47 protein-coding genes and 3 tRNA genes are annotated in these 48,224 nt (G+C 51.7%); 23 read left to right on the top strand and 27 right to left on the bottom strand.

Features of this window, described 5'->3' with window-relative positions:
• The first annotated feature begins 74 nt into the window (after positions 1-74).
• Positions 75-791 (top strand): two-component system response regulator ArcA, encoded by a 717-nt coding sequence (gene arcA / locus A7589_RS01430; RefSeq protein WP_001194358.1) that lies wholly within the window; start codon positions 75-77, stop codon positions 789-791.
• Positions 792-848: 57 nt separating this feature from the next.
• Here the strand turns inward: arcA and creD are convergent, their stop codons facing one another.
• From creD to creA, 4 genes are read right to left on the bottom strand one after another with little or no spacing between them, the layout of a single operon-like run.
• Positions 849-2,201 carry a cell envelope integrity protein CreD gene (creD, locus tag A7589_RS01435; RefSeq protein ID WP_000920368.1) on the bottom strand — a complete coding sequence of 451 codons (1,353 nt, stop codon included), beginning with the start codon at positions 2,199-2,201 and terminating at the stop codon, positions 849-851.
• A gap of 57 nt (positions 2,202-2,258) precedes the next feature.
• Complete coding sequence (gene creC / locus A7589_RS01440; protein ID WP_001219556.1) at positions 2,259-3,683, bottom strand: two-component system sensor histidine kinase CreC; 1,425 nt, start codon at positions 3,681-3,683, stop codon at positions 2,259-2,261.
• Positions 3,683-4,372, bottom strand: coding sequence for a two-component system response regulator CreB (gene creB / locus A7589_RS01445; RefSeq protein ID WP_001188653.1), 690 nt, complete (start codon positions 4,370-4,372; stop codon positions 3,683-3,685). The genes creC and creB overlap by 1 nt, the downstream gene beginning before the upstream one ends.
• A gap of 12 nt (positions 4,373-4,384) precedes the next feature.
• Entirely contained in the window at positions 4,385-4,858 is a 474-nt protein-coding gene (gene creA / locus A7589_RS01450) for a protein CreA (protein WP_000875485.1), read from the bottom strand.
• Positions 4,859-5,069: 211 nt separating this feature from the next.
• On the opposite strand from creA, the gene robA reads away from it, so the two are divergent.
• The gene (gene robA, locus A7589_RS01455) at positions 5,070-5,939 is read left to right on the top strand and encodes an MDR efflux pump AcrAB transcriptional activator RobA (protein WP_000371672.1); all 870 of its coding nucleotides are present in this window, start codon (positions 5,070-5,072) and stop codon (positions 5,937-5,939) included.
• Here the strand turns inward: robA and gpmB are convergent.
• Positions 5,936-6,583 carry a 2,3-diphosphoglycerate-dependent phosphoglycerate mutase GpmB gene (gene gpmB, locus A7589_RS01460; RefSeq protein ID WP_000942335.1) on the bottom strand — a complete coding sequence of 216 codons (648 nt, stop codon included), beginning with the start codon at positions 6,581-6,583 and terminating at the stop codon, positions 5,936-5,938. The genes robA and gpmB overlap by 4 nt on opposite strands.
• Positions 6,584-6,634: 51 nt before the next feature.
• On the opposite strand from gpmB, the gene yjjX reads away from it, so the two are divergent.
• Positions 6,635-7,156: an inosine/xanthosine triphosphatase gene (yjjX, locus tag A7589_RS01465; RefSeq protein ID WP_000546620.1), complete on the top strand. Its 522-nt coding sequence runs from the start codon at positions 6,635-6,637 to the stop codon at positions 7,154-7,156.
• A gap of 84 nt (positions 7,157-7,240) precedes the next feature.
• On the opposite strand, the gene trpR is transcribed toward yjjX, so the two are convergent.
• Positions 7,241-7,567 carry a trp operon repressor gene (gene trpR / locus A7589_RS01470; RefSeq protein ID WP_000068670.1) on the bottom strand — a complete coding sequence of 109 codons (327 nt, stop codon included), beginning with the start codon at positions 7,565-7,567 and terminating at the stop codon, positions 7,241-7,243.
• Positions 7,568-7,656: 89 nt separating this feature from the next.
• Positions 7,657-9,594 (bottom strand): murein transglycosylase, encoded by a 1,938-nt coding sequence (gene sltY / locus A7589_RS01475; RefSeq protein ID WP_105282531.1) that lies wholly within the window; start codon positions 9,592-9,594, stop codon positions 7,657-7,659.
• A gap of 210 nt (positions 9,595-9,804) precedes the next feature.
• Here sltY and ettA point away from each other — a divergent pair, with 210 nt between their 5' ends.
• Complete coding sequence (gene ettA, locus A7589_RS01485) at positions 9,805-11,472, top strand: energy-dependent translational throttle protein EttA (RefSeq protein ID WP_000046759.1); 1,668 nt, start codon at positions 9,805-9,807, stop codon at positions 11,470-11,472.
• Between the two features lie 119 nt (positions 11,473-11,591).
• Here ettA and nadR read toward each other — a convergent pair whose 3' ends face one another.
• From nadR to serB, 3 genes are read right to left on the bottom strand one after another with little or no spacing between them, the layout of a single operon-like run.
• Positions 11,592-12,824, bottom strand: a complete 1,233-nt coding sequence (nadR, locus tag A7589_RS01490; RefSeq protein ID WP_000093822.1) for a multifunctional transcriptional regulator/nicotinamide-nucleotide adenylyltransferase/ribosylnicotinamide kinase NadR — start codon at positions 12,822-12,824, stop codon at positions 11,592-11,594.
• Positions 12,825-12,844: 20 nt separating this feature from the next.
• The gene (gene radA, locus A7589_RS01495) at positions 12,845-14,227 is read right to left on the bottom strand and encodes a DNA repair protein RadA (RefSeq protein WP_001029698.1); all 1,383 of its coding nucleotides are present in this window, start codon (positions 14,225-14,227) and stop codon (positions 12,845-12,847) included.
• A 48-nt stretch (positions 14,228-14,275) separates the two neighbouring features.
• Positions 14,276-15,244, bottom strand: coding sequence for a phosphoserine phosphatase (gene serB, locus A7589_RS01500; RefSeq protein ID WP_001132951.1), 969 nt, complete (start codon positions 15,242-15,244; stop codon positions 14,276-14,278).
• A 105-nt stretch (positions 15,245-15,349) separates the two neighbouring features.
• Here serB and A7589_RS01505 point away from each other — a divergent pair, with 105 nt between their 5' ends.
• From A7589_RS01505 to A7589_RS01515, 3 genes are all read left to right on the top strand, one after another.
• On the top strand, positions 15,350-15,994 hold the full coding sequence (locus tag A7589_RS01505) for a YtjB family periplasmic protein (RefSeq protein ID WP_000124628.1): 645 nt from the start codon (positions 15,350-15,352) through the stop codon (positions 15,992-15,994).
• 27 nt (positions 15,995-16,021) lie between these two features.
• Entirely contained in the window at positions 16,022-17,038 is a 1,017-nt protein-coding gene (gene lplA, locus A7589_RS01510) for a lipoate--protein ligase (RefSeq protein ID WP_000105895.1), read from the top strand.
• An 88-nt stretch (positions 17,039-17,126) separates the two neighbouring features.
• Positions 17,127-17,333: a helix-turn-helix domain-containing protein gene (locus A7589_RS01515; RefSeq protein ID WP_235613304.1), complete on the top strand. Its 207-nt coding sequence runs from the start codon at positions 17,127-17,129 to the stop codon at positions 17,331-17,333.
• Between the two features lie 148 nt (positions 17,334-17,481).
• Here A7589_RS01515 and deoD read toward each other — a convergent pair whose 3' ends face one another.
• The 4 genes from deoD to deoC all read right to left on the bottom strand — a co-directional run bounded on the left by deoD (position 17,482) and on the right by deoC (position 21,889).
• The gene (deoD, locus tag A7589_RS01520) at positions 17,482-18,201 is read right to left on the bottom strand and encodes a purine-nucleoside phosphorylase (RefSeq protein WP_000224882.1); all 720 of its coding nucleotides are present in this window, start codon (positions 18,199-18,201) and stop codon (positions 17,482-17,484) included.
• 79 nt (positions 18,202-18,280) lie between these two features.
• Complete coding sequence (gene deoB, locus A7589_RS01525; protein ID WP_000816471.1) at positions 18,281-19,504, bottom strand: phosphopentomutase; 1,224 nt, start codon at positions 19,502-19,504, stop codon at positions 18,281-18,283.
• A gap of 51 nt (positions 19,505-19,555) precedes the next feature.
• Complete coding sequence (gene deoA / locus A7589_RS01530; RefSeq protein ID WP_000477829.1) at positions 19,556-20,878, bottom strand: thymidine phosphorylase; 1,323 nt, start codon at positions 20,876-20,878, stop codon at positions 19,556-19,558.
• A 231-nt stretch (positions 20,879-21,109) separates the two neighbouring features.
• Positions 21,110-21,889 (bottom strand): deoxyribose-phosphate aldolase, encoded by a 780-nt coding sequence (gene deoC / locus A7589_RS01535; RefSeq protein WP_001298497.1) that lies wholly within the window; start codon positions 21,887-21,889, stop codon positions 21,110-21,112.
• Positions 21,890-22,146: 257 nt separating this feature from the next.
• Between deoC and A7589_RS01540 the strand changes: the two genes are divergently transcribed.
• Positions 22,147-23,697, top strand: coding sequence for a YjjI family glycine radical enzyme (locus A7589_RS01540; protein WP_001143199.1), 1,551 nt, complete (start codon positions 22,147-22,149; stop codon positions 23,695-23,697).
• Positions 23,669-24,532, top strand: a complete 864-nt coding sequence (locus A7589_RS01545) for a YjjW family glycine radical enzyme activase (RefSeq protein WP_001088361.1) — start codon at positions 23,669-23,671, stop codon at positions 24,530-24,532. The genes A7589_RS01540 and A7589_RS01545 overlap by 29 nt, the downstream gene beginning before the upstream one ends.
• 114 nt (positions 24,533-24,646) lie before the next feature.
• Here the strand turns inward: A7589_RS01545 and A7589_RS01550 are convergent, their stop codons facing one another.
• The 8 genes from A7589_RS01550 to holD all read right to left on the bottom strand — a co-directional run bounded on the left by A7589_RS01550 (position 24,647) and on the right by holD (position 31,112).
• On the bottom strand, positions 24,647-25,435 hold the full coding sequence (locus A7589_RS01550) for a metal-dependent hydrolase (RefSeq protein WP_000563024.1): 789 nt from the start codon (positions 25,433-25,435) through the stop codon (positions 24,647-24,649).
• Positions 25,432-26,505 (bottom strand): patatin-like phospholipase family protein, encoded by a 1,074-nt coding sequence (locus tag A7589_RS01555; RefSeq protein WP_010355357.1) that lies wholly within the window; start codon positions 26,503-26,505, stop codon positions 25,432-25,434. The genes A7589_RS01550 and A7589_RS01555 overlap by 4 nt, the downstream gene beginning before the upstream one ends.
• A gap of 121 nt (positions 26,506-26,626) precedes the next feature.
• Entirely contained in the window at positions 26,627-26,788 is a 162-nt protein-coding gene (locus A7589_RS01560) for a DUF1328 domain-containing protein (protein WP_000490275.1), read from the bottom strand.
• A gap of 115 nt (positions 26,789-26,903) precedes the next feature.
• Positions 26,904-27,509: a molecular chaperone OsmY gene (gene osmY / locus A7589_RS01565; RefSeq protein ID WP_010352664.1), complete on the bottom strand. Its 606-nt coding sequence runs from the start codon at positions 27,507-27,509 to the stop codon at positions 26,904-26,906.
• Positions 27,510-27,911: 402 nt separating this feature from the next.
• On the bottom strand, positions 27,912-29,501 hold the full coding sequence (prfC, locus tag A7589_RS01570; protein ID WP_000175961.1) for a peptide chain release factor 3: 1,590 nt from the start codon (positions 29,499-29,501) through the stop codon (positions 27,912-27,914).
• Positions 29,502-29,591: 90 nt separating this feature from the next.
• Positions 29,592-30,269, bottom strand: coding sequence for a pyrimidine 5'-nucleotidase (yjjG, locus tag A7589_RS01575; RefSeq protein WP_000870708.1), 678 nt, complete (start codon positions 30,267-30,269; stop codon positions 29,592-29,594).
• A gap of 14 nt (positions 30,270-30,283) precedes the next feature.
• The gene (gene rimI, locus A7589_RS01580) at positions 30,284-30,730 is read right to left on the bottom strand and encodes a ribosomal protein S18-alanine N-acetyltransferase (RefSeq protein WP_001092461.1); all 447 of its coding nucleotides are present in this window, start codon (positions 30,728-30,730) and stop codon (positions 30,284-30,286) included.
• Positions 30,699-31,112, bottom strand: a complete 414-nt coding sequence (gene holD / locus A7589_RS01585; protein WP_000204018.1) for a DNA polymerase III subunit psi — start codon at positions 31,110-31,112, stop codon at positions 30,699-30,701. Before holD ends, rimI begins: the two co-directional genes overlap by 32 nt.
• Positions 31,113-31,214: 102 nt before the next feature.
• Here holD and rsmC point away from each other — a divergent pair, with 102 nt between their 5' ends.
• From rsmC to A7589_RS01605, 4 genes are all read left to right on the top strand, one after another.
• A complete protein-coding gene (gene rsmC, locus A7589_RS01590; protein WP_001272313.1) occupies positions 31,215-32,246 on the top strand; it encodes a 16S rRNA (guanine(1207)-N(2))-methyltransferase RsmC in 1,032 nt (343 codons plus the stop codon).
• Between the two features lie 199 nt (positions 32,247-32,445).
• A tRNA-Leu gene (locus A7589_RS01595) sits at positions 32,446-32,532 on the top strand.
• A gap of 28 nt (positions 32,533-32,560) precedes the next feature.
• Positions 32,561-32,647 (top strand) — tRNA-Leu (locus A7589_RS01600).
• A 34-nt stretch (positions 32,648-32,681) separates the two neighbouring features.
• Positions 32,682-32,768, top strand: a tRNA-Leu gene (locus A7589_RS01605).
• Positions 32,769-32,806: 38 nt separating this feature from the next.
• Here the strand turns inward: A7589_RS01605 and A7589_RS01610 are convergent.
• Positions 32,807-33,043, bottom strand: coding sequence for a DUF1435 domain-containing protein (locus A7589_RS01610; RefSeq protein ID WP_016231568.1), 237 nt, complete (start codon positions 33,041-33,043; stop codon positions 32,807-32,809).
• A 140-nt stretch (positions 33,044-33,183) separates the two neighbouring features.
• Here A7589_RS01610 and fhuF point away from each other — a divergent pair, with 140 nt between their 5' ends.
• On the top strand, positions 33,184-33,972 hold the full coding sequence (gene fhuF, locus A7589_RS01615) for a siderophore-iron reductase FhuF (RefSeq protein WP_000222383.1): 789 nt from the start codon (positions 33,184-33,186) through the stop codon (positions 33,970-33,972).
• A 37-nt stretch (positions 33,973-34,009) separates the two neighbouring features.
• Here the strand turns inward: fhuF and bglJ are convergent, their stop codons facing one another.
• Positions 34,010-34,687, bottom strand: coding sequence for a DNA-binding transcriptional activator BglJ (gene bglJ, locus A7589_RS01620; protein WP_024257318.1), 678 nt, complete (start codon positions 34,685-34,687; stop codon positions 34,010-34,012).
• The gene (locus tag A7589_RS01625; RefSeq protein ID WP_108188694.1) at positions 34,645-35,370 is read right to left on the bottom strand and encodes a helix-turn-helix domain-containing protein; all 726 of its coding nucleotides are present in this window, start codon (positions 35,368-35,370) and stop codon (positions 34,645-34,647) included. The genes bglJ and A7589_RS01625 overlap by 43 nt, the downstream gene beginning before the upstream one ends.
• Positions 35,371-35,987: 617 nt before the next feature.
• Between A7589_RS01625 and A7589_RS01630 the strand changes: the two genes are divergently transcribed.
• The 6 genes from A7589_RS01630 (at position 35,988) to opgB (ending at position 41,694) form a co-directional block, all read left to right on the top strand.
• On the top strand, positions 35,988-36,758 hold the full coding sequence (locus tag A7589_RS01630) for a threonine/serine exporter family protein (protein WP_010351504.1): 771 nt from the start codon (positions 35,988-35,990) through the stop codon (positions 36,756-36,758).
• Positions 36,749-37,222 (top strand): threonine/serine exporter, encoded by a 474-nt coding sequence (locus A7589_RS01635; protein ID WP_000525340.1) that lies wholly within the window; start codon positions 36,749-36,751, stop codon positions 37,220-37,222. The genes A7589_RS01630 and A7589_RS01635 overlap by 10 nt, the downstream gene beginning before the upstream one ends.
• A gap of 106 nt (positions 37,223-37,328) precedes the next feature.
• The gene (gene dnaT, locus A7589_RS01640; protein ID WP_010354019.1) at positions 37,329-37,868 is read left to right on the top strand and encodes a primosomal protein DnaT; all 540 of its coding nucleotides are present in this window, start codon (positions 37,329-37,331) and stop codon (positions 37,866-37,868) included.
• A 2-nt stretch (positions 37,869-37,870) separates the two neighbouring features.
• A complete protein-coding gene (dnaC, locus tag A7589_RS01645; RefSeq protein ID WP_000799917.1) occupies positions 37,871-38,608 on the top strand; it encodes a replicative helicase loader DnaC in 738 nt (245 codons plus the stop codon).
• Between the two features lie 48 nt (positions 38,609-38,656).
• Positions 38,657-39,148 carry a DUF2501 domain-containing protein YjjA gene (gene yjjA, locus A7589_RS01650; protein ID WP_016231567.1) on the top strand — a complete coding sequence of 164 codons (492 nt, stop codon included), beginning with the start codon at positions 38,657-38,659 and terminating at the stop codon, positions 39,146-39,148.
• A gap of 254 nt (positions 39,149-39,402) precedes the next feature.
• The gene (gene opgB / locus A7589_RS01655) at positions 39,403-41,694 is read left to right on the top strand and encodes a phosphatidylglycerol--membrane-oligosaccharide glycerophosphotransferase (protein ID WP_024191056.1); all 2,292 of its coding nucleotides are present in this window, start codon (positions 39,403-39,405) and stop codon (positions 41,692-41,694) included.
• Positions 41,695-41,813: 119 nt separating this feature from the next.
• Here the strand turns inward: opgB and A7589_RS01660 are convergent, their stop codons facing one another.
• Complete coding sequence (locus A7589_RS01660; protein ID WP_105282882.1) at positions 41,814-42,836, bottom strand: zinc-binding alcohol dehydrogenase family protein; 1,023 nt, start codon at positions 42,834-42,836, stop codon at positions 41,814-41,816.
• Positions 42,837-42,974: 138 nt separating this feature from the next.
• Between A7589_RS01660 and A7589_RS01665 the strand changes: the two genes are divergently transcribed.
• Both A7589_RS01665 and A7589_RS01670 read left to right on the top strand, forming a co-directional pair.
• Positions 42,975-43,889 carry a GntR family transcriptional regulator gene (locus tag A7589_RS01665; protein WP_000091592.1) on the top strand — a complete coding sequence of 305 codons (915 nt, stop codon included), beginning with the start codon at positions 42,975-42,977 and terminating at the stop codon, positions 43,887-43,889.
• Between the two features lie 218 nt (positions 43,890-44,107).
• On the top strand, positions 44,108-45,469 hold the full coding sequence (locus A7589_RS01670; RefSeq protein WP_016159447.1) for an MFS transporter: 1,362 nt from the start codon (positions 44,108-44,110) through the stop codon (positions 45,467-45,469).
• Between the two features lie 49 nt (positions 45,470-45,518).
• On the opposite strand, the gene tsr is transcribed toward A7589_RS01670, so the two are convergent.
• On the bottom strand, positions 45,519-47,180 hold the full coding sequence (gene tsr / locus A7589_RS01675; RefSeq protein WP_000919637.1) for a methyl-accepting chemotaxis protein: 1,662 nt from the start codon (positions 47,178-47,180) through the stop codon (positions 45,519-45,521).
• Positions 47,181-47,848: 668 nt separating this feature from the next.
• Between tsr and A7589_RS01685 the strand changes: the two genes are divergently transcribed.
• Positions 47,849-48,224 (top strand): carbon starvation CstA family protein (locus tag A7589_RS01685; protein ID WP_005120157.1); only part of this gene is annotated, 376 nt, incomplete at its 3' end.

Raw genomic sequence — 48,224 nt, forward strand, 5'->3', positions numbered from 1 at the left:
TGCAGCATGTATCAGGCAGGTCAGGGACTTTTGTACTTCCTGTTTCGATTTAGTTGGGAATTTAGGTAGCAAACATGCAGACCCCGCACATTCTTATCGTTGAAGACGAGTTGGTAACACGCAACACGTTGAAAAGTATTTTCGAAGCGGAAGGCTATGATGTTTTCGAAGCGACAGATGGCGCGGAAATGCATCAGATCCTCTCTGAATATGACATCAACCTGGTGATCATGGATATCAATCTGCCGGGTAAGAACGGTCTTCTGTTAGCGCGTGAACTGCGCGAGCAGGCGAATGTTGCGTTGATGTTCCTGACTGGCCGTGACAACGAAGTCGATAAAATTCTCGGCCTCGAAATCGGTGCAGACGATTACATCACCAAACCGTTCAACCCGCGTGAATTGACTATCCGTGCACGCAACTTGCTGTCTCGTACCATGAATCTGGGTACTGTCAGCGAAGAACGTCGTAGCGTTGAAAGCTACAAGTTCAATGGTTGGGAACTGGACATCAACAGCCGTTCGTTGATCGGCCCTGATGGCGAACAGTACAAACTGCCGCGCAGCGAGTTCCGCGCCATGCTTCACTTCTGTGAAAACCCAGGCAAAATTCAGTCTCGTGCTGAACTGCTGAAGAAAATGACCGGCCGTGAGCTGAAGCCGCACGACCGTACTGTAGACGTGACAATCCGTCGTATTCGTAAGCATTTCGAATCTACGCCGGATACGCCGGAAATCATCGCCACCATTCACGGTGAAGGTTATCGCTTCTGCGGTGATCTGGAAGATTAATCGGCTTACCACCGTCAAAAAAACGGCGCTTTTTAGCGCCGTTTTTATTTTTCAACATTATTTCCAGATACGTAACTCATCGTCCATTGTGGCTTCTTTGCTGGTTTTCATTTTCGGCAGTGAAAACGCATACCAGTCGATATTACGTGTCACAAACATCATGCCTGCCAGCGCCACCACCAGCACACTGGTTCCCAACAACAGCGCGCTATCGGCAGAATTCAGCAGTCCCCACATCACGCCATCCAGCAACAACAGCGCGAGGGTAAACAACATGCTGTTGCGCCAGCCTTTTAATACTGCCTGCAAGTAAATACCGTTCATTAACGCCCCAATCAGACTGGCGATTATCCAGGCCACGGTAAAACCGGTATGTTCAGAAAGCGCCAGCAAGAGCAAATAAAACATCACCAATGACAGCCCTACCAGCAAATATTGCATCGGGTGTAAACGCTTTGCCGTTAATGTTTCAAAAACAAAGAAAGCCATAAAAGTTAGCGAGATCAGCAAAATGGCGTACTTGGTCGCCCGATCCGTTAATTGATACTGATCGGCTGGCGTAGTGACTGCGACGCTAAACGCCGGGAAATTTTCCCAGCCGCTATCATTGCCTGAAGCAAAACGCTCACCGAGATTATTAGCAAACCAGCTACTTTGCCATTGCGCCTGAAAACCGGACGCACTTATTTCCCGTTTAGCTGGCAAAAAATCGCCTAAAAAACTGGGGTGCGGCCAGTTGCTGGTTAAGGTCATCTCGCTATTACGTCCCGTCGGAACCACAGAAAAATCACCAGTACCGCTTAAATTCAGCGCCATATTCAGCTTCAGGTTCTGCTTCAGCCAGTCTCCTTCGGGTAAAGGGATATGCACGCCCTGCCCGCCTCGCTCTAACCCGGTGCCGGGTTCAATAGTCAACGCCGTTCCGTTAAGTTCAGACGCTTTCACCACGCCAATGCCACGCGCGTCACCAACGCTAATCACGATAAACGGCTTGCCTAAGGTGATATTTGGCGCATTAAGTTCGCTAAGACGCGAAACGTCAAAATCGGCTTTCAGCGTTAAATCACTGTGCCAGACCTGGCCGGAATAAATACCGATCTTCCGTTCTTCCACATTCTGATTACCATCAACCATCAACGACTCCGGTAACCAGAAACGGATAAAACTCCGCTTGCGCTCCACAGTTTTATCCTCTTCCTGCACCGTATAAAGCTCGGTCACAGGAATAGCGATAAGCGGCCCAACCAACTTTTGTGGCCCGCTGGTGCTTTGACGAATCGCATCTTCAACATCGCTACGGTAATCGGCACGTTCGACAATCACCTGCCGAATCAACATTAATGGAATCAACAACAGCAACACCGCGCCAAACAAAGTGGTCATTTTCCAGAACAGGGGGGATTTCAACATAGTCTTCTCCTTTGCAATGGCGGCAGTGTATGAAGGCTATGTGGGAAGAATTTGAAGTTATGTGAAGTGACGGTGAAGCCGAAGCGAGGCCAGCACACCGCCTTCCGGCATGTTGTGCAGCGTGACTTCGCCATTGAGCAAACGGGCAACTTCGCTGACAAACGCCAGCCCCAGCCCACTGCTTTTTTGCCCATTTGCACGCGGCAAAGAGTAAAAGCGTTCAAAAATGCGCGGCAGCGCGTAGTCAGGAATGCCACTGCCGGTATCCTGCACCTTAAGCGTGACTTGCTCCTGATCTGCCACAGCACTAAGCGTTATGCAGCCATGATCGGGAGTGAAATCGATGGCGTTATCCAGTAAATTCCCCAGCGCCTGCTCCAGTAACGCAGGTTCAGCAGCAACGTTAACCTCAATGGGCATAACATGCAGAGTGATATTTTTTTCTGCCAGCTGCACGGTGCGCGCTTCGCTGATGCGGTTAAATAATGCCGCTACGTCAACCGCAGAAAGAACCACTTCCTGGCGATTCTCCAGTCTTGCCTGGCGTAATAACGTTTCAACCAGCGCCTGCATTCGCGCATTTTGCGTCAAAATATTATCGGTAAAGCGAGCCACTACTTCCGGCGGTGGGCCTTCACGTAAAATTTCCGCCGCGCCACGAATCGCCGCCAGTGGGCTTTTTAGCTCATGGGTTAATGCGTAAACATACTGCTCAATATAGTTTTTCCCTTCCAGCTTCACGCGCATACTTTCCAGCGCCTGCGCTAACTTACGCAGCTCGCTACTGCCGAGTTCAGGGAGAGGAACGGGTTTATTGTCGGTAACGGAATCAGCATAGCGGGTGAGCCGGGCAATGGAGCGGTTGATCCACCAAACCATTCCCGCGCCAATCACCAGCGCAATCCCCAACAAAATGGTACTCGCCCATAAAATTCGCCGCTCACTGCGTTTAATGACCGGCGCCATCGCTGCGTTCGGTTTGCCTACGCTCAAAACACCAATTAGCCGCGAACCGTCCATAATCGGCGCGGCAACATACATTACAGAACTTTCGGGATCGGCAGGATTTTGCAACGTGCTACGCGCGCCATACTGACCACGCAACGTTAACCAGACATCATTCCAGCGGGAATAATCCTGCCCCACGGCTTTATTTGCCGAATCGAACAATACTTTGCCCTGCGCATCGGTCATATAGACATGGTATTCATTGCGCACTTTGTTAATGCCGCCGATATTGGCGCGAAACGGGCGATTTTGTAGCTGGTTAAACGCCTGCGCCAGTTGTCCATGCTCGGGGTCACCAGAGAGCAAATCGGGACGCGCCAGCTCCGCCAGCAACGTTGCGGTGTCGATCAGCGTCCCTTCCGTCGCCCTTCGCACGCCCGGTTTAACTTCTTTGACAAAAATTGCCAGTACGAACCAGGCCGCCACCGCCACCAGTAAAAAATAGCCCAGCAACAGGCGCATCCCGATGCGCATTACAGGCTCCTCAGACTGTATCCCATTCCGCGATGAGTATTAATCGGCGAAAGGTCGGGATTTATAGCGCGCAGTTTGGCGCGCAGCGTTTTGATGTGAGTATCGACGGTGCGATCGTAAGTGTCCTGTGCATCTTCCCAGACGCTATCCATCAATTGCTGGCGTGACCAGACACGGCCTGGCGACTTGAGTAACGTTTTCAACAACAAAAATTCGTACCGTGTCAGCGTTAATGGCGTGTCAAACCAGCTTATCTGCGCCGCAGGTTCATTCAGTTCAAAATGACCAATACGGATGACGGGAGACGGCGTAGAAAACTTCTTCACCCGACGCAGTAAGGTGCGCACTCTGGCGCACACTTCGCGGGGTGAAAATGGTTTAGCCACGTAGTCGTCAGCGCCAATCTCCAGCCCAAGCAGGCGATCCACCTCTTCACTACGGGCGGTCAGAAACAGTACGGGCAACGCAGGATGCAGCGCCAGCAACTGGCGACACAGTTCGAAACCGCTAATATCGGGCAGGCCGACATCGAGAATGATAACGTCAGGAACCTGCAGGCGCGCTTTATCCAGCGCCGGTAAGCCCCGTTCAAAGAACTCGACGGCAAAACCTTCCTGCTGCAACATGTAGACCAGCGTGTCGGCTATCCCTTGCTCGTCTTCCACTAACCAGACCGTTTCCCGTTGCATAAATCGCCTCTGTTATTGTCGCCACGGCATGACAGGAACGGCGCTGATGGCATTTTTCGGTGAACCATCGACAACTTTGTCGGAGTAAGCCAGGTAAGCGAGCGCGTTGCGTTTGGCGTCATAGAAACGCACGACCTGTAACGACTTAAAGACCAGAGAAGTCCGTTTTTTGAACACGACTTCGCCCTGAGCTTTGCCGTTTTTAATGCGATCCGACAGTTCAATCGGTCCTACCTGCTGGCAGGAAATGGCCGCATCGGAAGTATCTTCCGCCAGACCTAATCCTCCTTTAATACCGCCGGTTTTCGCCCGACTCACATAACAGGTGACGTTTTTCACATCGGGATCGTCAAAGGCTTCTACGACAATTTTGTGATCCGGGCCGATCATTTTAAATACGGTGTCGACCGAACCAATTTCTTCCGCATGAGCCAATGGCCCCAGCATTATCAGGCTTAAGGACAAGATCAAATGCTTGTATTTCATATTGTTACCATTTTTATAAGTTACACTGAGCAATTAGTTCGTCACGATAAATAACATATTGATTAAGAACAAAATCTCAATTCTTTTATCTCCGTCAAGACCTAAAACATACTCTGCTAAGAAAAAAACACTGAATGCTAAAACAGCAAAAAATGCTATTATCCAATTACCTGATGTCAGGTGCTCGTTGTTGAAAGGATGAGGATATTTTATGGATCAGGCCGGCATTATTCGCGACCTTTTAATCTGGCTGGAAGGTCATCTGGATCAGCCCCTGTCGCTCGACAATGTAGCGGCGAAAGCAGGTTATTCCAAGTGGCACTTACAGAGAATGTTTAAAGATGTCACTGGCCATGCTATTGGCGCGTATATTCGTGCTCGTCGTTTGTCGAAATCGGCGGTCGCACTACGCCTGACTGCGCGTCCGATTCTGGATATCGCGCTGCAATACCGCTTCGACTCTCAACAGACATTTACCCGCGCATTCAAGAAGCAGTTTGCCCAGACTCCCGCACTTTACCGCCGTTCTCCTGAATGGAGCGCCTTTGGTATTCGCCCGCCGCTACGTCTGGGGGAATTTACCATGCCAGAGCACAAATTTGTCACCCTGGAAGATACGCCGCTGATTGGTGTTACCCAGAGCTACTCCTGCTCGCTGGAGCAAATCTCTGATTTCCGCCACGAAATGCGCTACCAGTTCTGGCACGATTTTCTCGGTAACTCGCCAACCATTCCGCCAGTGCTTTACGGTTTGAACGAAACGCGTCCAAGCCAGGATAAAGACGACGAGCAAGAAGTGTTTTACACCACGGCTCTGGCTCGGGATCAAGCCGACGGCTATGTACTGACCGGGCATCCGGTGCTGTTGCAGGGCGGCGACTATGTGATGTTTACCTACGAAGGTCTGGGAACCGGCGTGCAGGAGTTTATTCTGACGGTATACGGAACCTGTATGCCGATGCTCAACCTGACTCGCCGTAAAGGCCAGGATATTGAGCGATACTACCCGGCAGAAGATGCCAAAGCGGGAGATCGCCCAATTAATCTGCGCTGCGAGCTGCTTATTCCGATACGTCGTTAACGCTGTAGCTCGTCTAATGCAGGGGCGTCCAGATGCGAGATGTCCCCTGCAGTTTCAACGACCCAGCCAGATGCCAGCCACAGGCTTTCCTGATAATCCACGCGCGAAATAGAACAGTTACGCAGACGTAAGCGTCGTTCTGCCCATGCCGGTAAGCCCAGAATGGTACTCACCAGGCATCCCAGCGCGATACCGTGGCTCACCAGCAGCGGTCGGCTTCCCGGTGGTAAATCCCGACAAGATTCCAGTGCTGCGTTAACGCGATCGCTAAGTTCCTGCATCGACTCGCCTTCAGGAATACGCCCGTCAACGGTGCCATTGACGAGCTGACGACGCCAGTTCTCTTCTTCTTCAGTCAAAGAGTCAATGTGTCTTTTCTCCAGCACGCCCATATTTAACTCACGCAAGCGGGAATCAAAGATGATGTCACAACCACAAGCCTGGGCGATGATTTCCGCCGTACGCCGGGTGCGGCCTAAATCACTACTGATAATATGCGTAATGCCAAGCTCTTTGGCACGGTTCGCCACCTGCATTGCCTGTTGCTCACCTTTTGCAGTCAGCGGGCTGTCAGACTGGCCCTGAATACGTCGCTCGGCGTTCCACTGGGTTTCACCGTGGCGGACAAGGTATACCTGTAACATGCTTTTTTTCCGTATACTGCTTTAACGTTAATTTTGTGAGTAATCCTGATTATGCACCATGTTGTCTGTGCGACCACCAATCCCGCTAAAATTCAGGCCATTCTGCAGGCATTTCACGAGATCTTCGGCGAAGGATCCTGCCATATTGAGTCCGTTGCCGTCGAGAGCGGCGTACCGGAACAGCCCTTTGGCAGTGAGGAAACGCGCGCTGGCGCACGAAATCGGGTAGCAAATTCCCGTCATTTACGCCCAGAGGCTGATTTTTGGGTAGCGATTGAAGCGGGTATTGATGGTGACAGCACCTTCAGTTGGGTGGTGATTGAAAACGCCAGCCAGCGTGGTGAAGCGCGTTCAGCAACTTTGCCGTTGCCTGCGGTGATTCTGGAGAAAGTGCGTGAAGGTGAGGCGCTTGGCCCCGTGATGTCGCGCTATACCGGCATTGATGAGATTGGTCGTAAAGAAGGAGCAATCGGCGTGTTTACCGCCGGGAAACTCACCCGCACCAGCGTCTATCACCAGGCGGTGATCCTGGCGCTGAGTCCGTTTCATAATGCGGTGTATCAGCCATTGTAGGACGGAGAAGGCGTTCACGACGCATCCGGCATTCGGTGCACGATGCCTGATGCGACGCTGACGCGTCTTATCAGGCCTACAAAATCAATCGCTTTTCAGCAGCACTTCTTCCAGCCACTGGCGCAACTCGACGGGTGCGGCTTTCAGGCTGTTCGATCCACGAGTAATGGTCGCAATGCCCGCGCCGAGTTCGTTTTTTAACTCACGCTGGCTCATTTCACCGCGCAACAACTCTTCTACGATACGCACGCGAGTCCCCAACGCTTCGCGCTCATCCGGCGTCAGCATCAGGTTTAACAGCGGTAAATGGAGATCGTTTTCGTAGGCATTCTTAAGCAGGTCAACAAAACGTAACCACTCCTGGTGACGCTGTTCTGCCATCGCTGCTGAATAGGGTGATTGTTGAGCCATAGTGTGTCGCCATTGTTAGCGGGGGAAGCAAAATGCCTCCCCCGGTTGTACTCGCAAAAGAGTACGATAGCATATCATAAACGGGCGGTTCAGTAACGACGCCCCCATTCTGTGGCGCTCAAAAGCGTCGGTTTATCGCCCATGAAATAGCGATAATACGCGTCATAAGCCAGCACGTTCTTCACATAACCGCGCGTCTCGGAGAACGGGATACTCTCGACAAACGCCACCGCGTCGATACGTCCGGCGCTGTTACCAAGCCATGTGCGCACTCTCCCTGGTCCAGCGTTATAGGCTGCCGATGAGAAAATGCGGTTATTACCAAACTGCTGATAAACATATTGCAGGTAACTGGTGCCAATGTTGATGTTCGTTTCCGGATCCAGCAATTGTCCTGGGCTGCTGTAACCTGGAATTGAGAACATTTTCACCGTATGGGTCGCTGTGCCCGGCATAATCTGCATCAGACCGCTGGCGCCTACCGGCGACTTCACTTTCGGATTCCAGGCACTCTCCTGGCGAGCAATCGCCATTGCATAGCTTTGCGGGATATCTTTGCCACTGGTGTAGCGTTTAAAAAGATCGTTGTAGGCCAGCGGGAATCGCTCTTCCAGATGATCCCACAGTTTCCCGGCGATCGTCGCCTGAACGCTAAGATCCCACCATTGGTTGTTGAAAGCATACCGCGCCAGCTGTGCCTGCTCTGTTTTTGACTTGCTCTTCACCAGATTGGCCCACTCGCTACGCGCGGTGTTATCGAGATTCCAGTACATCAACTCGCGCACGCGCGCCATCTCCGGCCCCTGAGTCAGAGCACTGTCGATATTCTGCGGCGCTTTATCAATCTTCAGCTCATACTCTTCGCCGATGCGCTGTGCAGCAACCATCGGGTAGAAACCACGCTGTTGCATGAGTTGATGCAAAATCTCTTTTGCTTCCGCTTCACGACCGCGTTCCAGCAGTAAATCCGCTTGCCAGTAGCGCCATTCATCTTTCTCTTTCGCTTCCATCGGCAAGCGTGCCAGCCAGGTATTCAGGCCAGAACGGTCGCCAGTGCCAAGCGCCATCCGCACGCGTCGTTCAATTAACGACGTAGATTGCGAACGCATAATGGCGTCATCGCGCCATTTCGCCTGCTCGTCGGTGACGTCATTGCCCATCAGACGCCAGGCGACGATATCGCGTAGCTCCTGAATCTGATCTTCATTAAGCTGCTGCGCCTGGGCAAGCGACGGGATCATCAGCCGTGCGTTTTCTGCATCCTGGCGCGCCACGCTGGCAAACGCCACCGCTGCCATCTGGCGGGTAAAATCAGTCGCTCCGGTAGTACGTGCGAAGGTCAGTACCGTATTAGGGTTGTTCGCCAGTGAAATAATCGCCGAGGCGATAGTTTGATAATCGGCAGGCATCTGCCCTGCGAGTACCGTCACCAATCCGGTATTGCCCGCTTTCATCGCCAGGCGGATACGCTCTAAATAAGCCAGTGGTTCTTGCTTACCGGACGCGCGCCAGACGCTAAACAACTTATCGCAAGCGTTAGGCTGGCTCTTGCCGGTTAGCCACAGCTCTTTCGCCCCTTGCCAGGCTTCTTCACTCTGCCCGGTGTTCCATTTTGCATAGTAGTAATTACATTGCGCTTCGGTAGTCCCTGGTTTTTCCGGGCTAAAAGCTAACAAGCCACGCCAGTCTTCACGCCGCGCCAGCTCATTGACGAAACGAGATTGTAGTGCGCGAGCCGGAGGAAGCGTTGGGTTAGCGCGAACAAAGTTAGTGACCGTGACCGCTGGTTGATTCATCAGATCATCGGTGATCTGGCGGTATTCCAGGTAGGGATAAAGTGGATAATCCTTCAGGGATGGCATCATTTGTTCGACCACATCCATTTGTCGATTATCCCAGGCCTGCTTGATTTGCGCGTAACGGCTACGCTGCTCATCCAGTGAGTCGGCTCGCGCCACGCTGCTGACCGTCAGCAGACAGACACCGGCAGCCAACAGCCGCCAGGTAACTTGTTTGGCTTTTTCCACAAGCGCATCCTCTAAGTGTAAATACATCAATGCAGCGTCATGCCGCCTAATAGATTTATGCTAACCAGTCATTGCCGTTTGCGCCACGTTATGGACACTTTTTTACTTTTATCGGGAGGGTGATCGACCGGCTGGGATTAGATAAGGAAACAGGCTACACTTCGCCTTTGAAAACTCATCATCACGATAAACATAGAGGCGAAGTCCAACGTGGCTCAATTCGTTTATACCATGCATCGTGTCGGCAAAGTTGTTCCGCCGAAACGTCATATTTTGAAAAACATCTCTCTGAGTTTCTTCCCTGGGGCAAAAATCGGCGTCCTGGGTCTGAACGGCGCCGGTAAGTCCACCCTGCTGCGCATTATGGCGGGCATCGATAAAGATATCGAAGGTGAAGCGCGTCCGCAGCCGGATATCAAGATTGGTTATCTGCCGCAGGAACCGCAGCTGAACCCGGAACACACCGTGCGTGAGTCCATTGAAGAAGCGGTCTCTGAAGTGGTTAACGCCCTGAAACGCCTGGATGAAGTGTATGCGTTATACGCCGATCCGGATGCCGATTTCGACAAGCTGGCCGCTGAACAGGGTCGTCTGGAAGAGATCATTCAGGCTCACGACGGTCATAACCTGAATGTGCAACTGGAGCGTGCGGCGGATGCGCTGCGTCTGCCAGACTGGGAGGCGAAAATCGCTAACCTCTCCGGTGGTGAGCGTCGTCGCGTGGCGTTGTGCCGCCTGCTGCTGGAAAAACCAGACATGCTGCTGCTCGACGAACCAACTAACCACCTGGATGCCGAATCCGTAGCGTGGCTGGAACGCTTCCTGCACGACTTCGAAGGCACCGTTGTGGCGATTACCCACGACCGTTACTTCCTCGATAACGTTGCGGGCTGGATCCTCGAACTTGACCGTGGCGAAGGTATTCCGTGGGAAGGTAACTACTCGTCCTGGCTGGAGCAGAAAGATCAGCGTCTGGCGCAGGAAGCTTCGCAAGAAGCAGCACGTCGTAAGTCGATTGAAAAAGAGCTGGAGTGGGTACGTCAGGGGACTAAAGGCCGTCAGTCGAAAGGTAAAGCACGTCTGGCGCGCTTTGAAGAGCTGAACAACACCGAATACCAGAAACGTAACGAAACCAACGAACTGTTTATTCCACCTGGACCGCGTCTGGGCGATAAAGTGCTGGAAGTCAGCAACCTGCGTAAATCCTACGGCGATCGCCTGCTGATTGATAATCTGAGCTTCTCGATCCCGAAAGGGGCGATCGTCGGGATCATCGGGCCGAACGGCGCGGGTAAATCGACCCTGTTCCGCATGATCTCCGGTCAGGAACAGCCGGACAGCGGCACCATCACTTTAGGTGAAACGGTGAAACTGGCGTCAGTTGATCAGTTCCGTGACTCAATGGATAACAGCAAAACCGTATGGGAAGAAGTTTCCGGCGGGCTGGATATCATGAAGATCGGTAACACCGAGATGCCGAGCCGTGCTTACGTAGGCCGCTTTAACTTTAAAGGGGTTGATCAAGGTAAACGCGTTGGCGAACTTTCCGGCGGTGAGCGCGGTCGTCTGCATCTGGCGAAGCTGCTGCAGGTTGGCGGCAACATGCTGCTGCTCGACGAACCGACCAACGACCTGGATATCGAAACCCTGCGCGCGCTGGAAAACGCCCTGCTGGAGTTCCCGGGCTGCGCGATGGTTATCTCGCACGACCGTTGGTTCCTCGACCGTATCGCGACGCACATTCTGGATTATCAGGATGAAGGTAAAGTTGAGTTCTTCGAAGGTAACTTTACCGAGTACGAAGAGTACAAGAAACGCACGCTGGGCGCAGATGCGCTGGAGCCGAAGCGTATCAAGTACAAGCGTATTGCGAAGTAATTTGTAAAATGCCGGATGCGGCGTGAACGCCTTATCCGGCCTACAAGCCCAGTGATTTCAATAGGTTGCAAAACAGTAGGCCTGATAAGACGCGTCAGCGTCGCATCAGGCATTGGGTCTTAACCCTGCTCCCCCATCATCTCCCGCACCAGCTCCACGCAGCGCAGGAAACGGCTGTCGTAATCGTCTTCTTCAACCCGCACAAATTCGATATTGTTCTCTTCCAGCATCTCTACCAGCAAGTTCTGGAACTCTTTACGATCCACTGAGCTACCGAGGCTACGTAAACCATCCGCCACCCACGGAGTGTTGTTTTCCAGCAGGATCACCAGATCAAAACGGTATTCATCGATCAGCGCCTGCACGAACGGATGCTCACGCCCTTCATACTTTTTGCAGAACGCCTGAGTTGTCACAAAATCGGTGTCGATAAATGCCACTTTATTGGCATATTTCACTGCAAAATCAATATATTGCGCGTGACCCAGCGCAATTTTATCGTAGTCGGAATACTGCAACGCGATCTCATCGCCACCGAGGTGCGAAAAGACATAATCGCGACCAAACTCCCACGCACTGGTGGTGTTGAAGATGTTGGCGAGTTTGTTTACCAGGGTGGATTTACCGCTCGACTCGCCGCCGAGGATCGCCACGGTACGCACAAAGAACGGTTTCACTTCCGTAGGAATATATTCCCAGTAGCGGAACGGGTTTTCACGGATCTGCGCTCCGCTGATACTCATAAAGGTGCGTTTCGGATCGACAAGCACCGTTTCGATCCCCAGATGTTCCAGGTACTGTGGTGCGTCGGTCTCTTCCGAGGTGTAGATCAAATCCGGCTGAATGCCTTTTTCGGCCATAAAATTTTTGATGCCGTTGCTCCACACGTCCCAGCCGTGCGGATACGGCTCCATGCCCTCTTCGTTGAAAGCATGAATGCGGATATTTTTCTGATATTTAAAGGTTTGCAATAACCAGCGCAGACGATCCGGCACCGTGGGCTGCTGCGACATGGCGCTGTCTTCAAACAACGCGCGGTCGCGAGTATCGTCAAAGCCCATAATGATATGCAGCTCGTCAACCTGGCTACAGGCGCGCTGGATAAGGTAGATATGTCCGGTATGCAGCGGGTAGAACTTACCGAATACGACACCAATGGTTTTCTTCTGCCGGGGAAATTCAAGCCCCAAAAAACGGTGCAACGCCTCCAGCTTTTGTGCGCTGGGGCTTTTGATTTTGGCATTCAGTAACTGGCTTAAATACCCTTTGGTCATACCGCTGGCATCAGCAACCTGCTGTAACGTGCAGCCTTGTTGCTTAATAGCGGTTTTCAGGTAATCAAATGACGACATATCTCCCTCCGTATCTCTCATTATAAGTCGTCGAACACGCTAAGCGCGTCGGAGAGTTTCTTAACGCCAAAAATCTGCATCCCTTCCGGCGCTTTTTTCGGCACGTTGGCCGCAGGAACAATCGCCCGGCGAAAACCGTGTTTCGCCGCTTCAGAGATTCGTTCCTGACCGCTGGGCACCGGGCGGATCTCTCCTGCCAGCCCCACTTCGCCAAACACCACCAGATCCTGCGGCAGCGGCCTGTCGCGCAGGCTGGAAACCATCGCCAGCAGTAACGCTAAATCGGCACTGGTTTCGGTCACCTTCACACCGCCGACCACGTTCACAAAGACATCCTGATCGGCCATTTGCAGACCGCCATGACGGTGCAGCACCGCCAGCAGGATCGCCAGACGGTTTTGTTCCAGCCCGACCGCCACGCGGCGTGGGTTCGCCATCATCGAGTGATCGACCAGCGCCTGAATCTCCACCAGCAGCGGGCGCGTCCCTTCCCATACCACCATCACTGAACTGCCAGAGGTCACTTCATCGCCACGGCTTAAGAAGATTGCCGAAGGATTGCTGACTTCACGCAGTCCCTGTTCGGTCATCGCGAATACGCCCAGCTCATTCACCGCGCCGAAGCGGTTTTTATGGCTACGCAAGGTGCGGAAACGGGAGTCGGCGTCGCCGTCCAGCAGCACCGAACAGTCGATACAGTGTTCCAGCACTTTCGGGCCAGCCAGCGAGCCATCTTTGGTTACGTGCCCAACCATGACAATCGCCACACCGCGCGTTTTGGCGAAGCGCGTCAGATAAGCCGCCGTTTCACGCACCTGCGCCACGCTGCCAGGCGATGACTGAACATCCGCCATATGCATCACCTGGATCGAGTCAATTACCATCAGCTTCGGTTGCTCTTCTTCGGCAATCAGGCAGATCTGCTCGATGCTGGTTTCCGACAACATATTGAGATTGTCAGTCGGCAGGCCGAGACGATGAGCGCGCATTGCCACCTGTTGCAGCGACTCTTCGCCAGTGACATACAGCGTTTTCATCTGCTGGGCCAGTTTGCACAGCGTTTGCAGTAGCAGCGTGGATTTCCCCGCACCTGGGTTACCGCCAATCAGAATGGCGCTTCCCGGCACTACCCCGCCGCCTAATACGCGGTCGAACTCTTTAAATCCGGTGGAAAAACGCGGCAGCTCTTCAAGGCTGATATCGGAGAGTTTCTGGACTTTTGCCACCCCGGCGCTACCAGCATAGCCGCTGAGACGCTCGTTACGCGCCACCGTTGGCGACGCAGCAAGACGCACCTCGGTGATGGTGTTCCAGGCATGGCAGGCGCTGCACTGCCCCTGCCAGCGCGGATAATCTGCCCCGCATTCATTACAAACAAAGGCGCGTTTTGGAGCTTTTGCCACGGTGTACCTCGTTAATGCTGTGCTGCCCGCAGGATGGCGGGCGTGCAATTACTTCTGATTCAGGCTGCCGGAGAGGATGCAGAACACGCCCATCAGGTCAGCGTGACGGATGGTGACTTCCGTCTTTTCATTCACTTTTGGCTTGGCATGGTAGGCAATCCCCAGCCCTGCTGCTTTGATCATCGGCAGGTCGTTGGCACCATCGCCAATCGCCACGGTCTGCGCCTGCGGGATTTCATACTCCTGCGCGAGGCGGGTCAGGGTTTTCGCTTTATATTGCGCGTCAACGATGTCGCCGATCACATTGCCGGTAAATTTACCGTCCATGATCTCCAGTTCATTGGCTACTACGGCGGTCAGGCGCAGCTTGTCGCGCAGGTATTCAGCAAAGAAGGTAAAGCCGCCGGAGGCAATCGCCACTTTCCAGCCCAGCGTTTCCAGCTTGAGTACCAGCTGCGTTAAGCCTGGCATCAGCGGCAGATTTTCACGTACCTGAAGCAAAATGTTCGCATCAGCGCCTTTCAGCGTCGCCACGCGGCTGCGCAGGCTGGCGGTAAAATCAAGTTCGCCGCGCATCGCCCGTTCGGTTACTTCCGCCACCATCTCGCCCGTTCCGGCCAGTTTGGCAATTTCATCGATACATTCAATCTGGATGGCGGTGGAGTCCATGTCCATCACCAGCAGTCCAGGTGTGCGCAGATGCGGAATTTTCCCCAGCGGCGCGACATCCAGTTGTGCTTCATGAGCCAGGCGTGTAGCCCGTGCGGTGAGCGAACCTGCCAGACGAATCACCTGATAATCTTCCACGCACCAGGCGGCAACAATCACCATCGCCGCGCCCAGTTTGCTCTGGTACTGGGTCAGACGTTGTTTATCCAGCCCACGACCATACAGCAGCCAGCCGCTACGACCTGCGTGGTAATCCAGTGGCATCACTTCATCACCACTTAATGAAAGAGGCAGACCAGGCCATAAAGAGACATCTTCAGGCAGGTCGCACCAGGTAATGTTAGGCATTAAGGCTCCTGTAAAATCGTTCGAAGCAGGGAAAATAACGCATGAGGCTACCTTGTATCCATTGCTTCTGGCAACATTAAGTCTCAAATTTTCAAAGGGTGGAAGATGGCTCGCACAAAACTGAAATTCCGGCTGCATCGGGCAGTGATTGTCCTGTTCTGCCTCACCTTGTTAGTGGCGCTGATGCAGGGGGCGTCATGGTTTAGTCAAAACCACCAGCGACAGCGTAATCCGCAACTTGAAGAACTGGCTCGCACCCTGGCGCGTCAGGTGACGCTGAACGTTGCGCCGCTGATGCGTACCGACTCTCCGGATGAAAAACGCATTCAGGCAATCCTCAGCCAGTTAACAGACGAAAGCCGCATCCTCGACGCGGGCGTGTATGACGAGCAAGGCGATCTTATCGCCCGCGCAGGCGAAAGCGTCGAAGTGCGCGATCGGCTGGCGCTCGACGGTAAAAAAGCGGGCGGCTATTTTAACCAGCAGATTGTCGAACCGATTGCCGGAAGAAATGGTCCGCTCGGCTACCTGCGCCTGACGCTCGACACCCATACGCTCGCCACCGAAGCCAAACAGGTGGATAACACCACTAACATTTTACGCCTGATGTTGCTGCTCTCGCTGGCAATCGGTGTGGTGCTTACCCGCACGTTGTTGCAGGGTAAGCGCACCCGCTGGCAACAATCCCCCTTCCTGTTAACCGCCAGCAAACCGGTGCCGGAAGAGGAAGAAAGCGAGAAAAAAGAGTGACCCATTACTACAAGAAAGGAAATCGTTATGTCCACATTACGCCTGCTTATTTCTGACTCTTACGACCCGTGGTTTAACCTGGCGGTTGAGGAATGTATTTTTCGCCAGATGCCCGCCACACAGCGCGTTCTGTTTCTCTGGCGCAATGCCGACACCGTAGTGATTGGTCGCGCACAAAACCCGTGGAAAGAGTGTAATACCCGGCGGATGGAAGAAGATAACGTCCGACTGGCGCGGCGCAGTAGCGGCGGTGGCGCGGTGTTCCACGATCTCGGCAATACCTGCTTTACCTTTATGGCTGGCAAGCCGGAGTACGATAAAACCATCTCCACGTCGATTGTGCTCAATGCGCTGAACGCGCTCGGCGTCACCGCCGAAGCCTCCGGGCGCAACGATCTGGTGGTGAAAACCACCGAAGGCGACCGCAAAGTCTCAGGCTCGGCCTATCGCGAAACCAAAGATCGTGGCTTCCACCACGGCACTTTACTACTCAATGCCGACCTCAGCCGCCTGGCAAACTATCTCAACCCGGATAAAAAGAAACTGGCAGCGAAAGGCATTACCTCGGTACGTTCCCGCGTGACCAACCTCACCGAGCTGCTGCCGGGGATCACCCATGAGCAGGTTTGCGAGGCCATAACCGAGGCCTTTTTCGCCCATTATGGCGAGCGCGTGGAAGCGGAAATCATCTCCCCGGACAAAACGCCAGACTTGCCAAACTTCGCCGAAACCTTTGCCCGTCAGAGTAGCTGGGAGTGGAACTTCGGTCAGGCTCCTGCATTTTCGCATCTGCTGGATGAACGCTTCACCTGGGGCGGCGTGGAACTGCACTTCGACGTTGAAAAAGGCCATATCACCCGCGCCCAGGTGTTTACCGATAGCCTCAACCCCGCACCGCTGGAAGCTCTCGCCGGACGACTGCAAGGCTGCCTTTACCGCGCAGATATGCTGCAACAAGAGTGCGAAGCTCTGCTGGTTGACTTCCCGGAACAGGAAAAAGAGCTACGGGAATTGTCGGCGTGGATGGCTGGGGCAGTACGGTAATTTGCTGATTAAAATACCAAAGGAAGGGAATATGATCGATATGGAAAAGCAGAAACGGGAGATTATCAACTTAATGTTCAGCTAGCGTATTTCCTGGCTAGCCGCTGTGCGTATCAGGCATAAATTATCGCTTGCTGAATTAAGTAAAATGTTAGGTATCTCGATTAACTCTCTAAAACGGATAGAAAAGACGGAGCGGCTTAGCTCAAACATCAAAAGCAAAATGGCAGGAATTTATGGTTGTCCGCCAGAGTTGCTGATATGCCCTTCCTGGATAACGGCTGAACATACATGAATAGATACTTGAATGGATTTTATTTTCTATCCACATGAAAAATAATAGTAAATCTATAAATCAGTCGCTATTAATGAATAGATACTAAAAAGCCGGAGCAGTCTCCCGCTCCGGCTTAACACGACAATCGCCTTTCAGCGAAAAACAATTACTCTTTATCGCCCAGCAGAACGGATTCCAGTGCGATTTTGATCATGTCGTTGAAGGTGGTCTGACGCTCTTCAGCAGTGGTCTGCTCGTGAGTGCGGATGTGGTCAGATACGGTGCAGATAGCCAGGGCTTTCGCACCAAATTCTGCTGCTACGCCGTAGATACCAGCCGCTTCCATTTCCACGCCGAGGATGCCGTATTTTTCCATCACGTCGAACATTTCGCCGTCCGGAGAGTAGAACAGGTCAGCGGAGAACAGGTTACCAACGCGAGCATCAACGCCCAGAGCTTTAGCTGCGTCTACCGCGTTACGCACCATGTCAAAGTCAGCGATAGCTGCAAAGTCATGGTCTTTAAAACGGATGCGGTTAACTTTGGAGTCGGTGCAGGCACCCATACCAATCACCACGTCACGCAGTTTTACGTGCGGCAGAACAGCACCACAGGAACCCACGCGGATGATTTTCTTCACGCCGAAATCGGTGATCAGTTCTTTGGTGTAGATGGAGCAGGACGGGATACCCATACCGTGACCCATTACGGAAATTTTGCGGCCTTTGTAAGTACCGGTGAAGCCCAGCATACCGCGAACGTTGTTCACTTCACGGACATCTTCAAGGAAAGTTTCAGCAATATACTTCGCACGCAGCGGGTCGCCTGGCATCAAAACTACGTCAGCGAAATCGCCCATTTCTGCATTAATGTGTGGGGTAGCCATTGTTTTATCCTTATCAACATGTTTTCACCCTCTCCCTGTGGGAGAGGGCCGGGGTGAGGGCATCAAGCCGCACCCATTATCAGAACATGGCTTTGCCATATTCCATATCAGAAGTACCAAAATATTTTGCCAGAGTCTGACCGATATCTGCGAAGGTTTCACGGTGCCCCAATGAACCCGGTTTTACTTTCGGGCCATACACCAGTACCGGAATGTGTTCACGGGTGTGGTCAGTACCAGTCCAGGTCGGGTCACAACCGTGGTCAGCGGTGAGGATCAGGATATCGTCATCGCGCAGCAGTGACATCAGCTCCGGCAGACGGCGGTCAAACAGTTCCAGACCCGCAGCATAACCCGCGACGTCGCGACGGTGGCCCCAGGAAGAGTCGAAGTCAACGAAGTTGGTGAAGACGATGGTGTTATCACCCGCTTCCTTCATCTCTTTAATGGTGGCGTCAAACAGCGCGTCCAGACCGGTCGCTTTCACTTTTTTGGTGATACCGCAGTTAGCGTAGATGTCCGCAATTTTACCGACAGAAACCACCTGGCCGTGTTTTTCATCAACCAGTTTTTGCAGCACGGTCGGTGCTGGCGGTTCAACAGCCAGGTCGTGACGGTTACCAGTACGCTGGAAGTTACCGGCTTTGTCGCCGATAAACGGACGGGCGATAACGCGACCGATGTTGTAGCCTCCGTTGGTCAGCTCTTCACGGGCGATTTCGCACAGTTCGTAGAGTTTATCCAGGCCAAAGGTTTCTTCATGGCAGGCAATCTGGAACACTGAGTCAGCGGAGGTATAGAAAATCGGCTTGCCGGTTTTCATGTGCTCTTCGCCCAGTTGATCCAGAATGACCGTACCGGAAGAGTGGCAGTTACCAAGGTAACCCGGCAGATTAGCGCGTTCGACCAGTTTATCCAGCAGTTCTTGCGGGAAGCTGTTTTCGTGATCGGAGAAATATCCCCACTCAAACAGAACCGGTACACCGGCGATTTCCCAGTGACCAGACGGGGTATCTTTACCGGATGACATTTCGTGCGCCCATGCGTACGCGCCGATAACTTCAGCGTTGCCGTCCATTCCTGCCGGAATGAAACCGGTAGAACCTTCGTGTGCTTTCGCCAGCCCCAGACGGGTCAGATTTGGCAGATTCAGTGGCCCTTTACGACCATTATCAGCTTCGCCTTTAGCACAAGCTTCTGCGATATGACCCAGGGTGTCAGCCCCGACGTCACCAAAGCGTTCTGCATCTTCTGTAGCGCCGATGCCGAATGAGTCCAGCACCATAATAAATGCACGTTTCATATGTTCTCCGTACTCAGTGCTTCAAATTTAAATGATCAGATCAGTATACAATTATTCACTGATACGACGATAGACAGTTGGTGTGCTTTCTGGGGCTTTATCGGCAAGTTTAATTGCCGCTTTCACCGCTTTCGCCGCTTCCTGCCAGCTGTTTTCGTCTTTCGCGTGGATAACCGCCAGCGGACGCTGACCGTCTACCTGGTCGCCCAGACGCGCCATATCAGTAAAGCCGACGCTATAATCGATGGTGTCAGATGCCTGACGGCGACCGCCGCCCATTGCAACCACTGCCATCCCCAGCGCGCGGGTATCCATTTCACTGACAAAACCTTCGGTATCAGCATAGACTGCTTTCGTCAGCATGGCTGTCGGCAGATACTTCGCGTAGTTCTCAACGAAGTCAGTCGGGCCTTTTTGTGCCGCGACCATACGACCAAAGACTTCTGCCGCTTTACCGTTGTCCAGCACCGCCTGCAATTTCGCGCGCGCTTCGGCGTCATCTTTCGCCAGTTTGCCGGAGGTAAGCATCTCCACACACAGCGCCATCGTGACATCAAACAGACGCGGGTTACGATACTCACCCGTCAAGAACTGCACCGCTTCACGCACTTCAACCGCGTTACCGGCACTGGATGCCAAGACCTGATTCATATCGGTGAGCAGCGCAGTGGTGCGCACGCCAGCGCCGTTAGCCACGCCAACAATCGCTTCGGCGAGGGCTTCAGAGAGTTCGTAGGTCGGCATAAACGCGCCGCTACCCACTTTCACGTCCATCACCAGCGCGTCCAGACCTTCCGCAAGTTTCTTCGCCAGAATAGAGGCGGTGATCAGCGGAATGGAGTCCACGGTTGCGGTAATATCGCGGGTTGCGTAGAAACGTTTATCCGCCGGAGCCAGTGAGCTGGTCTGGCCGATAATTGCCACGCCGACATCTTTAATAATTTCGCGAAAACGGTTGTCATCCGGGAAGATATCGAAGCCAGGGATTGATTCCAGTTTGTCGAGCGTACCGCCAGTATGACCGAGACCACGACCGGAGATCATCGGAATGTAACCACCACAGGCAGCGACCATTGGCCCTAACATCAGCGAAGTCACATCGCCGACGCCGCCGGTGGAGTGTTTATCAACAATCGGGCCATTCAGATGCAGGCTTTTCCAGTCGAGAACGGTTCCTGAATCTCGCATCGCCATCGTCAGCGAGACACGCTCCGGCATTGTCATATCGTGGAAGAAAATGGTCATCGCGAGGGCGGCTATTTGCCCTTCGGAGATAGTGTTGTCGCGAATGCCGTTGATAAAGAAACGAATTTCTTCATCGCTCAGCGCATGACCATCACGTTTTTTACGAATAATTTCTTGTGCGAGAAACAAGGTAACCTCCCGTGGAATAAGTTTGAAGGCGTTGTTGCCAGGTGGCGGATGTTGTTATTGCCTGATGCTGACCGCTTCTTATCATGCCTACACGGCACTCGCCCCGTAGGCGGATAAGGCGTTCGTGCCGCATCCGGCATCACTGCTGACAGCCTGATGCGACGCTGACGCGTCTTATCAGTCCTACAGGGGCACCCGACCCGTAGCATCCGCCCTCTGGCAAAAGACAGCTTAGTAGCTGCTGGCGCTCTTACCGTCGCCGTGGCCCAGAGCTTTCAGCAGGCTTGCCAGCAGGCTGGAAGCGCCAAAGCGATAGTGACGCGCATCTGCCCAGTCAGCACCGAACAGTTCATCTGCAATCGCGAGATATTTCTGCGCATCTTCCGCAGTACGCACACCGCCCGCCGGTTTGAAACCAACGGTTTTTTCTACGCCCATGTCGCGGATGACTTCCATCATGATGCGCGCGCTTTCCGGCGTCGCATTCACCGCGACTTTACCAGTAGAGGTTTTGATGAAGTCAGCACCCGCTTTGATGGAGATTTCAGACGCTTTGCGGATCAGAGCTTCGTCTTTCAGTTCACCGGTTTCGATGATCACTTTCAGCAGCACGTTCGCCGCTGCGCAAGCCTCTTTACAGGCTTTCACCAGGTCAAAACCAACCTGCTCGTTACCCGCCATCAGCGCACGGTACGGGAACACCACGTCAACTTCATCGGCACCGTAGGCGATTGCCGCACGGGTTTCTGCCAGCGCGATGTCGATATCGTCGTTACCGTGTGGGAAGTTAGTTACCGTAGCAATACGGATTTCCGGGGTGCCCTGCTCTTTCAGAGTCTTGCGAGCAATCGGGATAAAGCGAGGATAGATACAGATAGCGGCGGTATTGCCGACCGGAGTTTTAGCCTGATGACACAGGGCGATCACTTTCTCGTCGGTGTCGTCGTCATTCAGAGTGGTCAGGTCCATCAATTTCAGTGCACGCAGGCTGCTTGCTTTCAGATCAGTCATTTCATTCTCCTGGCTTGTCGCCAATAAAATTCACCTTGCGAGTTTGTTAGTATTCTAACATCGACTCCGCAACACACTTCGATATACATCACAATTAAGAAAATCTACTTACAAATTTGCATTACGGTAATGCGATCTGGTTCAAATAATTCACTTTCAAATGAATGCGCCAGTGGTGGCAAACGCATCAGGATCAAAGTGAACATCACGAAACTTCTTACAATGGCGCATCACCTTCGGCATAAAAGGAAAAGAAGATGCCCACTTCTCATGAAATTGCGCTGCAACAACGTTGCCAGCAAATTGTCACCAGTCCGGTACTTAGTCCGGAGCAGAAGCGCCATTTTCTGGCGCTGGAAGCAGAAAACAATCTGCCTTACCCACAGCTTCCTGCCGAAGCCCGCCGCGCGCTGGATGAAGGCGTAATCTGCGATATGTTTGAAGGTCATGCGCCATACAAACCGCGCTATGTATTACCCGATTACGCCCGTTTTCTGGCGAACGGTTCTGAATGGCTAGAGCTGGAAGGCGCGAAAGATCTTGATGATGCGCTCTCCCTGCTGACCATTCTTTATCACCATGTCCCGTCAGTCACATCAATGCCGGTCTACCTGGGGCAACTGGATGCGTTGTTGCAACCGCATGTTAAAATTCTAACACAAGACGAAATCGATATTCGAATAAAACGTTTCTGGCGTTATCTCGACAGAACCCTGCCAGACGCTTTTATGCATGCCAATATCGGCCCGTCCGATTCCCCCATCACCCGTGCAATTTTACGCGCAGATGCAGAGCTGAAGCAGGTTTCACCAAATCTGACCTTTATCTACGATCCTGAGATCACTCCTGATGATCTGCTGCTGGAAGTGGCAAAAAACATTTGTGAATGTAGCAAACCGCACATCGCCAACGGTCCGGTACATGATAAAATTTTCACAAAAGGGGGTTACGGGATCGTAAGCTGTTACAACTCGCTGCCGCTGGCTGGCGGTGGCAGTACGCTGGTACGCCTTAACCTGAAAGCCATTGCCGAGCGCAGTGAATCGCTGGATGACTTCTTTACGCGCACTCTACCGCACTACTGCCAGCAGCAGATCGCCATCATCGATGCGCGATGTGAATTTCTCTATCAACAATCACACTTCTTTGAGAATAGCTTCCTGGTCAAAGAAGGGTTGATTGATCCTGAACGTTTTGTGCCGATGTTTGGCATGTACGGGCTGGCGGAAGCGGTTAACTTGCTGTGCGAGAAAGGAGGGATTGCCGCGCGCTACGGTAAAGAAGCCGCCGCAAATGAAGTGGGTTATCGCATCAGCGCGCAACTGGCGGAGTTTGTCGCCAGCACGCCAGTGAAATATGGCTGGCAAAAACGCGCCATGTTACACGCACAGTCGGGGATCAGTTCCGATATCGGCACCACGCCGGGGGCGCGCCTGCCGTATGGCGATGAGCCAGATCCAATCACCCATCTGCAAACCGTCGCCCCGCATCATGCATATTATTACTCCGGGATCAGCGACATTTTGACGCTCGACGAAACCATCAAACGTAATCCGCAGGCGCTGGTACAGCTTTGCCTCGGTGCCTTTAAAGCCGGAATGCGCGAATTTACCGCCAACGTCAGCGGTAACGATCTGGTTCGCGTTACCGGTTATATGGTGCGTTTGTCGGATTTAGAAAAATATCGTGCCGAAGGTTCACGTACCAATACCACTTGGCTGGGCGAAGAAGCTGCACGTAACACTCGTATTCTGGAACGCCAGCCGCGCGTGATAAGCCATGAACAGCAGATGCGCTTTAGTCAGTAAGATCATCCCTTTCTCCTGCGTTGACGGGCCAGGCAGTCGTCTGGCTCTGTTTTTGCAGGGCTGCAATCTGCGCTGCAAAAATTGTCACAATCCGTGGACGATGGGACGCTGCAATGATTGCGGGGAATGTGTGCCGCAGTGTCCACATCAGGCGTTGCAGATTGCCGACGGCAAAGTAATGTGGAACGTTGCAGTCTGCGAGCAGTGCGACACCTGCCTGAAGATGTGTCCGCAGAATGCCACGCCGATGGCACAAACCATGGGCGTGGACGAGGTGCTTAGTCATATCCGCAAAGCGGTGTTGTTTATTGAAGGGATAACGGTGAGCGGCGGCGAAGCCACGACGCAGCTGCCGTTTGTGGTGGCGCTGTTTACTGCTATCAAAAATAATCCGCAATTGCGCCATCTCACCTGTCTGGTGGACAGTAACGGCATGTTGAGCGAAACCGGCTGGGAAAAATTGCTTCCGGTGTGCGACGGCGCAATGCTCGATCTCAAAGCGTGGGGTAGCGCGTGTCATCAACAGTTAACCGGACGCGATAATCAACAGATTAAGCGCAGCATCAGTTTGCTTGCAGAGCGCGGCAAGCTGGCGGAACTGCGTTTATTGGTAATCCCCAATCAGGTGGATTATTTGCAACACATCGAAGAACTGGCGGTGTTTATCAAGGGACTTGGCGATGTTCCGGTACGCCTGAACGCGTTTCATGCCCACGGCGTGTATGGCGAGGCGCAAAGCTGGCCGAGCGCCACTCCGGAAGATGTTGAGCAGTTGGCTGGCGCGTTAAAGGAGCGCGGGGTAAGTCGATTGATATTTCCGGCGCTGTATTTGTGATAAGCCAGAGATGTCGCAAAACTCAACATCAAGCACAATCAGTCCCCTCGCCCCTCTGGGGAGAGGGTTAGGGTGAGGGGAACAAGCAGCACCAGTATTCACTTACGGACGGCCTTACCAGCCATCGGGCACGCTAAACACCGCATACGTGTTATTAAGCAACACGTCGGCAATTTCATCCGCTGGTTCCGGGCGTAACTCACAAAGCACGGCAAACACACGGGCGGCCTGCTCCGGGCGGTTGGGCTGCCCCTGAAAACCATTTAGCGGCATGTCCGGCGCGTCGGTTTCCAGCAGCAACGATACCAGCGGCAACTTCGCTATCACATCGCGGGTTTTACTGGCGCGCGGATAGGTGATAGTGCCGCCTACGCCGATTTTGTAGCCCAGTTGCACAAACCGTTCGGCCTGTTGCAGGCTGCCAGAAAATCCGTGGACAACGCCAGCACGCGGCAAATCGTGGCGTTTAAGATGCATCGCCAGTTTGTCATGCGTGCGCCGTGAATGAAGGATCACCGGCAGATCGTAGCGTTTCGCCAGCTTCAGTTGTTCGTCGAGTAACCACTGCTGACGATCAAATTGTGGATTGTCGCCAAAAAGATCCAGGCCTACCTCCCCTACTGCCACCACCTTCGGCGGGCGCCTTTCCAGTGCCTGCTGTAACTGCTCCAGCGACACATCGCTATGTTTTTCCAACATACCAGGATGCAAGCCCAATGCGGCATACAGCGGCAGAAAATCCTCCGCCAACGCCAACACGCGGGCAAAGTTTGCCGCCTCGGTTGCCGGAACAATGATCTTGCCTACCCCCGCTTGTGCCGCGCGTTGCAGGCTGGCTTCTTCATCACCGCTAAAAGGCGGAAAATCAAAATGGCAGTGGGTGTCGATAAAACGGCAAATCAAGCCAGATCCTCGTTGTTAAATGTCGGGTCGTTCGCCTGCGGGGCGTCTATCACCTCGCTAACCAGCGTATCGTTGGCAACCGGTGCAGGCGGAATGACGATTGGTTCCGGCGTCGCCACAGGTACCAGATGGCGAGTGAACGGTGCTTTTTCGGTTAGCATTTTACCGACTGTGGCCAGGAAATAGCGACCGCATAAACGCCCAAGTTTATAGTCATCGCGTAGCGCCGGAAGCCGACTGCCAAGCGCGATGCTATGCAACGGTTTCGGCGGATAAATTTCGAAAATGCGTAACTTGCCGGGCGGTTTCTCAATAAATTGTTGGATGGCGCGATAACTGGTTTCATGATGCTGCACCAGATTGACCAGCGGCTGTAGGCTACTGTCACCCAGCCAACGTTCCATACGTTTAAACCACTGCGGCGTATAGTACATTTGCGACGGCACGGTGCGGATCACCACCAGCGTTTTCGCCCCCTGTCTTGCCGCTTCTTTAACCGGGATCGCATCGCTGACGCCACCATCAAAATAGTTAATCCCATCAAGTGAAACTCCGGTGCGATAAAAACCGGGAATAGCACTGGAGGCGCGAATCAAATCCAGCCAGTTTTGTTTGGTTGGCAAAAAGTAGTTCGGCGTGTAATCGTCCTGGCGGCAGGCGCACATATAAAACGATTTGCCGCTATCAAACAACCGCGCGGCGGTATCCATCTGCAACGGCATCTGGCTTGCAGTGGCCTCCACCAGCCAGTCGAGATCGATAAGATTTCCTCCACGGACAAAACGCACTGGATCGAAAAATTCACGTTTTGTGGTGTAGCGCATGATGACTTTACGCGCGTAACCAGGCTGGTTGCAGATATAGGCCGAAAGATTTTGCGCCCCGGCGGACGTGCCAAAATAGAGATCGAAAGGATTAAACTGCGCGCGCATAAACTCATCCAGCACACCAGCCGTGAAAATTCCACGCTGCCCGCCGCCTTCGCACACCAGCGCAATTCGTCCAGGCTGGAACGGCCTTAGCGACAACGGCGCAATATTACCAAGCGTTACAGGTATTCGCTGCCCCACCTCTGCCTTCCTGTTTTTGTTGTGAAAGAATGACAAAGTAACGCAATTTATTATTCGCTAAAACCGCAAAAGCCAGTCCGCTGGACTGGCTTTGGATAAAATTTTCTTAATCGTCTGAAATCTAGGGTCGTTTTCGGCCCATGAACAAACTCACCAGGAACAGAATAATCCCGACGACAAAGACAATTTTCGCAGCACCCGCTGCAGTACCGGCCAGACCACCAAACCCAAGTGCGGCGGCGATTAACGCGATAACCAGAAATATGATGCCCCAACGAAACATAAGCCTCTCCTTTACCATAGTTAATGTCACCGCTTGATATTCATTCAATGCGATATTTTTAGTGTGGTGCACATCGCGCCTCCCGACAAAGTTCGGGAGGACGAATTACGACGAATTACTTAGTTTTCAGATCATTTTTAACGCTTTTCACACCATCTACCGCTTTGGCGATACTTTCAGCACGGTCGCTTTGTGCCTGAGAATCTACGGTTCCGGAGAGCTGAACCACGCCATCGGTGGTTTCAACTTTCACTTTACGTGAAGGAACAATGTCGTCCGCCAGCAGTTTGGCTTTGATTTCACTGGTGGTGGCGGTGTCACCTGCGTAGCCCTTCACAGAGCCTTCTTTAGCGTCGCGAACGTGCAGTTTGTCACTGACGGAGGTCACGCCTTCAACGCCTTTCGCCACTTTCACTGCCTCTTCGGCCTGTGCCTGGCTTTCAACAAATCCGCTTAACGTCACGACTTTTTGATCGGTTTTGACAGAGATATCAGTGCTCTTGATATTTTCATGATCCACCAGAGCTGCCTTCACTTTCGCAGTGATGGCGCTGTCATCCATGAAATTACCGACTTTATTCATAGAGCTATCGACTTTTTGCCCTGCGCTTTCATTGGTGGTCTGCGCGTTGTTTTCCGCATAGGCAGAACCGGTCGCGACGGCAGAGGTCAGCATTACAGCCAGCAGAGTTTTCGAAATCTTCAGTCTTGTCATAGTCATCGATTTATTCCTGTATGTTTGCTCGTAATTTGAGCCAGGCAACACGAGGTTGCATTGCTGAATAGGGAGAGACTTCACCCTCGACAGAAGTCAATGGTCGCCATCACAAAAGCGATGGGTGATGAATAACGACCGTTACAGCTTCTGAATCAGTTATTAATATCAATCGAATGACAGTTAACGGTTTTAAATACTGTTACCCACGTACATAACGGTATTTAACGCCGACACAAATGTCATTGCTTTGTTAAATATAGATCACAATTTTGAAACCGCTCGCCGTATCGGCTAAAAAGCGAGCAAACATAAGCGAAAGCGAATGTTTTAAGAACATTCCGCAAGCGGCTAATAAGGAAGGGAAATTGACAGAGCGCAGCGGCTGCCGCGCCCTGGAGGCAAGAATTAATGCTCGCGGGTCTGGTGGAATTGAACGTCCGGATAACGCTCTTGCGCTAAGCGCAGGTTAACCATGCTGGTGGCGATGTAAGCAAGGTTATCGCCGCCATCGAGCGCCAGTTGGCTTTCGTTCTTACGCTTGAACTCTTCGAATTTCTTCGCGTCCGCACATTCTACCCAGCGGGCGGTGGTGACGTTGACTGACTCATACACCGCTTCGACGTTGTATTCGCTCTTCAGGCGCGACACCACCACATCAAACTGCAGTATACCAACCGCACCGACGATCAAATCGTTGTTGGAGATGGGACGGAACACCTGCACCGCGCCCTCTTCGGAAAGCTGTACCAGCCCTTTGAGCAGCTGTTTTTGCTTCAGCGGATCTTTCAGGCGAATACGACGGAACAGTTCCGGTGCGAAGTTCGGAATACCGGTGAACTTCATCATCTCACCCTGGGTAAAGGTGTCGCCGATCTGAATAGTGCCATGGTTGTGCAGACCAAGGATGTCGCCCGGATACGCTTCCTCAACGTGCGAACGGTCGCCCGCCATAAAGGTCAGCGCGTCGGAGATCACCACATCTTTCGCGGTACGCACCTGGCGCAGCTTCATGCCTTTTTCATATTTACCGGATACCACACGCATAAACGCCACGCGGTCGCGGTGTTTCGGGTCCATGTTGGCCTGAATTTTAAATACGAAGCCGGTAAATTTGTCTTCGCTCGCTTCTACGGTACGGGTATCGGTCTGACGCGGCATCGGCGCAGGTGCCCACTCCACCAGGCCATCCAACATATGATCGACGCCGAAGTTACCCAGCGCAGTACCGAAGAATACCGGAGTGATTTCGCCCGCAAGGAATAATTCTTTGTCGAACTCGTTAGACGCGCCTTTAACCAGTTCCAGTTCGTCACGCAGCTGCTGTGCCAGATCTTCACCAACCGCAGCATCGAGATCCGGGTTATTCAGCCCTTTAACAATGCGGACTTCCTGAATGGTGTGGCCTTTACCGCTCTGATAGAGATAGGTTTCATCTTTATAAAGGTGGTAAACGCCTTTAAACAGCTTGCCGCAGCCAATCGGCCAGGTGATCGGTGCGCAGCCGATTTTCAGCTCGTTCTCAACTTCATCGAGCAGTTCCATCGGGTCGCGGATATCACGGTCAAGTTTGTTCATAAAGGTGAGGATCGGCGTGTCACGCAGACGGGTAACTTCCATCAGCTTGCGGGTACGATCTTCAACACCTTTTGCGGCGTCGATAACCATCAGGCAGCAGTCCACCGCCGTCAGGGTACGGTAGGTATCTTCCGAGAAGTCTTCGTGCCCCGGGGTGTCGAGCAAGTTAACCAGGCAGTCCTGATAAGGGAACTGCATCACAGATGTGGTAATGGAGATCCCACGCTGCTTTTCCATCTCCATCCAGTCCGACTTGGCGTGCTGGTTAGAGCCACGGCCTTTTACCGTACCGGCGGTCTGAATGGCCTGTCCGAACAGCAGCACCTTCTCGGTGATGGTGGTTTTACCGGCGTCCGGGTGAGAAATAATGGCAAAAGTGCGGCGCTTCGCCACCTCTTGCAAATAAGGAGACAACGTCATAATTCTTTCTTCTTGAGTAAGCGGCATCGCGCCGCGCTTGTTGAAAACGAAAAATTGCGGCTATTTTACCCATCAACGGGGGGGAGGCAATCAGTGTTTACACAGGAGCTGCTCCAGTTCGTGCAACGAAGAAACGGTCCAGGTGGGCACGATGCCTTCTGGTTGCTCGCGATTGTGCGCATTCAGCCAGCAGGTCGCAAGCCCGGCATTGATGCCACCGAGAATATCGGACTCAGCGGTGTCACCAACCATCAGCACACGTGAACGGTCAGGATTGCCCGCCTGTTCCAGCGCATAATCGAAAATTTTCTTATTCGGTTTGGCAACGCCAACTTCTTCGGAAATCACCAGCAAATCGAAATAATCACGCAGCCCCGTGCGTTCCAGACGCATCTGTTGCAAGGCGCTAAAGCCGTTGGTGATGATGCCGATTTTGGCGTTGCCACGAATGGCGTTAAGCAGGGAAACCGCCCCCGGCAGCGGCGTACAGATTTCCGCCATCGCATTAATGAAGGCCTCGTTGAGTTTACCCGGCTCGACGTTCAGCCGTTCGGCCCAGCTCTCAAAACGCCCGTGCTGGAGCTGTAATGAAGTGATCGCGCCGTTTTGATAATCCACCCACAGTGGCTTGTTAACGGCCTGATAGTCCTGAAAATCTTCAGCGGTAAAGGTGACGCTGTAATCAAGAAACATCCGCTGCAGGCCGGTGAACGAGTCAAAAGTAAACAGCGTTTCATCGGCATCAAAGAAAATCCAGTCCCACTTCATTATTCCACCTTGTCTTACATACTGATTGGCAACGCCATGATGATGGCGTCTTCTCGACCGTCCGTGGTGGGGTAGTAATTGCGGCGAATCGTCGCCTCGTTAAAGCCTAAACTTTCGTACAGGGCAATGGCGGCAGCATTTGAAGCACGGACTTCCAGCCATAGCGTCGCCACGCCGCGTTTTTCCAGTTCGTCGATCAGATGTTCAAGCAGCGCCCTTCCCAGTCCCTGACGCTGATAGTCGGGATCGACCGCAATATTGAACAATGTAGCTTCATCCAGCACCACTTGCGTAATCGCAAACGCCGCCATTTTGCCGTTTTGCGTTAACTGAAAGTTGAGATAACGCTCGCCCTGATTACTGGCAAAGGTTTTTTCACTCCACGGAAAGGCGTGGGCGCGTTGTTCAATGTGGTAAGCCGCTGGTAAATCAGTCGTTTCGAGGGAAGAAATCGTGTTCATATGTGCAAATTTGTTGCCATAACGCGGCGCGTGCCGTTGGGTTTGCCCGTAATTCGGTGAGCGCCGGTGATGCCACCTGAGCGCCTTCCAGTGATAGCGGTTCGTCAGTACCCAACCGCCAGCTGTTGCAGCGACTGCCTTGCGGCAGCATCGCGATTTTTTCTGGCGTCAGTTGCAGCACTTGATCGGGGCTGACGGTTAATGCGCGCAGAACATCGCTCACTAAAGGATCAGTCAGGGCGGGAAGATCGTTTGCCACCATCACCAGACGGACGTGTGCCGGGATCGCAATGGCAATCTCCCCCTGCAACGCGCCAGGGCGACGCAGCGACCACTGGGTAATGCCCAGTTGCTGTAACTGCCAGTCTCGTCGGGATGTCATAGCGAATCGCTCCTGTTGTCAGGGGCGCAAATATAGCAAATTCGTCGATACCGCGCCAACATATGGCTATAATCGCCGCCAGTATCAATTGAGGAGCATTCCATGTCTGCATTTACCCCGGCAAGTGAAGTCTTGCTGCGTCACAGTGATGATTTCGAACAAAGCCGTATTCTGTTTGCCGGAGACTTACAGGATGACCTGCCCGCGCGTTTAGATACCGCGGCCAGCCGTGCTCATACCCAGCAATTCCACCACTGGCAGGTGTTAAGCCGCCAGATGGGGGATAACGCCCGTTTCAGTCTGGTCGCCACGGCGGATGACGTCGCAGATTGCGATACGCTGATTTACTACTGGCCGAAGAACAAACCGGAAGCCCAGTTCCAGTTGATGAATTTACTTTCTCTGCTGCCGGTGGGGACGGATATTTTTGTTGTTGGCGAGAACCGCAGCGGCGTGCGCAGCGCCGAGCAGATGCTGGCAGATTATGCGCCGTTGAATAAAGTCGACAGCGCCCGTCGCTGTGGCCTCTATTTTGGTCGTCTGGAAAAACAGCCGGTATTTGATGCCGATAAATTCTGGGGCGAATACAGCGTCGATGGCCTGACGGTCAAAACGCTGCCTGGCGTGTTTAGCCGCGACGGTCTGGATGTCGGTAGCCAGTTGCTGCTCTCAACGTTAACTCCGCACACGAAAGGTAAAGCGCTGGATGTCGGCTGTGGCGCGGGTGTGCTTTCAGTTGCCTTTGCGCGCCATTCGCCGAAAATTCGTCTCACCTTGTGCGATGTCTCTGCCCCGGCGGTAGAAGCCAGCCGCGCAACACTTGCGGCCAACGGTGTTGAAGGTGAAGTCTTTGCCAGCAACGTCTTTTCCGAGGTGAAAGGTCGTTTTGATATGATCATCTCCAACCCGCCGTTCCACGATGGGATGCAAACCAGCCTGGATGCGGCGCAAACGCTGATTCGCGGCGCGGTGCGTCATCTTAATAGCGGCGGCGAGCTGCGAATTGTAGCGAACGCCTTCCTGCCTTACCCGGACGTGCTGGATGAGACATTTGGCTTCCATGAAGTTATCGCGCAAACCGGGCGCTTCAAGGTGTATCGCGCCATTATGACCCGCCAGGCGAAGAAAGGTTGAGTATCTGATATCTGTCGCCGCATACCGTGTCGGATGCGGCGTACACGTCTTATCTGACCGACAAACGAATTATCCACAACCCGCTCATGGCCATTTTTCCAGCAATTACACCTCCGGCGATAATTAACTATTGACGAAAAGCTGAAAACCACTAGAATGCGCCTCCGTGGTAGCAATTCTTTTTAAGAATTGATGGTATGCGAAGGTGGCGGAATTGGTAGACGCGCTAGCTTCAGGTGTTAGTGTCCTTACGGACGTGGGGGTTCAAGTCCCCCCCCTCGCACCAAAAACCACGTTGATATTGCTCGCACTGGGCGAAGGTGGCGGAATTGGTAGACGCGCTAGCTTCAGGTGTTAGTGTTCTTACGGACGTGGGGGTTCAAGTCCCCCCCCTCGCACCAAACGAGGCGATATCAAAAAAAGTAAGATGACTGTGCGAAGGTGGCGGAATTGGTAGACGCGCTAGCTTCAGGTGTTAGTGTCCTTACGGACGTGGGGGTTCAAGTCCCCCCCCTCGCACCAATTATCTTTACTTCCTCTCTTGTTTCTTCCCTGCTTTATCATCCCTGATTCCAGTTTATTATCATCAGCATGACGCCAGAAATAAGCGCCAGGCACGATGGTAGCAATACATAATGCCGTAACTGTTTGTGATACAGCATCACCGGCGTCAATACTAATCCCATCAGAATGACAATCCGCCACTGATCCGGCGATAAATCCGCATACATCAGCCCTGCAATCAGCAATCCCGGCAGCAACACTCCCCAGCCACTGCCCAGCGTACGTTGCAACATGGTTTCATCTCTTTCATTGATAATGATAACCAATATCATATGATAATTTTTATCATTTGCAAGCCAGAGAAATCCCTTGCTATCGGGTAAACCTATCGCTAGGATTAGCAATCATTATCATTTAGATTACCATCACGATTATGACCTATCGTTCCGCACCGCTTCCTGAAGATGTCATCTGGCGAACGCATCTCCAGCCGCAGGATGCTGGGCTTGCACAAGCCGTACGTGCGACGATCGCCAAACATCGTGAACATTTGCTGGAGTTTATCCGTCTGGATGAACCCACCCCGCTTAACGCCATGACGCTGGCGCAATGGTCATCACCGAATGCGCTAAGTTCTCTACTGGCGGTCTATTCCGATCATATCTACCGCAACCAACCGATGATGATCCGCGAGAACAAGCCGCTGATCTCGTTGTGGGCACAATGGTATATCGGCCTGATGGTGCCACCCTTAATGCTGGCGCTGCTGACGCAGGAAAAAGCGTTAGACCTTTCCCCGGAGCATTTCCACGTTGAGTTTCACGAAACCGGACGCGCCGCCTGTTTCTGGGTCGATGTGTGTGAAGACAAAAACGCAACAACACATTCTCCACAACAGCGAATGGAAACGTTAGTCAGCCAGGCGCTTGTCCCGGTAGTGCAGGCATTAGAAGCGACTGGAGAGATTAACGGCAAACTTATCTGGAGTAATACCGGTTATTTGATTAACTGGTATCTGACAGAAATGAAGCAGTTGCTCGGCGAGGCGACGGTTGAATCGCTCCGCCATGTCCTCTTTTTTGAGAAAACACTCACCAGCGGCGAAGACAATCCACTCTGGCGTACCGTGGTACTGCGCGACGGCCTGCTGGTGCGCCGTACCTGCTGCCAGCGTTATCGCCTACCGGATGTGCAGCAATGTGGCGATTGTACGCTGAAATGAAAGCACTGCCGGGGAAGTAAACCCGGCATCATGCGGATTAATAGGGATGCAACACATTACTTGTTTCGCAATGCCGCATACATAACAGAATATCTGCGGCCTCCAACAACCCCGCATCAGAACTGACGCCCAGTTTCGACATCACATTAAATTTATGCGCACGGATGGTTTTAATATTGCGTTTAAGCTGCTCGGCAATTTGTGTCATTGAGTAGCCACGCGACATAAAACGCAATATTTCTCTCTCCGTTGGGCTTAACGTCCGACTTTGGTTAATGTACCACTGATTGTTCAGCCGATCGGTTGCCTGACGCACACCATTTAATGACAAAAATAACTCCTGATGAAAAACTTCCAGCGTCGATGCTTTACTTAATACTCCGTCCAGTGGTGATGGAGATAATGAACCGATCAACCGTGCTTCAATATCATCATCTGCAATAACCAAACGTCGGGTACGCGGAAATTTAATCGCCAGCTCAGTCAGGCAAGATAATCCTTCTCTGCGCTCACTTCTCATGGCAGAAAAAGAAAAAATAACCGCCGCAAACGAGAACCGCGACATGGCATCCTGAAACGACTCCTGGCTGGTATAGGTGTGGAGCTTATAAGGGTTACCCGCAAACTTTCTGAATAAACTCTCAATACCGATACTGCTCATGACGCATTTTTCTATAAGTGCGACATTTCTCTTCTTAATTCGGTTGTGTTCCATTCTGCGGCATCTCCATAAACAGAAGGCAAGTTAAGTTCTCTTGCACCCTGCGCGCTATTTATCCATGCATACATCTCAGCATTGCTGTGAATTGCCAGCCGACGCATCGCACTGTTTTTTTGTGCGCTGATAGTTTTATTACTTTTCTTGAGCAATGAAGCTATCTGGTTGATGCCCCATCCTTTGCCTAACAGCCGCAGTACCTTGCGCTCTGAAAGGGTCAGAATGACGGTGCGATAGCTAAAATCCTGAGTTTCAGTCATTGCCGGAGAGGTCAGCATGGCGCTGATACGATCCGCATACGCATTGCCGGAACGAACGGTCTTAACCAGATTCTCAATGGGTTCGACATCGGACAGTAACGTCGCTGTTGGGCACATAAGCAGTTCTACTGCCGGGGAGTACCAGGCACGCGAAACCATGAAAACCCAATGTATTTCCCGGTATTGTGAGATCAATGAATAGTAATGTTCACAAACGGAACACGGGTCTTCCGTTTCGCCGGATAAATCGGCAACCACTAACCCAGCACGACGTAATTGTAATAAGGTCAACTCCTCCGCAGAGGCGCTACTCGTTATTTCATATTCAGGTAGATGGGTCCTCATGACCTCTTTTAATCCTGCCTGCATAACGGGTATTTTACTGATAACAATTCCATTTTTGCAGCATCCTGGCAACATATATCCTCCATATCCACTCTCTATAAATCATGATGGTTTAATCAGGATATTCATCCCTCAAATGACTCCAACAAATTAATAGATCTAGCGAATAAATTATCCTTAGCATTCACTTTCATATCAGTTTACCCCTGACATACCAAAAATCCTTTGTATGTTTCAGGAGGCTAGCATCAAATAATAACCTGGTAAAATACCTCTGACACATTTAAAATATCTAAATTATGTTGTTAGAAATACTTAATCAAAAACCGCAAATCCAATCAGTTTACGATATCATTCAAAATAATGACCAAAGGCTAAATACAAGGCCTTTAGTCCGAAAGAACAACAAAAAAAGCAATAAAAACTGAAAGATATTTCTTATCCAGATTCGATAAATTGATTTCTCCTGCTATTAGCCAAACAAGTAAAAACAAAACCATAAATTCATTTCAGTGATAATATTCATGAGGATATTTATTTGACCTCCGACGCAGATCGCTTCCTGTGGCCATAACCAGAATTAATCAGCGCAATTTTGATCTTAACCAACCCCAAAACAACCGCGCTTCATGATACAAATGGGGTCTCATTATTTGAACAATACGCAGCACGTCTATGACAAAGGGCGAGTTATGCAAACTGAGCAACAGCGAGCCGTAACACGGCTATGTATCCAGTGCGGATTATTTCTTTTGCAGCACGGGGCGGAAAGTGCGCTGGTGGATGAGCTTTCTTCACGACTTGGGCGTGCGCTGGGGATGGACTGCGTTGAAAGCTCCATCTCTTCCAACGCAATTGTGCTGACCACCATTAAAGATGGTCAATGTTTAACCTCGACACGTAAAAATCAGGATCGCGGCATTAATATGCATGTGGTTACTGAAGTACAGCACATTGTGATTCTGGCGGAACATAAATTGCTGGATTGCAAAGGTGTGGAGAAGCGTTTTAGTCAAATACATCCTCTGCGCTATCCGCGTTGGCTGGTAGCCCTGATGGTTGGACTTTCTTGCGCCTGTTTCTGCAAACTGAATAACGGTGGCTGGGACGGCGCGCTGATTACGTTCTTTGCCAGCATGATCGCCATGTACATCCGCCAACTGCTGGCACAACGCCATCTTCACCCGCAGATAAACTTTTGCCTCACCGCATTTGCCGCCACCACGATTTCCGGCCTCCTTTTACAACTTCCGACATTCAGTCATACGCCTACCATAGCGATGGCGGCCAGCGTTCTGTTGCTGGTGCCGGGCTTTCCGTTGATTAATGCCGTCGCCGATATGTTTAAAGGCCACATCAATACCGGGCTGGCACGCTGGGCAATTGCCAGCCTGTTGACGTTGGCTACCTGCGTTGGCGTGGTGATGGCACTGACGATTTGGGGACTACGCGGATGGGTATGATCGAATTTCTCATAGCGTTGGTGCAGGATATGATCCTCGCGGCAATTCCTGCGGTCGGATTTGCGATGGTATTCAATGTACCGGTTCGGGCGTTACGCTGGTGTGCGCTGCTTGGCGCGATTGGTCATGGTTCACGAATGATCTTAATGACTACCGGGCTGAATATTGAGTGGTCAACCTTTATGGCATCTATGCTGGTCGGCACCATTGGTATTCAATGGTCGCGCTGGTATCTGGCGCATCCAAAAGTCTTTACCGTGGCGGCTGTTATCCCCATGTTCCCTGGCATTTCTGCTTATACAGCAATGATTTCAGCTGTAAAAATCAGTCAGTTAGGTTATAGCGAGCCGTTGATGATTACCCTGTTAACCAACTTTCTTACGGCATCATCAATTGTTGGTGCATTATCCATCGGTCTTTCCATTCCTGGATTATGGTTGTACCGCAAGCGCCCTCGCGTATAAAATTGCCTCGCTTAAAGCACACGGATGAGAGACAGCCTCCTTTCATCCGTGTGTTACTATAAAAGTAATCTCCCTTCTCGTTCATCGTTCCATATTGAGAAACAGTATGTCTTCCAGAGTTTTGACCCCGGACGTCGTTGGTATTGACGCCCTGGTACACGATCACCAGACCATTCTGGCAAAAGCTGAAGGCGGAATGGTTGCCGTATTTGCTAACAACGCTCCGGCGTTTTATGCCGTCACGCCCGCGCGTCTTGCTGAACTGCTGGCGCTGGAAGAAAAGCTGGCACGTCCGGGAAGCGATGTCGCTCTGGACGATCAACTCTATCAGGAACCGCAAACTGCCCCCGTTGCCGTACCGATGGGAAAATTTGCCATGTACCCAGACTGGCGACCCGATGCCGACTTCACTCGCCAGGCCGCGTTGTGGGGCGTGGCACTAAGAGAGCCCGCTACCGCCGAAGAACTGGCCTCATTCATTGCCTACTGGCAGGCGGAAGGCAAAGTCTTTCACCATGTACAGTGGCAGCAAAAACTGGCGCGCAGTCTGCAAATTGGTCGCGCCAGCAACGGCGGCCTGGCCAAACGAGATGTGAACACGGTCAGCGAACCTGACAGCCAAATTCCACCAGGATTCAGAGGGTAACGATGAAAAACGTTGGCGACCTGATGCAACGCCTGCAAAAAATGATGCCTGCCCATATCAAACCCGCCTTCAAAACGGGTGAAGAACTTCTGGCGTGGCAGAAAGAACAAGGGGCGCTCCGCTCCGCCGCACTGGAGCGCGAGAATCGGGCGATGAAAATGCAGCGCACCTTTAACCGCTCCGGCATTCGTCCGCTGCATCAGAACTGTTCCTTTGAGAACTATCGTGTTGAATGCGAAGGGCAGATGAATGCGTTGAGCAAAGCGCGTCAGTATGTCGAAGAGTTCGACGGCAACATCGCCAGCTTTATCTTTTCTGGCAAGCCGGGCACCGGTAAAAACCATCTGGCGGCGGCAATCTGCAACGAGCTACTGCTGCGCGGCAAATCGGTATTGATTATTACTGTTGCCGATATTATGTCGGCGATGAAAGATACCTTCAAAAATAGCGGTGCCAGTGAAGAACAACTGCTCAACGATCTGAGCAACGTTGATCTACTGGTGATCGACGAGATCGGCGTGCAGACCGAATCTAAATACGAAAAAGTGATCATCAATCAGATCGTCGATCGTCGCTCTTCTTCCAAGCGCCCAACCGGAATGCTGACAAACAGCAATGTGGAGGAAATGACGAAGTTGCTGGGCGAGCGTGTTATGGATCGTATGCGCCTGGGTAACAGTCTGTGGGTGATCTTCAACTGGGACAGTTATCGTAGTCGGGTAACGGGTAAAGAGTATTAATCCCCATTCCCGGCGTTATACTGCGACAAAATTCCACCTTGAGTAATGATGATGAAAACTGTTAAACACCTTCTGTGCTGTGCAATTACCGCCAGCGCATTAATTTCCGCCGGGGTGAATGCCGCTTCCTGGAAAGATGCGCTCTCCAGCGCCGCCAGCGAGTTAGGCAATCAAAACACCACACAGGAAGGCGGCTGGTCGCTCGCTTCATTAACTAACCTGCTTAGTAGCGGCAATCAGGCATTAAGCGCAGATAACATGAACAATGCCGCAGGCATTCTGCAATACTGCGCGAAGCAAAAGCTGGCTTCGGTGACCGATGCGGAAAACATCAAAAACCAGGTACTGGAGAAGCTGGGTCTGAACAGCGAAGAGCAGAAAGAAGACACCAACTATCTGGACGGCATTCAGGGTTTGCTGAAAACCAAAGATGGCCAGCAGCTTAATCTGGATAACATCGGTACGACTCCGCTGGCGGAGAAAGTGAAAACCAAAGCCTGCGATCTGGTATTAAAGCAAGGTCTGAACTTTATCTCTTGATCCGTATAACGCCGCGTTTTAGCTGTTAATCGGCTGGCGCGGCAATCCCCTTCTCTTTTTCCCACTTCTGACGCTTTCATCCCCTGCTATCCGGGAAACAACCTCGATCAAAAAAGTCTGTTTATAAACTAATTCCTAACAACATCGCATTTTTTTGACACTAGAATTGCAGCAATATGGCAGCGCCATTACATTGTGTTTCTCAAAAAATCTTAAGCATCGGCTACACAGCCTGGTTTAGTGAGGATCGCCCGTTGTCAGAACTACTCTCATTTGCCTTGTTTCTCGCCTCTGTGCTGATCTACGCATGGAAAGCGGGACGTAACACCTGGTGGTTTGCCGCCACGTTAACGGTGTTAGGGTTATTTGTCGTTTTAAATATTACCCTGTTTGCCAGCGACTATTTTACTGGCGATGGTATTAACGACGCGGTTCTCTATACCTTAACCAACAGCCTGACCGGTGCAGGCGTCAGCAAATATATCCTGCCTGGTATTGGCATTGCACTGGCACTGGCAGTCGTTTTCGGTGCACTGGGCTGGATCCTGCGCCGCCGACGTCATCATCCGCACCATTTTGGTTACAGCCTTTTGGCGCTCTTACTGGCACTGGGTTCTGTCGATGCCAGCCCGGCGTTTCGTCAGATAACAGAACTGGTGAAATCCCAGTCGCGCGACGGCGATCCGGACTTTGCGGCTTATTATAAAGAACCGTCGAAAACCATTCCTGACCCGAAACTCAACCTGGTTTATATCTACGGAGAAAGCCTCGAACGCACCTATTTTGACAACGATGCTTTCCCGGATCTCACGCCTGAACTGGGCGCGCTGAAAAATGAAAGTCTGGATTTCAGCCACACGCAGCAGTTGCCGGGAACGGACTACACGATTGCGGGCATGGTGGCTTCCCAGTGTGGTATTCCGCTTTTTGCTCCATTTGAAGGCAACGCTTCTGCATCCGTTTCCAGCTTCTTCCCGCAGAACATCTGTCTGGGCGATATCCTGAAAAACTCGGGTTATCAGAACTATTTCGTACAGGGAGCCAATCTGCGTTTTGCCGGTAAAGATGTGTTCCTGAAATCACACGGCTTCGACCATTTGTACGGCTCGGAAGAACTAAAAAGCGTGGTCGCAGACCCGCATTATCGCAACGACTGGGGATTCTACGACGATACCGTGCTGGATGAAGCATGGAAAAAATTTGAAGAGCTTTCCCGCTCTGGTCAGCGGTTCTCACTGTTTACCCTGACGGTCGATACCCATCACCCGGATGGTTTTATCTCTCGTACCTGTAATCGCAAAAAATATGATTTTGACGGAAAACCGAACCAGTCATTCAGCGCGGTAAGTTGCAGCCAGGAGAACATCGCGACGTTTATCAACAAAATCAAAGCGTCACCGTGGTTTAAAGATACCGTCATCGTCGTCTCTTCTGACCATTTAGCGATGAATAACACGGCGTGGAAATACCTCAATAAGCAGGATCGCAATAACCTGTTTTTTGTCATCCGTGGCGACAAACCGCAGCAAGAGACGCTGGCAGTGAAGCGCAACACGATGGATAACGGCGCTACGGTACTGGATATCCTTGGTGGTGATAATTTTATCGGCCTCGGACGCAGTAGCCTTTCTGGTCAGTCAATGTCAGAAGTGTTCCTGAACATGAAAGAGAAAGTACTGGCGTGGAAGCCGGATATCATTCGTCTGTGGAAATTCCCCACCGAGATAAAAGAATTTACCATCAATCAGAATAAAAACATGATCGCCTTCTCGGGTAGTCATTTCCGTTTGCCGCTGCTGCTGCGGGTTTCAGACAAACGAGTGGAACCGCTGCCAGAAAGTGAATACTCCGCACCACTGCGTTTCCAACTGGCCGATTTCGCCCCACGTGATAATTTCATCTGGGTTGACCGCTGCTACAAAATGGGGCAGTTGTGGGCGCCGGAACTGGCGCTTTCTACCGACTGGTGTGTTTCACAGGGGCAACTTGGCGGGCAACAAACTGTGCAGCATGTCGATAAGCCAGAATGGAAAGGTAAAACGGCATTTAAGGACACGGTCATCGACATGGCACGCTACAAAGGCAATGTCGATACACTGAAGATTGTCGATAACGATATTCGCTACAAAGCAGACAGTTTCATCTTTAACGTCGCGGGTGCGCCGGAAGAGGTGAAACAGTTTAGCGGGATTTCCCGTCCGGAGTCGTGGGGTCGCTGGTCTAATGCACAGCTTGGCGATGAAGTGAAAATCGAGTACAAGCATCCGCTGCCGAAGAAATTTGATCTGGTGATTACCGCCAAAGCCTACGGTAATAACGCCAGCCGCCCCATTCCGGTACGCGTTGGCAATGAAGAACAAACCATTGTGCTGGGCAACGAAGTGACCACCACTACGCTGCATTTCGATAACCCAACCGATGCCGACACCCTGGTGATTGTGCCGCCGGAACCCGTCGCAACCAACGAAGGGAATATTCTCGGTCACTCGCCGCGTAAACTCGGTATCGGGATGGTGGAAATTAAAGTGGTGGCGCGTGAAGGGTAAACACTGACGGATTTACAGGTCGGATAAGACGCGTAAACGTCTTATCCGACCAACAAAACATTATTGATAAATAAAAATAGTGTCCAACACTGCATAGCCACTTTACCAGTCACTCATTATCAGAAAGTAACCACACCCTTAATCAACTCACGATTGTTAATCACATCGCGCTCATAGGTTTCTGCCAGCGTGGCGAACGGATAGCTATGGGTTAACATCATGCCGGCAGTGATCTTCCCTTCCGCCATCAGTCGCCAGACTTTCGCAAAATCTTCCGGCGTAGCGTTACGGCTACCCATTATTGTGGTCTCTTTTTTGTGGAATTCTGGATCAGAGATTTGCAAATCGCCTTTAAACAGGCCGACAAAGACGACCGTGCCACCGTGGCGAATCAGATTAACAGTGTTATTCATCGCATGTTGATTACCTGTCGCGTCGATCACTTTCTGCGCCAGAGAGCCACCAAATTGCGCGCGCAGTTGGTCATCAAAATCTTCTGCGAACGGATCAAGCACGGGCAGCTCCAGATGCCTTATCACATGCTCACGCCGCGCCGGACTGGTATCGACCACCACCACCTGTGCGCCATCAACTTTAGCGATTGCCGCCGCGCCAAGACCGATTGGCCCCGCCCCGACCACCAGCACCTGCTCGCCAGGCGCAACTGCCGCGCGGCGCACCGCATGAGCACTAATGGCGAAGGGTTCAATCAACGCTGCCGCCTGTGGGTCGATGCCGTCTGCGGGCAAAATGTTCGCTTCTGGCACGCTTAAATACTCACTAAAACCGCCATCCTGATGCACTCCTATGACCGAAATGCTTTCACAGCAGTTGGTGCGACCACTTTTACACGCCGGGCATTGCTGACAGGCGATATAAGGGATCACTGCAACTTGCTGGCCATTTTTGAGATCAGCAATATCTTTACCTAATTCAACAATCTCTCCACATATTTCATGGCCTAACACGCGTGGATAACTAAAAAATGGTTGATTTCCACCCCAGGCATGAATATCAGTACCACAAATTCCGACAGACTTAATCTTTATCAATACTTCATCGCCACCGGGAATTGGCATTTCATATTGTTTCCAGACTAATTCTTTCGGTTTCTGGCAAATTAATGTATTTATCTTAGGCATAATTCTGCTCTCCATTTTTTGTTGTCTTAGATATCAATGAAAATGAAAAATGCCAGTGAAATAGAAAATCTATTTTGTGAAAATACACGCATAAAAATGTTTTAAATCGGGTTTTAATAGCGCGACAAGGAGAAAAATATGAGTCGCTCACAAAATTTACGCCATAATGTGGTTAACCAGTTTATTGATGAGATGGTATGTGGTCATATCCCTTCCCCACTCCCATCGCAAAGCTCACTAGCGGAAATGTACAACGTCAGTCGCACCACGGTGCGTCATGTTCTCAGCCACTTACGCGAATGCGGTGTCCTGACGCAGGTCGGGAATGACCACGTCATCACGCGTAAACCTGATCACAACGATGGTTTTGCCTGTCCCGCAGCTTCGATAAGCGAGCAAGACAAAGTATTTGAGCAGTTTTTTTTCACGATGATAAATCAGCGTCAGTTATTGCCTGGTGAAACTTTTTCTGAGCTGCAACTGGCGCGAGCGGCAGGTGTCAGCTCGATTACGGCAAGAAAATATCTTTTAAAATTATGGTGCTATAACCTCACCCAAAGCGAAAAACGCGGTCAGTGGAGGATAAAGCATTTCGATCAATCCTACGCCGAGCAGCTTTTTGAACTGCGCGAAATGTTGGAAACGCGCTCAATCCAGCGTTTTCTCACCCTGCCTGATAATGATCCGCGCTGGTTTCAGGTGAAAACCATGCTCGAACGCCACCGAATGCTGCGTAACAACATCGGCAGTAATTTTCACACGTTCTCGCAACTGGACAGAGAGTTCCATTCCTTATTGCTTTCAGCCACTGACAATATCTTTTTCAATCAATCCATTGATATTATCTCCGTCATCTTTCATTTCCACTATCAATGGGACGAAAACGATCGCCGGCAGCGCAATATCATAGCCATAGATGAGCATATGACTATTCTCAGTGCTTTGGTTTGCCGCAGCTATGTGGATGCTACGCTTGCACTACGTAACCATTTGAATTCAGCTAAACAAGCGATGATTCGTTCCATCAAGAAGAACAAGCGGTACGTTTATTAAATACAGATTAAAAACAGCAAACTATTAGTTTGTGCACGGTTTTATCAAAATATAAACACCCGAAATTTCCGACTTACCTATGCTCGCAACCAGTCGACTATAAATGTTTTCTTGTGAGCGGTAGTGAAATCCTAAAGATTTCATCTGCCATTAATATTAACCCTGCGCAATACATAATTACGCAAATAATTAATATATTATAGATACAGGAGTTCGGCGTGGAAAAAGAAAATATTACCCTCGATCCGCAATCTTCCTTTCGCTCAACGTCGTCGGTAGATATCCCCGTGCCACCAAATGGATTAATTCAACGCAGTCCACGAATTAAACACATTCAAACCACCGCCATGTTGTTATTATTTATTGCTGCGGTAATAAATTTTCTCGATCGCAGTTCGCTGTCGGTAGCGAATGTAACTATTCGTGGAGAGCTGGGGTTAAACGCCACCGAGATGGGCGCTTTACTCTCCGTGTTCTCGCTCTCTTACGGGATTGCGCAATTGCCCGCAGGCATACTGCTGGACCGCAAAGGCCCACGCCTGATGCTGGGGCTAGGGATGATCGTCTGGTCGCTGTTTCAGGCAATGTCTGGCATGGTGCACAGCCTGGCGCAGTTCGTGCTGATGCGCATAGGTATGGGGATCGGCGAGGCTCCCATGAACCCGTGCGGTGTTAAAGTGATTAACGACTGGTACAACATCAAAGAACGTGGACGCCCGATGGGCTTTTTCAACGCGGCCTCCGTCATTGGTATTGCCATAAGCCCGCCGATTCTGGCAGCGATAATGCTGGCCATCGGCTGGCGTGGGATGTTTATAACCATCGGCTTACTGGGCATTTTTCTCGCCATCGCCTGGTTTATGTTCTATCGCAACCGCGAGCAGGTGGTGCTGACCGCCGCTGAACAAACCTATCTCAACGCCGGTAGCGTCAATACCCGCCGCGACCCACTCACTTTTGCCGAATGGCGCAGCCTGTTTCGTAACCGCACAATGTGGGGAATGATGCTCGGTTTCAGTGGTATGAACTATGCGGGGTGGTTGTACATTGCCTGGCTGCCAGGTTATCTGCAAACAGTCTATCACCTGGATTTAAAAAGCACAGGCTTGATGGCGGCAATACCTTTCCTGTTCGGTGGGATCGGGATGCTACTCAACGGATATGTGACTGACTGGCTGGTCAAAGGAGGGATGAAGCCGATTAAGAACCGTAAGCTCTGTATTGTTACCGGGATGTTCATTTCAGCCGCCTTTACTCTGGTAGTACCGCAAGCGACAACCCCCATGAGTGCGGTTCTGCTGATTGGCATGGCGCTGTTCTGCCTTCACTTTGCTGGAACCTCCTGCTGGGGGCTGGTTCACGTAGCGGTCGCTTCTCGCATGGCTGCGTCAGTGGGCAGTATCCAGAACTTTGCCAGCTTCATGTGTGCCTCATTAGCACCGATTATTACCGGTTTTATTGTCGATACCACTCACTCATTCCGTCTGGCGCTACTCATCTGCGGTTGCGTCACCGCAGCAGGCGCGCTGGCGTACATCTTCATGGTACATCAACCCATTAGCGATCCGCATAAAGAGTAATCTCCCCTTGCCCGATAAGTCATCGCTTATCGGGCATTTTTTGTGGCAATTAAAACGTTTCCCAGTTATCCCCGCTATCAGCCACTACCGCTTTACGCGACACCATCGGTGCCACCGTTTTTACCGCCAACGCTTCGCGCTGACGCTGTTGCTCTTGCTGAATACGAAATACAGCCACAGCTTCAGTCAGGCGGCTGGCCTGCTCTTCCAGCGCGGCGGCAGCAGCGGCAGACTCTTCCACCAGCGCAGCGTTCTGTTGTGTTACCCGGTCCATCTCGACAACCGCTAAGCCAACCTGATCGATACCGCGACTCTGCTCATCAGAAGCGGAGGCAATTTCGCCCATGATATCGGTCACGCGGGTCACGGCGCTGACAATCTCCGCCATAGTTTCCCCGGCGCTTTCGACGAGTGTCGATCCGACATCCACTTTGCCAACCGAATCTTCAATCAGACTTTTAATTTCACGCGCCGCCTGGGCACTACGCTGAGCCAGATTACGCACTTCTCCCGCGACCACCGCAAAACCACGCCCTTGTTCACCCGCACGCGCTGCTTCGACCGCCGCATTCAAGGCCAGAATATTAGTCTGGAAAGCAATGCCGTCGATGACGCTGATAATATCGGCGATTTTCTGCGAACTGGTAGAGATATCGCGCATAGTTTGTACCACGCTATCGACCACATTACCGCCACGTTGTGCCGTTTCGGAAGCACTTAACGCCAGATGGCTTGCCTGTCGCGCGTTCTCGGCATTCTGTTTCACTGTCGCAGTCAATTGCTCCATGCTGGCTGCCGTCTCTTCTAACGAAGCGGCTTGTTGCTCAGTGCGTGAAGAGAGATCGTTATTACCGGTAGCGATTTCGCTGGCTCCGCTATAGATAGCATTAGCACCATTACGCACATCACCCACGGTACGTACCAGTTCACTTTGCATATGGCGCAAACTCTCTGCCAGTTGCCCCACTTCATTAGAGCCATCTACCTCGATCGGTTTCACCAGATCGCCGCCAGCAATATGACGAATGTTGTCGATCAGGCGATTCATCGGCGCCACCAGCGACGTTTTAATACCAAACCAGACGGCGAAGATAACCGCCAGTACGACAATCAGCACACCCGCCAGCACCCACATTGCCTGGTTAAAGGCAGCATTATTATCGGTGACGGCGATGTCATAGAGACGATCGTTTTGCTGCATATACGCCATATACTGCTTCTCGAAACCGTCCTGATATCCCTGAGTAGGTTGGTCAAAAAACTCGTTGATTTTGCCCGCCCCTAACAACTGGATCAGCTCCGCCAGTGCATTGTGATAGATATCGTAATTACGTTTGATCTCCGTGGCAGCCGCTGTGCTCTGATGCAAGTCTCGCGGTAATGCTTCGTAATCTGCCCAGTTTTTTTCCGCTTGTTTCAGCGAAATAGTGGCACTCTGCATCAGCTCGGCGACGGTCGAACCGCTGCCAATATTGTTCTGATCCATCATGTAGCGGATACCCGCACGGTTGAGGGTGTTACGCGTCTGCAACAACGCAACCCAACTGCCATTTAGCGTAGATTGCTGCTGGCGAATGGTTTGTAAGACGGAGAGATTTTCTTTGTCCTTTTTTAAAGCGTTAAAGAACAGACTGCCTGATGTCAGTTGCAAAAGGCCGAAAACGGCCAAAACCAGCAGTAAGCTGGTCACGATCCTGATACGTTTTAACATGGTTTCTCTTTTCCTGTTGACCGATAGCAGGATTTTCGGCCTGGAATGAGAAAACTTTATAGGTAGCGACCTGAAACTGGTTAAATTTACCTCACTTTTTTATTTTTGTTCAAAAATACAATAACCACTCATTGATACATTTTTCTTTCTTATTTTTCACATTAGCTGTATCTATTTTGAACGTGAGGATATTTGCCAATAGATTAATATTATTGGCCAAAATAATATTATCAGTGAGGAAATGGGGTTTTAATATATATAGCATGAATATAATTTTTATATGAGTAACACAACCGAGGGCTAAAAATCGCTTCGGTTGTGATCAATATCACATAAATAGTCTTCATAAACCTCGCCCAATACCGCTCAACTGCAAAACTGACCGCTTACATCCCTAATATAACCACTCAGTTATTTACCTTACTTTACGCGCGCGTAACTCTGGCAACATCACTGCAGGATAGCGGTCAATTTACCTCCTCAAACGCAACGCAAACCTAGAACGGCTTCGGCCTATGATTAACAAATTACTCAATGGATTTTGGTTTGCAGGAAGGCAGCAAGTGAGTGAATCCCCGGGAGCTTACAACAGTAAGTGACAGGGGTGAACGAATGCAGCTGTCGCATCTGTAAGCCAAAAGACGACGAGTAAAATGCCAGGTTTTACTATGGATACGAAAAAACTATTCAAGCACATACCCTGGGTGATTCTTGGAATCATCGGTGCATTCTGCCTCGCGGTAGTTGCATTACGTCGGGGGGAGCACGTCAGTGCCCTGTGGATCGTGGTCGCCTCTGTGTCGGTGTATCTGGTGGCGTATCGCTACTACAGTCTGTACATCGCCCAGAAGGTGATGAAACTCGACCCCACGCGCGCGACGCCTGCGGTTATTAACAACGACGGTCTGAACTATGTTCCGACCAACCGTTACGTGTTGTTTGGTCACCACTTCGCCGCTATCGCCGGTGCCGGTCCGCTGGTTGGTCCGGTGCTCGCCGCGCAGATGGGCTACCTGCCTGGCACGCTGTGGCTGCTGGCGGGGG

The organism is Escherichia sp. MOD1-EC6475, assembly GCF_003046645.1.
GTDB classification, from domain to species: domain Bacteria; phylum Pseudomonadota; class Gammaproteobacteria; order Enterobacterales; family Enterobacteriaceae; genus Escherichia; species Escherichia ruysiae.

Bases quoted from the DNA above. Each gene is read 5' to 3' on its own strand.
- tsr (WP_000919637.1), bottom strand. From the start codon at position 47,180: ATGTTAAAACGTATCAGGATCGTGACCAGCTTACTGCTGGTTTTGGCC.
- A7589_RS01665 (WP_000091592.1), top strand. From the start codon at position 42,975: ATGAGTCGCTCACAAAATTTACGCCATAATGTGGTTAACCAGTTTATT.
- gpmB (WP_000942335.1), bottom strand. From the start codon at position 6,583: ATGTTACAGGTATACCTTGTCCGCCACGGTGAAACCCAGTGGAACGCC.
- creC (WP_001219556.1), bottom strand. From the start codon at position 3,683: ATGCGCATCGGGATGCGCCTGTTGCTGGGCTATTTTTTACTGGTGGCG.
- deoB (WP_000816471.1), bottom strand. From the start codon at position 19,504: ATGAAACGTGCATTTATTATGGTGCTGGACTCATTCGGCATCGGCGCT.
- A7589_RS01540 (WP_001143199.1), top strand. From the start codon at position 22,147: ATGCCCACTTCTCATGAAATTGCGCTGCAACAACGTTGCCAGCAAATT.
- trpR (WP_000068670.1), bottom strand. From the start codon at position 7,567: ATGGCTCAACAATCACCCTATTCAGCAGCGATGGCAGAACAGCGTCAC.
- yjjA (WP_016231567.1), top strand. From the start codon at position 38,657: ATGATGAAAACTGTTAAACACCTTCTGTGCTGTGCAATTACCGCCAGC.
- fhuF (WP_000222383.1), top strand. From the start codon at position 33,184: ATGACCTATCGTTCCGCACCGCTTCCTGAAGATGTCATCTGGCGAACG.
- bglJ (WP_024257318.1), bottom strand. From the start codon at position 34,687: ATGGAACACAACCGAATTAAGAAGAGAAATGTCGCACTTATAGAAAAA.
- holD (WP_000204018.1), bottom strand. From the start codon at position 31,112: ATGACATCCCGACGAGACTGGCAGTTACAGCAACTGGGCATTACCCAG.
- A7589_RS01505 (WP_000124628.1), top strand. From the start codon at position 15,350: ATGGCTCGCACAAAACTGAAATTCCGGCTGCATCGGGCAGTGATTGTC.
- A7589_RS01545 (WP_001088361.1), top strand. From the start codon at position 23,669: ATGAACAGCAGATGCGCTTTAGTCAGTAAGATCATCCCTTTCTCCTGC.
- A7589_RS01635 (WP_000525340.1), top strand. From the start codon at position 36,749: ATGGGTATGATCGAATTTCTCATAGCGTTGGTGCAGGATATGATCCTC.
- yjjG (WP_000870708.1), bottom strand. From the start codon at position 30,269: ATGAAGTGGGACTGGATTTTCTTTGATGCCGATGAAACGCTGTTTACT.
- osmY (WP_010352664.1), bottom strand. From the start codon at position 27,509: ATGACTATGACAAGACTGAAGATTTCGAAAACTCTGCTGGCTGTAATG.
- yjjX (WP_000546620.1), top strand. From the start codon at position 6,635: ATGCACCATGTTGTCTGTGCGACCACCAATCCCGCTAAAATTCAGGCC.
- nadR (WP_000093822.1), bottom strand. From the start codon at position 12,824: ATGTCGTCATTTGATTACCTGAAAACCGCTATTAAGCAACAAGGCTGC.
- serB (WP_001132951.1), bottom strand. From the start codon at position 15,244: ATGCCTAACATTACCTGGTGCGACCTGCCTGAAGATGTCTCTTTATGG.
- prfC (WP_000175961.1), bottom strand. From the start codon at position 29,501: ATGACGTTGTCTCCTTATTTGCAAGAGGTGGCGAAGCGCCGCACTTTT.
- deoD (WP_000224882.1), bottom strand. From the start codon at position 18,201: ATGGCTACCCCACACATTAATGCAGAAATGGGCGATTTCGCTGACGTA.
- dnaT (WP_010354019.1), top strand. From the start codon at position 37,329: ATGTCTTCCAGAGTTTTGACCCCGGACGTCGTTGGTATTGACGCCCTG.
- A7589_RS01560 (WP_000490275.1), bottom strand. From the start codon at position 26,788: ATGTTTCGTTGGGGCATCATATTTCTGGTTATCGCGTTAATCGCCGCC.
- lplA (WP_000105895.1), top strand. From the start codon at position 16,022: ATGTCCACATTACGCCTGCTTATTTCTGACTCTTACGACCCGTGGTTT.
- arcA (WP_001194358.1), top strand. From the start codon at position 75: ATGCAGACCCCGCACATTCTTATCGTTGAAGACGAGTTGGTAACACGC.
- A7589_RS01660 (WP_105282882.1), bottom strand. From the start codon at position 42,836: ATGCCTAAGATAAATACATTAATTTGCCAGAAACCGAAAGAATTAGTC.
- creA (WP_000875485.1), bottom strand. From the start codon at position 4,858: ATGAAATACAAGCATTTGATCTTGTCCTTAAGCCTGATAATGCTGGGG.
- A7589_RS01630 (WP_010351504.1), top strand. From the start codon at position 35,988: ATGCAAACTGAGCAACAGCGAGCCGTAACACGGCTATGTATCCAGTGC.
- dnaC (WP_000799917.1), top strand. From the start codon at position 37,871: ATGAAAAACGTTGGCGACCTGATGCAACGCCTGCAAAAAATGATGCCT.
- A7589_RS01625 (WP_108188694.1), bottom strand. From the start codon at position 35,370: ATGTTGCCAGGATGCTGCAAAAATGGAATTGTTATCAGTAAAATACCC.
- rimI (WP_001092461.1), bottom strand. From the start codon at position 30,730: ATGAACACGATTTCTTCCCTCGAAACGACTGATTTACCAGCGGCTTAC.
- rsmC (WP_001272313.1), top strand. From the start codon at position 31,215: ATGTCTGCATTTACCCCGGCAAGTGAAGTCTTGCTGCGTCACAGTGAT.
- A7589_RS01610 (WP_016231568.1), bottom strand. From the start codon at position 33,043: ATGTTGCAACGTACGCTGGGCAGTGGCTGGGGAGTGTTGCTGCCGGGA.
- deoC (WP_001298497.1), bottom strand. From the start codon at position 21,889: ATGACTGATCTGAAAGCAAGCAGCCTGCGTGCACTGAAATTGATGGAC.
- creB (WP_001188653.1), bottom strand. From the start codon at position 4,372: ATGCAACGGGAAACGGTCTGGTTAGTGGAAGACGAGCAAGGGATAGCC.
- robA (WP_000371672.1), top strand. From the start codon at position 5,070: ATGGATCAGGCCGGCATTATTCGCGACCTTTTAATCTGGCTGGAAGGT.
- creD (WP_000920368.1), bottom strand. From the start codon at position 2,201: ATGTTGAAATCCCCCCTGTTCTGGAAAATGACCACTTTGTTTGGCGCG.